Annotated in this window: 47 protein-coding genes, 1 tRNA gene and 1 riboswitch (1 of these 49 only partly in view); of the genes, 25 read left to right on the top strand and 23 right to left on the bottom strand. The window is 46.1% G+C overall.

Going from position 1 to position 57,671, the window contains the following annotated elements:
* Positions 1-184: 184 nt before the first annotated feature.
* Complete coding sequence (locus C7460_RS09580; RefSeq protein WP_147302903.1) at positions 185-910, top strand: methyltransferase family protein; 726 nt, start codon at positions 185-187, stop codon at positions 908-910.
* A gap of 35 nt (positions 911-945) precedes the next feature.
* A complete protein-coding gene (locus C7460_RS09575; RefSeq protein WP_115867875.1) occupies positions 946-1,821 on the top strand; it encodes a DMT family transporter in 876 nt (291 codons plus the stop codon).
* On the opposite strand, the gene C7460_RS09570 is transcribed toward C7460_RS09575, so the two are convergent.
* Together C7460_RS09570 and C7460_RS09565 are read right to left on the bottom strand one after the other, a co-directional pair.
* Positions 1,818-2,210 carry a DUF4348 domain-containing protein gene (locus C7460_RS09570; RefSeq protein WP_115867874.1) on the bottom strand — a complete coding sequence of 131 codons (393 nt, stop codon included), beginning with the start codon at positions 2,208-2,210 and terminating at the stop codon, positions 1,818-1,820. The genes C7460_RS09575 and C7460_RS09570 overlap by 4 nt on opposite strands.
* Positions 2,207-3,217, bottom strand: a complete 1,011-nt coding sequence (locus C7460_RS09565; protein ID WP_245986284.1) for a threonine aldolase family protein — start codon at positions 3,215-3,217, stop codon at positions 2,207-2,209. Before C7460_RS09565 ends, C7460_RS09570 begins: the two co-directional genes overlap by 4 nt.
* 86 nt (positions 3,218-3,303) lie before the next feature.
* Here C7460_RS09565 and aroF point away from each other — a divergent pair, with 86 nt between their 5' ends.
* Together aroF and C7460_RS09555 are read left to right on the top strand one after the other, a co-directional pair.
* Positions 3,304-4,290, top strand: coding sequence for a 3-deoxy-7-phosphoheptulonate synthase (gene aroF, locus C7460_RS09560; protein WP_115867872.1), 987 nt, complete (start codon positions 3,304-3,306; stop codon positions 4,288-4,290).
* Between the two features lie 3 nt (positions 4,291-4,293).
* Entirely contained in the window at positions 4,294-4,773 is a 480-nt protein-coding gene (locus C7460_RS09555) for a KdsC family phosphatase (protein WP_115867871.1), read from the top strand.
* Here the strand turns inward: C7460_RS09555 and C7460_RS09550 are convergent.
* Positions 4,770-5,021: a hypothetical protein gene (locus C7460_RS09550; protein ID WP_115867870.1), complete on the bottom strand. Its 252-nt coding sequence runs from the start codon at positions 5,019-5,021 to the stop codon at positions 4,770-4,772. The two genes, C7460_RS09555 and C7460_RS09550, sit on opposite strands and share 4 nt — an antisense overlap.
* Before the next feature lie 124 nt (positions 5,022-5,145).
* The gene (locus tag C7460_RS09545; RefSeq protein WP_115867869.1) at positions 5,146-6,018 is read right to left on the bottom strand and encodes an alpha/beta hydrolase family protein; all 873 of its coding nucleotides are present in this window, start codon (positions 6,016-6,018) and stop codon (positions 5,146-5,148) included.
* Positions 6,019-6,164: 146 nt separating this feature from the next.
* Between C7460_RS09545 and sucD the strand changes: the two genes are divergently transcribed.
* From sucD to C7460_RS09515, 6 genes are all read left to right on the top strand, one after another.
* Positions 6,165-7,037 carry a succinate--CoA ligase subunit alpha gene (gene sucD / locus C7460_RS09540; protein WP_115867868.1) on the top strand — a complete coding sequence of 291 codons (873 nt, stop codon included), beginning with the start codon at positions 6,165-6,167 and terminating at the stop codon, positions 7,035-7,037.
* 85 nt (positions 7,038-7,122) lie between these two features.
* Positions 7,123-8,502, top strand: coding sequence for a S41 family peptidase (locus C7460_RS09535; protein ID WP_115867867.1), 1,380 nt, complete (start codon positions 7,123-7,125; stop codon positions 8,500-8,502).
* A 58-nt stretch (positions 8,503-8,560) separates the two neighbouring features.
* Positions 8,561-8,664: riboswitch (SAM riboswitch) on the top strand.
* A 238-nt stretch (positions 8,665-8,902) separates the two neighbouring features.
* The gene (locus C7460_RS09530; RefSeq protein ID WP_115867866.1) at positions 8,903-10,228 is read left to right on the top strand and encodes an O-acetylhomoserine aminocarboxypropyltransferase/cysteine synthase family protein; all 1,326 of its coding nucleotides are present in this window, start codon (positions 8,903-8,905) and stop codon (positions 10,226-10,228) included.
* A complete protein-coding gene (locus C7460_RS09525; RefSeq protein ID WP_115867865.1) occupies positions 10,221-11,201 on the top strand; it encodes a homoserine O-acetyltransferase family protein in 981 nt (326 codons plus the stop codon). The genes C7460_RS09530 and C7460_RS09525 overlap by 8 nt, the downstream gene beginning before the upstream one ends.
* The gene (locus C7460_RS09520; RefSeq protein WP_115867864.1) at positions 11,198-12,190 is read left to right on the top strand and encodes a homoserine dehydrogenase; all 993 of its coding nucleotides are present in this window, start codon (positions 11,198-11,200) and stop codon (positions 12,188-12,190) included. The genes C7460_RS09525 and C7460_RS09520 overlap by 4 nt, the downstream gene beginning before the upstream one ends.
* Before the next feature lie 57 nt (positions 12,191-12,247).
* Entirely contained in the window at positions 12,248-12,517 is a 270-nt protein-coding gene (locus C7460_RS09515) for a hypothetical protein (RefSeq protein ID WP_115867863.1), read from the top strand.
* Between the two features lie 462 nt (positions 12,518-12,979).
* On the opposite strand, the gene C7460_RS09510 is transcribed toward C7460_RS09515, so the two are convergent.
* Both C7460_RS09510 and lpdA read right to left on the bottom strand, forming a co-directional pair.
* Positions 12,980-14,044, bottom strand: coding sequence for a Fic family protein (locus C7460_RS09510; protein WP_115867862.1), 1,065 nt, complete (start codon positions 14,042-14,044; stop codon positions 12,980-12,982).
* An 87-nt stretch (positions 14,045-14,131) separates the two neighbouring features.
* Positions 14,132-15,526 (bottom strand): dihydrolipoyl dehydrogenase, encoded by a 1,395-nt coding sequence (gene lpdA / locus C7460_RS09505; protein ID WP_115867861.1) that lies wholly within the window; start codon positions 15,524-15,526, stop codon positions 14,132-14,134.
* A gap of 276 nt (positions 15,527-15,802) precedes the next feature.
* Between lpdA and C7460_RS09500 the strand changes: the two genes are divergently transcribed.
* On the top strand, positions 15,803-16,123 hold the full coding sequence (locus C7460_RS09500; RefSeq protein WP_115867860.1) for a hypothetical protein: 321 nt from the start codon (positions 15,803-15,805) through the stop codon (positions 16,121-16,123).
* 189 nt (positions 16,124-16,312) lie between these two features.
* Positions 16,313-17,668, top strand: coding sequence for a sigma-54-dependent transcriptional regulator (locus C7460_RS09495; protein WP_317127694.1), 1,356 nt, complete (start codon positions 16,313-16,315; stop codon positions 17,666-17,668).
* On the opposite strand, the gene C7460_RS09490 is transcribed toward C7460_RS09495, so the two are convergent.
* On the bottom strand, positions 17,636-18,256 hold the full coding sequence (locus C7460_RS09490; protein WP_147302902.1) for an Hpt domain-containing protein: 621 nt from the start codon (positions 18,254-18,256) through the stop codon (positions 17,636-17,638). The two genes, C7460_RS09495 and C7460_RS09490, sit on opposite strands and share 33 nt — an antisense overlap.
* 208 nt (positions 18,257-18,464) lie before the next feature.
* Between C7460_RS09490 and fabG the strand changes: the two genes are divergently transcribed.
* Together fabG and C7460_RS09480 are read left to right on the top strand one after the other, a co-directional pair.
* Positions 18,465-19,211, top strand: a complete 747-nt coding sequence (fabG, locus tag C7460_RS09485) for a 3-oxoacyl-[acyl-carrier-protein] reductase (RefSeq protein WP_115867858.1) — start codon at positions 18,465-18,467, stop codon at positions 19,209-19,211.
* A 76-nt stretch (positions 19,212-19,287) separates the two neighbouring features.
* Positions 19,288-21,336: a hypothetical protein gene (locus C7460_RS09480; protein ID WP_115867857.1), complete on the top strand. Its 2,049-nt coding sequence runs from the start codon at positions 19,288-19,290 to the stop codon at positions 21,334-21,336.
* Here C7460_RS09480 and C7460_RS09475 read toward each other — a convergent pair.
* The 6 genes from C7460_RS09475 to C7460_RS09450 all read right to left on the bottom strand — a co-directional run bounded on the left by C7460_RS09475 (position 21,333) and on the right by C7460_RS09450 (position 26,800).
* Positions 21,333-21,854 carry a hypothetical protein gene (locus C7460_RS09475; RefSeq protein ID WP_115867856.1) on the bottom strand — a complete coding sequence of 174 codons (522 nt, stop codon included), beginning with the start codon at positions 21,852-21,854 and terminating at the stop codon, positions 21,333-21,335. The genes C7460_RS09480 and C7460_RS09475 overlap by 4 nt on opposite strands.
* Positions 21,855-21,894: 40 nt before the next feature.
* Entirely contained in the window at positions 21,895-22,182 is a 288-nt protein-coding gene (locus C7460_RS09470; RefSeq protein WP_115867855.1) for a winged helix-turn-helix domain-containing protein, read from the bottom strand.
* Positions 22,179-22,751, bottom strand: a complete 573-nt coding sequence (locus tag C7460_RS09465) for a DUF92 domain-containing protein (RefSeq protein ID WP_147302901.1) — start codon at positions 22,749-22,751, stop codon at positions 22,179-22,181. The genes C7460_RS09470 and C7460_RS09465 overlap by 4 nt, the downstream gene beginning before the upstream one ends.
* Positions 22,752-22,885: 134 nt before the next feature.
* On the bottom strand, positions 22,886-25,435 hold the full coding sequence (locus tag C7460_RS09460) for an ATP-dependent Clp protease ATP-binding subunit (RefSeq protein WP_115867853.1): 2,550 nt from the start codon (positions 25,433-25,435) through the stop codon (positions 22,886-22,888).
* 96 nt (positions 25,436-25,531) lie between these two features.
* Positions 25,532-26,170, bottom strand: coding sequence for a WbqC family protein (locus tag C7460_RS09455; protein WP_115867852.1), 639 nt, complete (start codon positions 26,168-26,170; stop codon positions 25,532-25,534).
* Complete coding sequence (locus C7460_RS09450; RefSeq protein ID WP_115867851.1) at positions 26,171-26,800, bottom strand: L-threonylcarbamoyladenylate synthase; 630 nt, start codon at positions 26,798-26,800, stop codon at positions 26,171-26,173.
* Positions 26,801-27,223: 423 nt separating this feature from the next.
* Between C7460_RS09450 and mltG the strand changes: the two genes are divergently transcribed.
* The 9 genes from mltG (at position 27,224) to C7460_RS09405 (ending at position 38,701) form a co-directional block, all read left to right on the top strand.
* The gene (gene mltG, locus C7460_RS09445; RefSeq protein ID WP_115867850.1) at positions 27,224-28,258 is read left to right on the top strand and encodes an endolytic transglycosylase MltG; all 1,035 of its coding nucleotides are present in this window, start codon (positions 27,224-27,226) and stop codon (positions 28,256-28,258) included.
* 1 nt (position 28,259) lies between these two features.
* Positions 28,260-28,667 (top strand): acyl-CoA thioesterase, encoded by a 408-nt coding sequence (locus tag C7460_RS09440; protein WP_115867849.1) that lies wholly within the window; start codon positions 28,260-28,262, stop codon positions 28,665-28,667.
* Positions 28,664-29,620: a YihY/virulence factor BrkB family protein gene (locus tag C7460_RS09435; protein ID WP_115867848.1), complete on the top strand. Its 957-nt coding sequence runs from the start codon at positions 28,664-28,666 to the stop codon at positions 29,618-29,620. The genes C7460_RS09440 and C7460_RS09435 overlap by 4 nt, the downstream gene beginning before the upstream one ends.
* A gap of 156 nt (positions 29,621-29,776) precedes the next feature.
* Positions 29,777-30,439 carry a tetratricopeptide repeat protein gene (locus tag C7460_RS09430; RefSeq protein ID WP_115867847.1) on the top strand — a complete coding sequence of 221 codons (663 nt, stop codon included), beginning with the start codon at positions 29,777-29,779 and terminating at the stop codon, positions 30,437-30,439.
* A gap of 159 nt (positions 30,440-30,598) precedes the next feature.
* A tRNA-Ser gene (locus C7460_RS09425) sits at positions 30,599-30,683 on the top strand.
* Between the two features lie 529 nt (positions 30,684-31,212).
* Positions 31,213-31,347 carry a hypothetical protein gene (locus C7460_RS24370; protein WP_262511848.1) on the top strand — a complete coding sequence of 45 codons (135 nt, stop codon included), beginning with the start codon at positions 31,213-31,215 and terminating at the stop codon, positions 31,345-31,347.
* Between the two features lie 220 nt (positions 31,348-31,567).
* On the top strand, positions 31,568-32,785 hold the full coding sequence (locus tag C7460_RS09415; RefSeq protein ID WP_115867845.1) for an oxygenase MpaB family protein: 1,218 nt from the start codon (positions 31,568-31,570) through the stop codon (positions 32,783-32,785).
* A gap of 6 nt (positions 32,786-32,791) precedes the next feature.
* The gene (locus C7460_RS09410; RefSeq protein ID WP_115867844.1) at positions 32,792-33,451 is read left to right on the top strand and encodes a DUF6989 domain-containing protein; all 660 of its coding nucleotides are present in this window, start codon (positions 32,792-32,794) and stop codon (positions 33,449-33,451) included.
* Between the two features lie 12 nt (positions 33,452-33,463).
* Positions 33,464-38,701 (top strand): ATP-binding sensor histidine kinase, encoded by a 5,238-nt coding sequence (locus tag C7460_RS09405; RefSeq protein ID WP_115867843.1) that lies wholly within the window; start codon positions 33,464-33,466, stop codon positions 38,699-38,701.
* Between the two features lie 7 nt (positions 38,702-38,708).
* Here the strand turns inward: C7460_RS09405 and C7460_RS09400 are convergent, their stop codons facing one another.
* Together C7460_RS09400 and C7460_RS09395 are read right to left on the bottom strand one after the other, a co-directional pair.
* Positions 38,709-39,422, bottom strand: a complete 714-nt coding sequence (locus C7460_RS09400; protein WP_115867842.1) for a DNA alkylation repair protein — start codon at positions 39,420-39,422, stop codon at positions 38,709-38,711.
* 6 nt (positions 39,423-39,428) lie between these two features.
* Positions 39,429-40,499, bottom strand: coding sequence for an AI-2E family transporter (locus C7460_RS09395; RefSeq protein WP_221409494.1), 1,071 nt, complete (start codon positions 40,497-40,499; stop codon positions 39,429-39,431).
* 283 nt (positions 40,500-40,782) lie between these two features.
* Here C7460_RS09395 and C7460_RS09390 point away from each other — a divergent pair, with 283 nt between their 5' ends.
* Positions 40,783-41,487: a WG repeat-containing protein gene (locus C7460_RS09390; RefSeq protein ID WP_147302899.1), complete on the top strand. Its 705-nt coding sequence runs from the start codon at positions 40,783-40,785 to the stop codon at positions 41,485-41,487.
* Here the strand turns inward: C7460_RS09390 and C7460_RS09385 are convergent.
* From C7460_RS09385 to C7460_RS09350, 8 genes are all read right to left on the bottom strand, one after another.
* On the bottom strand, positions 41,462-42,520 hold the full coding sequence (locus C7460_RS09385; protein WP_115867839.1) for a Gfo/Idh/MocA family oxidoreductase: 1,059 nt from the start codon (positions 42,518-42,520) through the stop codon (positions 41,462-41,464). The two genes, C7460_RS09390 and C7460_RS09385, sit on opposite strands and share 26 nt — an antisense overlap.
* A 174-nt stretch (positions 42,521-42,694) precedes the next feature.
* Positions 42,695-44,659, bottom strand: a complete 1,965-nt coding sequence (locus tag C7460_RS23725; RefSeq protein ID WP_170147952.1) for a cellulase family glycosylhydrolase — start codon at positions 44,657-44,659, stop codon at positions 42,695-42,697.
* Positions 44,660-44,775: 116 nt separating this feature from the next.
* Positions 44,776-47,118: a glycoside hydrolase family 3 N-terminal domain-containing protein gene (locus C7460_RS09375; RefSeq protein WP_115867838.1), complete on the bottom strand. Its 2,343-nt coding sequence runs from the start codon at positions 47,116-47,118 to the stop codon at positions 44,776-44,778.
* 98 nt (positions 47,119-47,216) lie between these two features.
* Positions 47,217-48,068 carry a hypothetical protein gene (locus C7460_RS09370; RefSeq protein ID WP_115867837.1) on the bottom strand — a complete coding sequence of 284 codons (852 nt, stop codon included), beginning with the start codon at positions 48,066-48,068 and terminating at the stop codon, positions 47,217-47,219.
* Between the two features lie 78 nt (positions 48,069-48,146).
* Positions 48,147-49,679, bottom strand: a complete 1,533-nt coding sequence (locus tag C7460_RS09365) for a RagB/SusD family nutrient uptake outer membrane protein (protein WP_115867836.1) — start codon at positions 49,677-49,679, stop codon at positions 48,147-48,149.
* Positions 49,680-49,702: 23 nt separating this feature from the next.
* Positions 49,703-52,834: a SusC/RagA family TonB-linked outer membrane protein gene (locus C7460_RS09360; RefSeq protein ID WP_245986282.1), complete on the bottom strand. Its 3,132-nt coding sequence runs from the start codon at positions 52,832-52,834 to the stop codon at positions 49,703-49,705.
* Positions 52,835-53,123: 289 nt separating this feature from the next.
* Positions 53,124-53,795, bottom strand: a complete 672-nt coding sequence (locus C7460_RS09355; RefSeq protein WP_115867834.1) for an alpha/beta hydrolase — start codon at positions 53,793-53,795, stop codon at positions 53,124-53,126.
* 42 nt (positions 53,796-53,837) lie between these two features.
* On the bottom strand, positions 53,838-56,558 hold the full coding sequence (locus C7460_RS09350) for a carbohydrate-binding protein (RefSeq protein WP_147302898.1): 2,721 nt from the start codon (positions 56,556-56,558) through the stop codon (positions 53,838-53,840).
* 209 nt (positions 56,559-56,767) lie between these two features.
* On the opposite strand from C7460_RS09350, the gene C7460_RS09345 reads away from it, so the two are divergent.
* Positions 56,768-57,671 carry the 5' end (the start) of a triple tyrosine motif-containing protein gene (locus tag C7460_RS09345; protein ID WP_170147951.1) on the top strand. It continues 1,976 nt past the right edge of the window, so the window shows 904 of its 2,880 coding nt (coding positions 1-904); its start codon is at positions 56,768-56,770; its stop codon lies off the right edge, out of view.

The raw sequence follows: 57,671 nt of genomic DNA, 5'->3' as shown, positions 1-57,671 counted from the left end.
TGTCAATATTTGTAAAAACCATACGCAGTGTATTTAGTGAATCACACAGACGAACATCGTCCGTACAATTATACAAATTGCAAACGATTGCAAAAAGGAAATGTTTTGGAATATTTTCACTTCTATCCCTTACATGTAGGTTACATTTTTGATTTTCAAATGGTTAACCGAAAAATTTCCGATCATGGCTGATGCAAGTAAATCTCTGAAACAGGGGCGCTTACTATTTCGCTACAGAGGACTACTACCCCTCCTCTTACTGGCACCAGCCCTGGCCCTCACTTACTGGCAGCCGGCAGCACCCTCACGCATGTATGTGCTCCTTTGCGTAGGACTCAGCCTGCTTGGCACTATTATGCGCATGTATATCGTGGGGCATACGCCCAAAGGAACCTCCGGGCGCAATACCGGACGTCAGCTGGCCGAACAGCTCAACACTACTGGCGCCTACGCTGTAGTGCAGCACCCGCTCTACCTGGCTAATTTCATCATATGGCTTGGCCTGGCCCTCTATCCCCAAAACGCACTTTTTCTGGCACTCACTGTTGCGTTTTTCTTTTGGGTATATCGACGCATCTTTCAGCTGGAGGAAGCTTTTCTAAAAAATCAGTTTGGCGATACCTGGCGCCAATGGTCTGCCAAAACTCCTACCATACTCCCAAACATCTGGCTGTACAAGCCCCCTACAGAGGCGTTTAACTGGAAAAAAGTCCTTCGAAAAGAAAAAAATGGACTACTGGCCATCGTTTTGGTTTTTACCCTGTTCGAACTGACCGCTTCGCTTGGGCAGGGAAACAGCCTCAGACAAACGCTCACTGTGCACCAGGAATGGCTTTGGGCCACGGGTATTTCGGGTGGACTCTACCTCCTCATCAAAGTAATCATGAAAAAAACCAGCTGGCTGAAATAGGGCTACAGATACCCCAATAACACTACCTTTGCCGCGTGAAAATAAACAACCTGGACAGACACCTGGCCATGCTGATCGTAGGCCTGCTCTATGGAGCCAACTACAGCGTCATCAAACTTGTCACTCCCGAACATTTGGAAGCCTTTGGCTTTATCGTGGTACGGGTACTGGTAGCTGCAGCGCTTTTTTGGGCCATCGCGTGGAAAGCAGAGCCCATAGACTGGAAAGCCGACGGCTGGCGACTGTTTTTGTGTGCCTTTTTTGGAGTGGGCGTAAACATGCTTTGCTTTTTCAAAGGTGTGAGCCTCACCAGCGCCATCAATGCATCCATCATTATGACCCTTACTCCGGCCATGGTATTTGTGATGTCGGTAATCCTTCTAAAAGAAAAAGTCATAAAACGCCGAATCCTTGGCCTGCTCATCGGGTTTGTGGGGGCGTTTTTGATTGTGTACCAGCCAGATGCAGCTAGCCAGACCGGAGACTGGCGGGGAGACCTGCTAGTCATCCTCAATGCCTCTACCTACGGCACCTATCTGGTACTGGTAAAGCCCCTTTTGGCCAAATACACTCCACTCACTGTTGCGAAATGGGTATTTCTCTTTGGCATCCCGGTAGTACTGCCTGTAGGCTGGCAAGGGTTTGCAGACATCCCATGGCCAGACCTGGATGCCACGGTCTACTGGAGCATGGCCTATGTGATCATTGGTGTGACGGTGATCGTCTATGTGCTCAACATCTGGGCAATGAAAAAGGTGAGCCCATCTACCGTGGGCGCTTACATTTACGTACAGCCAATATTTGCCACCCTTATCGCCAGCATAGCGTTTGGCGAGGCACTCACCCTACGCCACCTCATAGCGGCCATATTGGTATTTATCGGAGTAGGATTGGTGATCCAAAAACGCTAGAGATCCACTGTCTTGTAATACACCAGATACCACTTACCGTCTAGTCGCTGAAACTTTCGCTCGATCGACAGCCCGGCATCTCTGAGCTGCACTTTGTCGATCACCTCTTGATCCCGGCGGATGATCTCCGTATCATAGTTGGGGTCAGTAATGTCCGTGACTTTCTGGCGGTGCATCTCCCACGATTCAGGCTTCCAGTCTTTGGCACCTTCAGGCCCCACGTATTCCCCCTCGAGCGGAAACTTTACTCTGGACTTTTGAAAAGCAAGGTCTTCATGAAAACGCTCGTAAAACTCATCAAACTGCTCTGGCACACGTGTAGTACCCAACTTTTTGGTACAACCAACAGCCAGTAACAATACAAATAAGGCAAGGTAGATTCGATTCATAGTTTGTTGATTATAGAAACAGTCTGCTCCAACTGTTCGGCCGAAAAATCCAAATGCGTGACAAAGCGTATAGCATCTTTCCCAAAGGACACTGCCAGTACTCCTGCTGCTTCCAGCTCTTTCAATAACTCATTTGGTGTTTTACTAACCAGCCGGGCAATCACAATGTTGGTCTGCACCGGCAAAACTTCTTTTACAAAAGATTTGCCTGACAATGCTTCGGCAAGCTGCTGGGCACGGGCATGATCTTCTGCCAACCGCGCCACATGGTGCTGCAAAGCATAGCTGCACGCTGCTGCCAGATAGCCCGCCTGCCGCATCCCTCCTCCTAGCGCCTTGCGAATGCGTTTGGCCTCAGCTATTTGAGTGCTACTCCCCAGCAAGACAGACCCTACCGGAGCTCCCATGCCTTTCGAAAAACAGACGGATATGGAGTCAAAAAGCTGCCCATACATTTTTGGATCCTGCCCGGTGGCCACCAGCGCATTGAATAACCTGGCACCATCGAGATGCAATGCCAGGGCATTTTCAACGCAAGTTTTATGAATGGCCTGAAGCGTTTCCAGAGAATAAGTACTGCCCCCTCCTTTGTTCATGGTGTTTTCCAGGCATACCAGTCTGGATTTTGGAAAATGAATATCGTCAGGGTTGATGCTTTCAGCAATAGCAGCTGCCGAGAGCAAACCATAATCACCCGGCAGCAATTTGGGCGACACCAGTGAGTTGGACATCATACCACCACCCTCGTACAGGTACACATGCGCGTTTTCATGACATATGACCTCATCCTGAGGACGCGTATGCATGCGGATGGCAATCTGATTGGCCATAGTGCCAGAAGGGCAAAAAAGGCCCTCCTCCATACCAAAATAGGCAGCCACATCATCTTGTAGCTGGTTTACCGAAGGATCGTCACCAAACACATCGTCTCCTACAGGCGCAGACATCATAGCCTCCAGCATGGGCGGCGTAGGTTTGGTCACGGTATCACTGCGTAGATCAATCATTTTTTTCTGGTTTGCAGACATACGGCTAAAACTAATAAGCTTTGGCAGACCGTCTGCGAGCATTCACTATATATTTGCTGCCGCTTATGGTTATACATTTAAAACACAGCGTAGAGCTTGCAAAGGCTCAAGAACTTGCCAGTAAAATCGGGGCCACGCACTTTTTTGATGGGAAAAAGCATGTGATAGTTACCTCTTCCAAAGTGAAGGAAGTACCCGAGCTGCTTGCCGACTATGTGGAAGACCATTTTGTAATGGAAACCGATATCCAGCTGGCCAGCCGAGATTACAGGTCTGAAAAGCGCGGCATCAAGAGCCTGGGCATTGGGCCGGGCAAAACGGCCATCATCGCCGGCCCGTGCAGTGTGGAGTCCTACGAGCAACTAGACACTGTAGCTCAGTTTCTGATAAAATCCGGTGTAAAGCTTTTAAGAGGCGGATGTTTTAAGCCTCGCACCTCGCCTTATACATTTCAGGGGCTAGGTCTGGAGGGCCTGGAGTTGCTTGCGCAGATGCGCGAAAAGTATGGCTTAAAAATAGTGACCGAGGTAAAAGACAGCTCACACATTGCAGACGTAATAGCCCACGCAGATGTGGTGCAAATCGGAGCTAAAGCCATGTATGATCATAGCATCCTCAGAGCATGTGGCCAGAGCAATAAGCCCGTTCTCCTCAAAAGAGGCTTTGGCACGACTTTGCAGGAGTTTGTGCAGGCTGCAGAATTTATCCTGAGCCAGGGCAACAGTGAAGTTATGCTTTGCGAACGAGGCATACGCACGTTTGAAAACAAGACGCGCTTTACCCTGGACCTTACTGGGGTGGCTTTTCTCAAGCACCATACCAACCTGCCCGTAATCGTAGACCCTAGCCATGCAATAGGCTACCGCTACGGGGTGCCTGACCTCACGAGAGCAGCCATGGCCATGGGCGTGGAAGGGCTACTACTCGAAACTCACCCTAAGCCAGAGCAGGCCCTCTCGGATGCAGCTCAGCAGCTTAGTCTTGAAGAATTTGAAAAACTACACCAATCGCTCCACCCAGTAGCCACTGCGGTAGGACAGCAAATCATTTAGTGTATGACCAAAAATAAAGATCAGATAAAAATGCTCATTCTGGATGTAGATGGCACACTCACCGATGGTGGAGTCTATGTTATGGAAGATGGCAAGCAGTTTAAAAAATTTCACGCCCGCGACGGAATGGGAATCAAACTAGCCATGAAAGCGGGTATTGAGGTTGGGATCATTAGCCATAGCCTGGTGATAGAAATGGTGACCAGCCGCGCAGCCTCTCTCGGCATGAAGCATTACTACGTAGGCCAAAAAGCTAAAACGGAGGTGCTGGATGAGTGGCAACAACAGCTGAACCTAAAAGATGAAGAGATCGCCTACATAGGGGATGATGTAAACGATCTGGAAATCATGAAACGCGTAGGGTTTACGGCCTGTCCAGCTGATGCCGCTCCCGCCATCAAGGAAGTAGCAGATGTATGCCTAGAAAAAAATGGCGGTCATGGAGCCGTAAGAGAATTTATAGACAATTACCTCCTGAGCTAGTTGAGTGAAGCCTCTTCTTTGTGTAGCTGCCACCAGATATTGAAGGTTTGGAGGTCTACCCACTGCATAGATTTCTCTCCAGAGCGGTAAACCTTTCTAATGAGCAGTTTGGTACGCCCGTTGCGGTCAGAGTTTGCCGCCTCTATTTTTAAAGACGCAATGTCGGAGTTTTCTTCGCTGTTGGATTGCAGTTTGATTTCCTGGTCCATGATATCAGCGATTCTTATGTTGGGAACTGAAGCTCTCATATTTGGTTTAGGATTTAGATGAATAGTGAATTCAAAAGTAGAGCACTCCACACCCCCATACTTCAGTACTATGCTGATTTTGGCAAATAGGTAATTCTACATCTCTCTTAGGCAAATCACCTACTCACTCATCTAACTTGTTGATATACTGAGAGAAAAAGAATATTGGCATAGGCCAAAGTTGCTTTCTAAACTCCTTTTTGAAAAACCCAAAATGACCGATCTTGGATAATTTCAAATCCTTTGGTTTGATAAACTGAAAAGAGGTAACCGCATTTTTATAATAATGCATCAGGGCTTGTGTAGCCCGACCTGGAGCTAGCAACTTGTCGTCCTGAATGGATACGAAATGAAGCGGGATTTTCACGTTGGCAAACCTTTTTGCCATTTGGGGGTCTCCCTGCAGTACACCTTCCGGGTGTATGCCCCATCTCCTCCACTCTTTGGCAGCAGGTTTGGGCACAGCTATTTTTCCACCCATGGTCCAGCCTGGCAAGTAGTTATACAAGGCAGTGGTAATAGGGATTAGCACATACCAGAAAATCAACACATACAACAGCCATAACCCGCGCCACTTTCCATAATAGGCCGTTTGGGAACCCACAAAATAGGCAGCCAGAATACGGTCATTGTTGGGTGCTTTAGGAAAAATCTGTCCTGCTACGCTATGACCAATGAGACAAATTTTATCATAGCGCTTGTCTCCCCAGCGAATAGCTGCGGCCAGGTCCTGTGCGCCCCAGTCCGTCATAGTGGCCTTCGCATCTTTTACTGAGCCCTTTAGAGACTTGCCAATACCACGATAATCAAAAGTGAGCACGTCAAAGTCCTTGTACTGACTGGCATATTTAGCAAAACCATGGTAATAGTACTGAGGGGCACCAGTAGCCGGCCCAATAATAATTAAATGTGGGCTTTTTTCTGCATGTGTATGTAGGGTGGCACTGATAGTCGTTTTGTCGGCTGTCAGTAGCTCAAAAGCTTCTGCCTTGTGCATCCTTCTCGGTGAAATCTCTTCAGTACGTGATAAAAATTAGCGCATGCGCGTAGGTGCACAAATGTATGATAATACTTTAAATTCACATTCAGTTTGGCAATGTGTCCATTTCAAATATTTTTGCAACTCAAAGAAACCAATCCAAAATGAGTGTTCTAGTCAATAAAGATTCTAAAATCATCGTACAGGGTTTCACCGGATCCGAAGGTACGTTTCATGCTTCGCAGATGATAGAGTATGGTAGCAACGTAGTAGGTGGGGTTACTCCTGGTAAGGGAGGGCAAACCCATCTGGACAAGCCAGTATTCAACACTGTAAAAGAAGCAGTAGACACTACCGGAGCTGATGTATCCATCATATTTGTTCCTCCGGCTTTCGCAGCAGACGCCATCATGGAGGCTGCCGATGCAGGCATCAAAGTGATCATTACCATCACGGAGGGCATCCCTGTGAAAGACATGATGAACGCAAAACCTTACGCGAAGAAGCGTGGAGCTACACTGGTAGGGCCAAACTGCCCGGGTGTAATCACTCCAGGCGAAGCTAAAGTGGGCATCATGCCTGGTTTTGTATTCAAAAAAGGAAAAGTAGGTATCGTTTCCAAATCAGGAACACTCACTTACGAAGCAGCTGATCAGGTAGTAAAAGCCGGACTCGGTATCACTACGGCTATCGGTATCGGTGGAGATCCTATCATTGGTACTTCTACTAAAGAAGCGGTACAACTGCTGATGGAAGATCCCGAAACTGAAGGTATCGTGATGATCGGGGAGATCGGTGGTAACTACGAAGCAGAAGCCGCTCGATGGATCAAAGAAAATGGCAATAAAAAGCCTGTAGTAGGATTTATTGCTGGCCAAACAGCACCTCCGGGCCGTAGAATGGGTCACGCTGGAGCGATCATTGGCGGAGCGGATGATACTGCAGAAGCTAAAATGAAAATAATGGCTGAAAATGGCGTGCACGTAGTAAAATCTCCTGCAGACATAGGAGAGACAATGCTAAAGGCACTTAGCTAAGCTGTCATACCTCATTATAAATTCGAAAGCCGGCCTACTTTTTAGGACCGGCTTTTGTTTTATATTAACCTCCAAAATAAACAACATGCGGAAACTAGTAATTCTTCTGACCCTTTCTACCCTGGTACTGGCCTGCAAAAAAGACGATGAACCACGATCTGAATTTGATGTAATCAATGACTGGATCTACAGTGAAATGAATTACTGGTACTTCTGGGAAAGTGACCTCCCCGCCAAGCCCTCCACCAACCAATCCCCTAGAGACTTTTTCTATCAGCTGCTGTCAGTTGAGGATCGGTTTTCGTTTATCTATGAAGATTATCAGGAGCTCATAGACCTACTCAATGGCGTGAGCCTGGAGTCAGGGTTTGAATACAAAATATACCGCGATGCAAACACCACAGACGGCATATTTCTACAGCTTTCTTACATCAAAAAAGGATCTCCGGCAGAAGAGCTAGGACTAAAACGAGGAGATCGGATTACTGCCATCAATGGAAACCCGCTCAATACAAGCAACTACCGCTCGCTGCTAGGAGATACCAATGCGCCCTATGAGGCAGCCATAGCCCGACACAACACCTCTACAGACGAATTCGACGCGCTTGGCAATGTGCAAATTACTCCCATCACCTTCGCAGAAAACCCTATCCTGCTAGATACCATCTACGAAATAGAAGGCAAGAAAATAGCCTACCTCATCTACACGTTTTTCTCACCGGGAGCCACCGAAAAGGATGGCAGCTATGACGCTCAGCTCCGAGATGTATTTGATGGCTTTAAAGCCAATGGGGCCCAGGACCTTATCCTCGACCTCAGGTTTAATTCTGGAGGAAGCGAAACCTCTGTAAAAACCCTAAGCAGCCTGATTACCCCGGGTATATCCGAAGGGGACCTACTCTTTAAAAAACAATACAACCGCCAGGTAGAAGAATATATCGTCAATGATGATGATCTAGGCCCGGAGTTTTTAAACGTCCGCTTTCAGGAACTCACCCAAAACATAGGAAATGAACTAAGCACTGCTACCGTCTACTTTATCACCTCAGACCGAAGCGCATCAGCCTCAGAGGTAGTGATTAACTCGGTAAAGCCATACATGAGCACCTTCATAGTGGGAGACACTACAGTAGGTAAAGACGCTGGCAGTATTACTATCTATGAAGACGACAACCCCTTAAACTCCTGGGCCATACAGCCCATTATCGTGAAGTTGGTAAATGCTGATGGCGAAGACTATCCGTTTGGATTGACTCCAAACGTGCCATTGGAAGAGCGATTTGCAGTATTGAGGCCTTTGGGAGATACCGAAGAACCCCTACTGGCCAACGCTCTGGCGGCCATAGGTGTACAATCCTCCCGCATCTCCGTACCACCACACGCCGCTGAGCTAAGTACTGTTGGTAGTTCACTAGATAAGAAGCCGTGGGCTGGAAAACTTTTACTGGAAAGGTTCGAAGAATAATTTTTTGCCAAACTAAAATTTACATTGTACGTTTGCTATCTCAAATCGGCAAATGATCGATTTATAAAGAAGCGCTGAGAGACAGGCTCTATGAAGCGCTAGCAACCCCCACCCTTACGGGAAGGTGCTAATTCCTGAACGATAAATTGATATATATGACAAGCAACAATTCACTTTTTGCGCTCCAAAGCGTTTCAGGTTTTTTCACAAAAAGCCCTGTTTCACACAAGTATTCATCCTACGGAATGTATTGCTGTATGTGCCTTTTGCGCTAATACAGCAAGACCACCCCGCCCAACGTGCGTATGGTCTGCCGGCCAAATCATTGATTGATTTCGGTCAGAAAAACCTTCACTAAACAATCCATTTTTCACACTACTTAATAAAAACTTTTAACATCATGAGTAATTACCAATTTGAGACACTACAGCTACACGCTGGCCAGGAAAGCGACCCTACCACCGGATCTAGAGCTGTACCTATATACCAAACTACCTCTTACACATTTAAAAGCTCCGAACACGGCGCCAACCTGTTTGCACTGAAGGAGTTTGGCAATATCTATACGCGAATTATGAACCCCACCACCGATGTGTTCGAAAAACGGATCGCAGCACTAGAAGGCGGAGTAGCAGCAGTAGCTGTAGGTTCAGGTCAGGCAGCACAGTTTATCGCGCTAAACAACATCCTGGAATCTGGTGACAACTTCATAACAAGCCCATTCCTTTATGGAGGTACTTACAACCAGTTCAAAGTAGCCTTCAAACGCCTCGGGATAGATGCTCGCTTTGCTGAAGGAGATAAAGCAGAGCATTTTGAAGCACTCATCGACGAAAACACCAAGGCAATCTACCTGGAGACTATAGGAAACCCGGGCTTTAATATTCCAGACTTTGAAAGTATCGCGGCATTGGCCAAAAAGCACGACATTCCTTTGGTGGTAGACAACACTTTTGGAGCAGGTGGATACTTGTTTAGACCAATAGAACACGGGGCAAACGTAGTAACGGCCTCAGCTACCAAATGGATCGGCGGACATGGTACCAGCATCGGCGGTGTATTGATAGACGGAGGCAACTACAACTGGGGCAATGGCAAATTCAAGCAGTTTAGCGAGCCTTCTGAAGGGTATCACGGACTGGTTTTTTGGGATACATTTGGTGACAACAATCCATTAGGACTGCCCAATGTGGCCTTCGCCATTCGAGCCAGAGTAGAAGGCTTGAGAGATTTTGGACCGGCACTGAGCCCTTTTAACAGTTTTCAGCTGCTACAGGGACTAGAAACCCTCAGCCTGAGAGTACAGCGCACTGTAGACAATGCGCTAGAGCTGGCCAGATGGCTAGAAGCACATCCACTGGTAGAGTCTGTAAACTACCCGGGACTAGAGAGCAGCAGCTACCATGAGCTAGCCAAAAAATACCTGAAAAATGGATTTGGAGGAGTGCTTTCATTTACCCTAAAAGGTGAAAAAGAGCAGGCTACTGCACTGGTAGACAACTTACAGCTGGTAAGTCACCTGGCCAATGTGGGAGATGCCAAAACCCTCATCATCCAGCCTGCTGCTACTACGCATCAGCAGCTCACTGATGAAGAGCAGCTCACAGCTGGTGTACTACCTAGTCTACTGAGAGTATCTCTGGGTATCGAACACATCGATGACATCAAAGAAGACTTCCGTCAGGCTTTTGAAAAAATCTATTCAGAAAGTGCCATCAATGACTGAAACAACTGAACAATTAACTCCAAGAGCGGCTTCTCTCAAAGTACAGGAGCCGCTCCTGCTGGAGTGTGGGGAAACACTCCACAACATAAGAATAGCCTACACCACGTTAGGTAAGCTCAACACTACCAAAAGCAATGTAGTGTGGGTCTTCCATGCCCTTACTGCTAATGGCAACCCGGCAGAGTGGTGGCCAGAGCTTGTAGGCACTGGCAAAGCACTGGACCCAGATAAATATTTTATTATCTGCGCAAACATGCTAGGCTCCTGCTATGGTACCACGGGACCAAAAAACCGCGAGTTTCCTCTGGTAACTGTGCACGACATGGTAGAGGCGCATAAAATATTGCAAAAACATCTGGGCATCCAGCAAATCTACCTCGGTCTAGGTGGCTCCATGGGAGGTCAGCAACTGCTCGAGTGGGCAGTGCAAGAACCCGAACTATTTGACCACATAGCCCCAATGGCTACCAATGCTTTTCATTCTCCATGGGGCATAGCTTTCAATGAGGCTCAGCGCATGGCACTAGAGAACATAGATTCAGCTAAAGGCCTGGAAGCCGCAAGAGCAATAGCCATGCTCTCCTACAGACACTATGACACCTACCAAAACACCCAACTGGATGTGGACCAGCGATGGGACGACTTTGCCGCATCCTCTTACCAGCGCTACCAGGGAGAAAAACTGAGAAAACGATTTTCGGTGCATAGCTATTACTACCTATCTAAAGCCATGGACAGCCACCACATTGGGCGACATTTTGGCTCAGCCCAGGCTGCCCTCCAGCGCATACGCTCAAAAGCATTAGTCATCGGCATAGACTCAGACATCCTGTTTCCTCCTGCAGAGCAGAAATTTCTGGCAGACAACATCCCCGGTGCCAAACTGGAAATCGTAAGCTCTCAGTACGGACACGATGGATTTCTTACTGAATCAGAAACCATTACAAAACTTCTAAAGGATTTTCTATCATGACCCAAAAAATTGGCCTTATTGGATATGGCGTGGTAGCAAAAGGCTTTTACCAGCTCCTGTCTCAATCCGATCTGCCAGCAGAAGTAGCACGCATTTGCATCAAAAATACCGACAAACAACGCGACATTGATCAGGGGCTGTTCACAACAAACGCCCAGGAGCTGGTCACAGACCCAAACATTGATATCATCGTAGAGCTAATAGACGATGCTCAGGCTTCTTTTCAGATCGTGGAGCAAGCGCTAAATCACGGAAAGCCAGTCATCACAGCAAACAAAAAAATGATAGCCGAGAACCTAAAACAGGTCAACCAATGGCATCAAATGCTAGAAGCTCCACTCCTTTATGAAGCATCAGTAGCAGGCTCAATCCCCATTCTGAGCACATTGAACCAATTTTACAGACATCAGGAGGTTACTCAGATTAGAGGCATCCTCAACGGCTCTTCCAACTACATACTCTCTAAAATGAGATTGCAAAAGCTCAGCATGGACGAAGCCCTACAATTGGCTCAAAAAAATGGTTTTGCCGAATCAGATCCCAGTCTGGACATTTCTGGAAAAGACGCACTTTATAAGCTGGTCATACTTTCTTACCATGCCTTTGGTGAGCTTACTACCAGCTTTGACCACATCCGCCTGGAAAGCATCACCAACATGGAAGATCAGTTTTTCGATCTTGCTGCACAGCAAGGCATGAAAATAAAATCCATTGCTACTGCCACCAAAAAAGCAGATAAAATACAGCTAAAAGTTCAACCTGAATTAGTAAACATTGAAGACCCGCTTTTTAATATAGAAGACGAGAACAATGCCATTCACATCAATGGGGCTAGCAGTGGTCCGCAGCTGTATACAGGCAAAGGAGCCGGAAGCCACCCTACAGGAGCAGCTGTCATGCAGGATTTGCACTTGTTGCTCCATGGATTCCGATACACTATCCGAGCACCAAAGAACACAGCCGCAGCACCGCCCATTGAAACAATTTGATTTTCACCTCGTTGTGTAAGCACAACATTTATTTGAAAACCTATAAACATTGTTAATATGAGCGCTAGTAAATCACTATTCACCTTTATCACTGGAGTGGCATCAGGTTTGGCGCTGGCATACTATGCAGATCCTAAGGGCAGTCAGCGCAAACTCAAGAAAATAGAAAAAGACCTAAAGAAGACTAGAAAAACCCTTGACAAAAAGTTAGATGGATACAAGGGTACCTACAATGAGGTAGTCGACAAATACGCTGGAAAATCTAAGGAACTTATAGATAATGCCAAACATCTGGTAGATGGAGCCAAAAAACAGGCGAAAGCCTAACAACATACCCCCTCATAAAGAATCAGAGCGCTTTCCTATTCATTTAGGGGAGCGTTTTGTTTTTTGATCAAATCAGCGAAAATACCACTGCCAAACAAAGGGCAAGCACCCCTAAAAAAACCCAAATAAGCGTATTGCGCACACTCTTCCGGTCTATCAGATTAAACGCCTCCCAATTCTGAATATATTTAATCAACGGGTGTAATTCTTCTTTCTTAAAAAACATATTGATCCATTTTGATTGAAACTGAAGTTACCCTGTTTGTACATCAGCATTCTGCCCTTCCCGCTCACATTCTTGCCAAACCTGCCGCCTGGCAGGATTATGTGTGGAAATGGCAATTTTATCGGTGGTCCATGTAAGATACGAGTAGCAGGCACCAACTGGATTTATGTTCGTCCAGTGTTGGTCCCTGCCAGTTGAATTCCCACATGCTTTGAAATAGTAAAAGTTGCTACTGGTCAAACAAGCTCCAGGTGCTGCTCAAGAGATCTAATGACTTCATCGGCTACCAAATGATAAAATGGATCCGGATTGGCATTCTTTTGCACCTGCTGTAGTGCACGATAATAAGCAAGCCTACTTTGTGTATCCCCTTTGATATTGGCACGTGTGTATCCTCTGCTCATCAAAATCAGATTCATTACCAGCCTGGAAGTGCGGCCATTTCCATCTACAAAAGGATGAATACTTACGAGGCGCTCATGCATCTCTGCAGAGAGAATAATAGGGTGTAGCCTTTTGCTGTGCAACTCATAGTATTCAAAGTAGTCCTCCATAAGCTTTTCGAGCAAATATGGCTGAGGAAGCTCCGTATCACTCCCCGATATCCGCACTGGCACCTTGCGATGCCTGCCAGCATTCTCATTGTCTACTTCTTTTAGAATAAGCCGGTGAATCTCCATAACCACACGCCTGGAAAGGTCCTCCTTGCCCAACACCAGGTCACGCACAAACCCTATAGCTTCAGAATGATTGATGACTTCCAAATGCTCGCGCATAGATTTACCACCTATAGTAAGGCCTTCATTCACTACCAGAGCCGTCTCCTGCAGCGTCAGGGTATTGCCTTCTATACGATTGCTTTCGAAGGTATATTCTATGTCGAAAAACTCATGAAGCCTACGAAGCTGAGAAGGCCCCAGCGGCTGTGCCTGCCTCCAGCGTTTGCGCAAATCATCTGCACGATCCAGCTTAGCTTGTAGCTCATCAGAAAGTTGGGGAGCGTCATGCACCTTTTTGCTGGTAAGGTACTCTACCCTACTCTCTGCTACCTGCAGTGCCTCCATAGCCATCGGCTCGTATTGCAACAGTGCGACTACCTTATCTGCTAGCCATTCTTTTTTAAGCTCTGCCAGTGAAACGCCCAATTGCTCCGACAACAATAACAATTGATTTTTTGTGGGCATACGATCTCCTCGCTCAAACCGGCTAATCAGCGTTACGTCTATCCCTGTGAGCGCTGCTAGTTCTTTGAGTTTGAGCTTTCGCGATAAGCGTATATCCTTTAATCTTGCCCCAAACAAAACTTGACAATTTAATTATTGACAAATTTAGTCATTTTTTAATGGTAAAAAAAAGCCCCGATTCACCGGGGCATTTATTCGTTCATTTTAGATATGTATCACCTCATCGTAAGCTGCTGCTGCTGCTTCCATCACAGCCTCACTCATGGTAGGGTGTGGATGCACGGTCTTGATCAATTCATGTCCTGTAGTTTCCAGCTTACGAGCCGCTACAGCCTCAGCGATCATCTCAGTCACATTGGCGCCAATCATGTGGCAGCCCAACCACTCACCATACTTGGCATCAAAAATCACTTTAACGAAACCATCCTTATGGCCAGCAGCACTTGCCTTACCTGACGCAGAGAACGGGAATTTCCCTACCTTGATTTCATAACCAGCTTCTTTAGCTTGTTTTTCGGTCATACCTACAGAGGCAATCTCCGGAGAACAATAGGTACATCCTGGGATATTACCATAGTCGAGAGGCTGTGGGTTTTCACCAGCGATCTTTTCTACACAGATGATACCCTCTGCAGAAGCCACGTGCGCCAAAGCCGGCCCGTGTACGATATCGCCTATGGCATATACACCATCTACATTGGTCTTATAGTAATCATCTACTATTACTTTGCCTTTTTCGGTTTTCACACCAGTCTCTTCCAGGCCAACACCCTCCAGGTTAGTAGCTACACCCACTGCAGAAAGCACTACATCACAGTCCAACTGCTCTTCGCCCTTCTTAGTCTTCACGGTCACTTTGCAGCCTGTGCCCTTGGTATCTACTTTGGTTACCTCACTACTGGTCATCACTTTGATGCCATTCTTCTTGAAGTTGCGCTCAAGTGCTTTGCTCACCTCTTCGTCTTCCACAGGCACCACACGATCCATAAACTCTACTATGGTTACTTCAGTGCCTATTGAATTGTAGAAATACGCAAACTCAACACCGATGGCACCAGAACCTACCACTACCATTTTCTTAGGCTGCTTGTCCATTACCATCGCCTTGCGATAACCGATAATTTTTTCATTATCTATAGGCATCGCTGGCAACTCTCTCGAACGACCACCTGTGGCCAATATGATGTTTTTGGCCTGGTAAACCGTCTTTTTACCTTTATCGTCTTCTACTTCTACTTTTTTACCCTTTTGGATTTTTCCAAAACCATTGAGTACTTCAATCTTATTTTTCTTGAATAAAAACTGAATACCCTTGCTCATTCCCGCAGCTACTTCACGGCTTCTTTTTACCATACCCCCAAAATCAACAGAGGCATCTTTCACGTCGATTCCATAATCCTTGGCATGAGAGATATATTCGAAAACCTGAGCACTTTTCAGCAATGCCTTAGTAGGAATACAGCCCCAGTTGAGACAAATTCCGCCCAACTCTGCCTTCTCCACTACTGCTACCTTCATGCCTAGCTGAGAAGCTCTGATTGCCGCTACGTATCCACCAGGCCCACTGCCTATTACTATTAAATCATATTGTGATGCCATATTTCTGTGTTTTGTTTAAGTAATGGGTATCAACCGCTGGCAAATTTAAGTCAGGAGGCTTTAGAAAAAAACCCAACTACACATTCTACCGGGCCTAGAAGCCCACATCTGTAGGATTCTCCCACAAACTGTAGAGTTTCCCAACACATTACCAATCAACACAAATTTACATGTGCCTGTATATCAGTGTTTTATGAATTTAAATGGTATTGGCATCATTCTGTTACTACTACAAACCAAATTACATTAAGTAAAACCACAAACAATTGAATCGTTATGAAAACCACAGTAAAAACAATCTTTAGCGCAGCAGTTCTTTCATTTTTCGTAGCATCAGCCACCATTGCTCAGAGTGGAGCTCCTATCACAGAGCAAGGCATAGAGCAGCAAAGCACAAAGGCTGAAATTGACAAGAACAAATTGCCAGCCAAAGTGAGCAGAGCAATTGCCAATAGCGACTATGCTCAGTGGGAAATCCACAAAGCATACCGCGTAATCAAAGATGGTGAAACGATGTACGAAGTACAGTTTAAAAACGACCAAGGACAAGTTGAAAAACAAACTTTTGATAAAGAAGGTGATACCAAAGACGCTTAGTCCCCTATAACACCTGTATCCCGAAAAGCTCGCTCACTCATGTGGGCGGGCTTTTTTCTTTCTCATTCTTGAAAACACTTTAATCAAATTGGCAAAAGCAAAAAGCCCAACAGGTCTCTCTGGGCAGTTAAGCATCACTATTTTGCTTTGGTGCAATATTTGGCAGCTGGATGCGCAGGACTAAGCTGTATGAATATTGTGAAAATATTGATCGTAGAAGATGACCGACCATTTGCGTCTATGCTTGGGAAATATTTGGCTCGAAACAACTATACCCCCATACGCGCACACTCTACCCAGGAAGCCAAAAGACTCCTGGACAAAGAAGAGCCAGACCTCATACTCACAGATGTGAGGCTCCCCGACGAAGATGGACTCTCACTACTAGAGACCATTAAGACCATAAAAAAAGAACTCCCCGTAATCTTAATGACATCCTTTGGGCAGGTGAAAAGTGCCGTGGCTGCAATGAAAAAAGGAGCACACGAATACATCACCAAACCCATAGACCATGAAGAACTCCTTCGGATCATTGAGGAAGCCACATCATCCCCAAAACCAACACAAAAACCAACCAGCACACCTTCGTCGAAACCTGACTTTATAAAAGGCAAAAGCGCTGCCTTTCAGCAAACCCTGGAACAAGCTCACCTTGTGGCAGAAACTGACCTGTCAGTATTGATCCTCGGAGAAAGTGGCACAGGTAAAGAATACCTTTCCAGGTATATTCACGACCATAGCACACGAAGTGATAAACCATTTGTAGCAGTAGACTGTGGCGCATTGTCCAAAGACCTGGCAGGCAGTGAGCTTTTTGGCCACGTAAAAGGAGCTTTTACTGGGGCAACAAGCAACAAAGAAGGCCAGTTTAGTGCTGCCAATACTGGCACCCTGTTTTTGGATGAAATTGGCAATCTGTCTTATGACATACAAGTACAACTGCTCCGCGCCATAGAAGAGCGAACGATAAGAAAAGTAGGAGACACCACTCCCCAAAAAGTAGATGTACGCATCATAGCTGCCACCAATGAGCCTTTGGGTGAACAAACATCCTCCGAAAATTTTCGAGAAGACCTGTATCACCGTATCAATGAGTTTCAAATAGATATCCCTCCACTGCGTGAACGCTCCGAAGACTTAATGGACTTTGTGGAGCAGTTTATCCAAACTTACAACCAGGAGTTTGGCAGAAACGTCACCTCGATTAGCCCTGAAGCTAAACAACTCATTAAAAACTACAGGTGGCCAGGCAATATTCGTGAACTAAAAAATGTGATCCGACGAGCCGTATTGCTGGAAAAAAGCACCAGCCTAAGCCCTGCAAGTCTGCCTGATTTTCTTAGCACCCGGTCTGCTCTAGAATCTAAAGCCGACCTTAAGTCGATGAAACAAAACCGAGAAATAACGATGATTAAAGAAACGCTGATAAAAACAAACTACAACAAGTCAAAAACAGCCAGACTGCTCAATATCGATCGGTCTACATTGTATGACAAAATAAAAAAATACGATCTAGAAGTATTCATTGACCAGCGAGGCGAATAGCGTATGAATGCGATCAAAAACCTCACCCAACAAGTCTTCGTGACTTACCAGCTGCCCCTCCTCCAACTCCCGAAGACAGGGTGATAAATCACCTACAGGATAGTACCCCAGACTGGACTGCATGCGATGAGCTATAAACCGAACCGCTTCATTATCCTGGTGGTAAGCTGCCTCCACTAACTGACGAAAACTGGTTATCAAACCATCAAGAAAATCTGCAAGGGTATCCTTCAAATCTTCACCCCTGCCTACAAATGCTTCCACGGCAGGTGCCTTCATCTGCTTCCCTTCGGCTACAACCAGCATTTGCCCGTAAAACATTGTATTTAACAGGTTATACTCTGCAAAAGGAGCTTTACACCATCCAGCCACGTGCTTATTAGGCCAGTTGCTGATTAAAATAGACTGCTGGCTTGCTTCCATCTGGTTTTCTGTAAAGCAAAGCTCTGCTTCATGGTCCAATACCAGCCCGTGCCTGTCTAAAACTCGCTGGAGTACCCTTTCTATAAATGGATCACATCCCCCATATCCTACTGAAAAATAAGAAAAGTCATTGTTTAGATATTTTTCCAGATGAGTCCAACACATAATACCCATCACTCAAAAATCATGCAGATGATTTTAAAGCTGTTGACACAAGGTCTTTTAGCCACTAAGTAGTTATTTTGCCAAGTCTAAACCAGGCTTATGGATATTCTGCACATCGCAGATTTATAAATGAGCACATTATTTTTAATTTGGTAAAACCAGCAATTAAGCTGTCCACAGTAGACAGCAAGAATCAAAATTGTAACACATGAAATTACTGGAAGGAAAAACAGCACTAATCACGGGTGCATCAAAAGGAATCGGTAGAGCAATAGCGCTAAAATATGCTGAAAATGGAGCCAATGTAGCTTTCACCTATCTATCCAGCGTAGAGAAGGGCGAAGCGCTCGTAAAAGAACTGGAAGCCTTTGGCATACAAGCAAAAGGATACCGGTCAGATGCATCAGATTTTCAAGCAGCACAGGACCTCATCTCTGGAGTAGTGGCGGATTTCGGAGGACTAGATGTCCTCATCAACAATGCCGGCATCACTCGTGACAATCTATTGCTGAGAATGTCAGAAGAGCACTGGGATGAGATCATGAATGTAAACCTAAAGTCATGCTTCAATACTGTAAAAGCTGCTGCCAGAACTTTCATGAAAGCCAAAACAGGATCCATCATCAATATGTCTTCTGTAGTAGGTGTAAAGGGAAATGCAGGTCAAGCCAATTATGCAGCATCTAAAGCAGGTATCGTAGGGTTTACTAAATCCGTAGCACTGGAGCTCGGCTCCAGAGGTGTGCGTAGCAATGTGATTGCTCCTGGATTTATCGAAACCGAAATGACAGATGCTCTGGACGAAAAAACTGTTCAAAGCTGGAGAGATGCTATTCCGCTCAAGCGTGGCGGTCAGCCAGAAGATGTAGCCAATGCGTGCGTTTTCCTGGGCTCTGACATGTCTGCCTATATCACTGGACAGGTGATTCAGGTAGATGGCGGTATGCTCACCTAATTTAACCCCACTAAATAAAACACAACACTGATGGAGCCGTTGGTATCACAAGCCTTCGGCTCCTATCACTTATTGTATGGAAAATAGCTGGTATTCATTAGATGTTTCTCCTGTTTGGGTATTTGCTGCTGTACTGCTGGCAGGTGGGCTTTCTGTGCTGCTCTACTCCAAAACCAGCCGTCCCTGGGGCAAGAAGGCCAACATCTTATTGGGTTTCCTGAGGCTTACAGGAATTTTTCTAATCCTATTGCTATTACTCAACCCGGTATTGCAGCTCTTTATCAATGAGACCACCAAGCCTCTGGTAGTGCTGGCTGTAGACAACTCAGAGTCTATACTCATGAGAAACACCAACGCTACTGCAAATGACATTAACTCCTGGGTTCTAAACCTAAAGGAGCAGCTAAGCTCAAAACATAGTGTAGCCGTGCAGCCTATGTCCGGGCACTTTTCAGATTCGCTCACATTTGACGGCAAAACATCCAATATCAGCGCACTACTCCGACAAATCGAAAATGATTACGAAGACCACAACCTCTCTGCGATTATACTCGCATCAGATGGCATCTATAATCAGGGGCAATCGCCGGCTTTCTTAACTTACAACCAACCTATCTATACACTAGGACTAGGAGACACCATCCCCCCTAAAGATATTGCCATTAGAAATGTGCGCAACAATCAGGTTGCCTATCAGGGCAACCAGTTTCCTGTAATGGTGACATTGTATCAAAAAGGTTTTACAGGAGAGCAAATCACACTTACCATAAAAGAGGGCAATCAAACCCTGGCATCAAAAAACCTCAAGCTCACGGCTCCCATTGTAGAAACAGACTTTTTACTGCAGGCAAACGATGCAGGATTTAGAAGACTAACGCTAATCTGCGAAAGCTTACCTGGAGAATCTTCACAAGAAAACAACGTGCGTGACATCTACATAGATGTGATAGAAGGAAAAGACCAAATCCTAATTTTAGCCCCAGCTCCACATCCAGACATCAGCGCCTTGAGGCAAGCTATTGCCAGTGCTTCCAACTACGAAACGTCTGTTTTTATACCCGGACTTACCGAAAAACCAACCCTGCTAAAATACGACCTCATCATCGAGCATCAAGCATTTAGTGGGGTAAACTATGGCAATTTTGAGTCAGACGGGAAGTGGTATATTTTTGGTCCGCGGACCAGGGCCAGCCTCACCAACCAACTTGCAGACGTAGTTTCGATCCAAACCAGAGGCAATAAAAAAGATCTGGTAAGGGGTGCCTACAACACCGCTTTCTCCAAATTTGAACTCAACGAAGAGCTAGTGGAGCTATTTACCACCTATCCGCCAATACAGGCTCCTTTTGGTACATATCAGCTATCAGACATAGCAGAAGCCCTGCTTTTCCAAACCATCGGAAGCGTAACTACGGATAGGCCGCTGATGGCTTTTGCATCCAGAGGAGGTCAAAAAACTGCCGTAACCACTGGTAGTGGTATTTGGAAATGGAGGCTGCAGGAGGCTGCCACTGAAGAAAAAGCGGAATTGTTTGATGAGCTGATAGTGAAAACGGTGCAATACCTCAGCATAAAGGAAAACAAAGATAGATTTCGGGTAAAACCGCGAGATGAGCAATACACAATAGGTGAACGCGTGATGATAGACACAGAAGTCTACAGCGAAATCTATGAACGAATCTATGGCAACAAAATCACGCTTACAGTCACTGATGATGTGGGCAACGCATCAGTACACGAGCTGGTAGACAGCCAGGGGAGTAGCAGTTTCAATTTAGGAAGCATGCCTGCTGGCATTTACAGCTACCGGGCCTCCACAACCATCAATGGCAAACCTGCCAGCCGTTCTGGATCTTTCGCTGTACGCGATATCCAATTAGAAAACATTAACCTTACCGCCAATCACAACGCACTTAAAAGTATTTCTAACAAATCAGGAGGACAGTTTTTTCACTTTAGTGAGCGAAACGGCCTTTTACGTGAACTAGAATCAGCCAACTTTCAAAACCTGATCACTACAGAAAAAGAATCTTTCCCCCTGATAAGAAACTGGTGGATCATACTGATCATAACATTCGTGTTCTCAGCGGAGTGGTTTATGAGAAAATACCTCGGAGCCTACTAGTCAACTCTTGAAAGTTTCATTTCAAAGAACAATGTCCAGGAATCGTCCGAATCGGTACTGATTTCACCTTGTTCATGCCATATGTCATCCTTCACCCGAATGGTATAGCGAATCTCCCGATCGGGGCCTGCATCAAAAAACCATCGAAAATGCTGATCCCCAAGCCACTCCACTGAAGCTTGTGTGTGCATTCCTTTAGACACCCACGTATTGATCTTTACAGATTTTTTGAAATGGTCATAATAAAGTACACCTAAGGCATCATGCACCTTTTCACCACTTGCCAACTTACCAATCCCCCGAAAAACCAAAACCGTACTATCTACATCAAAATATACCTCCTCGGTCACCTGAGTGACTGTCCCTGTGCCAGGCCCCTGAGTCATAGCACCTTCACCTTCCCAATTTCCGGCCATAAAGCCAAACCTGGATACCTTTAACTGACTGATTTCCTTGAAATCCTGCACCTGAAGACCTGAGAAGCCCATCAGAATCAATCCTAACAACATTACTTTCATTATAAACTACTTTATTTTATAAACTTTATTTTCAAAAAAATTAACCGATGTATTCTTTCAAGGCATTTACATAGCTTTCAAATGCTTCTACACCCTGAGCAGTTATCTTACAGGTTGTCACTGGTTTTTTACCATTATATCCCTTCTCTATCTCGATATACCCTGCTTCACTCAGCTTATCAAGCTGCACACTCAAATTTCCTGCGGTAGCTCCTGTCTTTTCTCTGATATAAGTAAAAGCTGCAGAATCTAAACCGATCAGCAAACTCATCACAGCCAGCCTCAATTGAGAATGTAAAAGTGGGTCCAGTGGTTTAAAACCTGTCATTTTTCCTTGTTTTTAAGTAAATAGCCCGGCACCAAATATCCTGCTAAAATCCCAATTCCACCAACGAGTAGTTGATCAACCACCGGCACATTAAAAGCTAGAATAGAAGCGAGTAGCAATGCAACTCCACCAAAAACCAGTGGCTTGAACCGCAACATTTGACCTGAAATATAGGTACCGATCGCTGCTAAGAGCAAAATAACGGCGCTATGATTAAAGTCTAATTGGCGCATGAACATCAGGGCCAGAATGATGCCCACACCCACAGCTGCCCACACGTGACCATACAAACGCTCCATAGGAGTAGTCACCCCTGCCTGTTGTTTCTGTCTTGCACCGTAGATCGCAGAACCAATCCCAGCTGGAATAGTAACAAGCCAAGCGATGTATGGATGTTCAAAACTGGTAAAACTTAAAAAGTAATAGTGCGCGAAATTGGCTAACATCACTACCCACCCCCAGAGTAAGAAGTAAAAACTCCCCCCTTTTTGGTAATTGCTTTTTGCCTGCCGGATCATAGCTGTGATCATATTGAGGCTTTCTTCATGTGTAAGTGCTTTGTCTTTCATGTCTCTTTTTTTATCCAAACATAAACTGGTTTATATTATAAACCTAAAAATTAACCAGAAGGTTACACAATCATTCAAAATCAACTAATCAAAAGCAGATAAGGCATAAAAAAAGGGCCTCTCGGCCCTTTTTTCTACTTTTCTTTATCTTCTTCCTTTACTTTTTTCTTCTTTAGCTTAAGGTGAAGTTCATCAGATTTGCCGTCCCAATCGGCTATTAGCGTATCGCCTTCCTGAATTTCTCCTTTCAGGATTTCTTCAGCTACAGGGTCTTCCAAATATTTTTGGATAGCCCTGTTGAGCGGTCTTGCTCCATACTGAGGATCGTAACCCTTGTCAGACAAGAAATCCTTCGCCTTAGTAGTAAGCTCCACTGTATAGCCTAGATCTGTAATCCTGACAAAAAGCTTTCTAAGCGATATGTCAATGATTTTATGAATATCACTTCGCTCCAGTGAATTAAAGACGATAACATCATCCAATCGATTTAAAAACTCTGGACTGAATGCTTTTTTCAATGCATTTTGAATAGTAGACTTCATGGCTTCATCCGCACCCTCACGCTTAGCAGCCGTAGCAAATCCTATCCCAGCACCGAAATCTTTCAAATCACGAACTCCGATATTGGAAGTCATGATGATGATGGTATTTCGAAAATCCACTCTTCTACCCAATCCATCTGTGAGTATACCATCATCCAGCACCTGGAGTAAGATATTAAACACATCAGGGTGTGCTTTTTCGATTTCATCTAGTAGCACTACAGAATAAGGCTTTCGGCGTACTTTTTCCGTAAGCTGACCACCTTCTTCATAGCCTACATAGCCCGGAGGCGCTCCCACAAGGCGAGACACAGAGAATTTCTCCATGTATTCGCTCATGTCGATGCGAATCAGCGAATCATCTTTGTCAAACAAGAAAGTGGATAGCATCTTAGCCATCTCTGTTTTACCCACGCCTGTAGGCCCTAGAAATATAAATGACCCGATGGGCTTCTTGGGATCTTTGAGACCCACTCGCGTACGTTGAATGGCTTTGGTCAGCTTACTAATAGCATCATCCTGACCTATCACTTTTTTGCCCAGATCTTCTTTCATCGCGAGCAGTTTCACGCTTTCATTCTGAGCTATACGCTTGGTAGGGATTCCTGTCATCATCGCTATCACTTCAGCCACGTTTTCCTCGTCTACCTCATAGCGCTTTGTGCGGGTCTCTTCTTCCCACTTGGATTTCTCCTCGTCTAGTTGAGCAAGCAGTTTCTTCTCCTTGTCTCTTAACTGAGCAGCTTCTTCGTATTTCTGACTTTTGACTACCCGGTTTTTCTCTTTCTTGATTTCCTCAATTTGCTCTTCGAGATCAACCACTTGCTGCGGCACATTGATATTGTTGATGTGCACCCTTGCACCAGCTTCATCGAGTACATCTATAGCCTTGTCTGGCAGGTAGCGATCACTAATGTATCTATCCGACAGAGTCACGCATGCTTCTATAGCTTCTTTGGTATAGTTCACATGGTGGTGGTCCTGATATTTGTCTTTTATATTGTCCAGAATCTGCATGGTTTCCTCTGGTGTAGTAGCATCTACCATTACCATCTGGAATCTTCTAGCCAGCGCTCCGTCTTTTTCAATATACTGACGGTACTCATCTAAAGTAGTAGCTCCGATGCATTGTATTTCGCCACGTGCAAGTGCCGGCTTAAACATGTTCGAAGCATCCAGAGAGCCAGAAGCTCCACCAGCACCCACAATGGTGTGCAGCTCATCTATGAACAAAATCACATCTGGTGATTTCTCGATCTCATTCATCACAGCTTTCATGCGCTCCTCAAACTGCCCTCTATACTTGGTGCCTGCTACCAGAGAAGCCAGATCAAGCGTAACCACTCGCTTGCCAAAAAGGATTCGAGACACTTTTTTCTGAACGATACGCAATGCCAGACCTTCAGCTATGGCAGTTTTACCCACACCAGGCTCACCTATAAGTATAGGATTGTTTTTCTTTCTTCTACTCAGGATCTGAGCTACACGCTCTATTTCTTTTTCGCGACCTACTATAGGGTCTAGCTTATCATCTTCAGCTAGTTTGGTAAGGTCACGACCAAAATTATCCAGCACTGGAGTACGTGACTTCTCACTACCCTTGCCTGATTCTCGTCCGGCGCCACTTCCTCCTGATGAGGATCCGCCAAAAATCTTTCCTGAATCCTCATCTCCGTCATCCGTATCTGACTGAGCAAGCGGGTTTTCTGTCTGGTATTCCAATAGCTCCTTTACAACATCGTAGCTTACATCAAACTTGTCCAATATTTGAGTAGCCAGATTATCCTCATCTCGAAGAATCGAAAGGAGCAAGTGCTCTGTACCTATGAGCTGACTTTTAAAAATCTTTGCTTCGAGGTAAGTTATTTTCAGAACCTTTTCAGATTGCCTTGTCAGTGGGATATTTGCAAGATTTTTCACATTGCTGGTAGCTGTACCTTTGGTAGCCTGCTCTATAGCTGAGCGCAGCTCTTCCAGAGAAACACCGAGTTTCTTCAGAAGACTCACCGCCACACCTTCTCCTTCGCGTATCATACCCAGCAACAAGTGCTCTGTGCCGATGTAATCGTGCCCCAATCGCAAAGCTTCTTCGCGGCTCAGAGAGATCACTTCCTTTACTCTATTTGAAAATTTCGCTTCCATAAAATGGATTTATATGAATGAGTACTCGTTAAGTAAATTTAAAATTTATGTGAATGAAAACCTCACATCGACTGAGTTAAACCAACACATAAATTTTCATATTTGTTCACCTCCCGACGCTACTGACCTGGCCAGCACTTCAGAAGCCTGCGGACCTTCACACATGATCAGATCCAGGATGCTAAGGTTACTGACAAAATTATTGCCAAACGTCTGTGTGTAGGGAAAAGGTAGATATATTTTGCGTTCCTGAAAAGACTTTTTCGGTAGGATGTACTCTCTAAGGTCAATAAATTCCGTTTTCACTCGACGAGTGAAATTTTCAGTGAATTCAAACGACCTGTCACATTGTAAGATTTTCAGACACATTGTCATCATTTCTACATTCAGGTCTACCAAAAAACCATGCTTTTTCTCCCAGATATTTCGAAAGTGATCATGAAAGTATTCAAAAAATGGCGCCTTTCCATAAGCTGAATAAAACGCTCCCCAGTGTTGCCTCACCCAACTCTGACGATGATCTATACGCACATCTTTTATTGCTGTACGATTTCCATACTGGACGGGCACAGAAAGCGGCATTTCACCTTTATCTGTGAGTATATAGCAGCGGTTTTTATATGTCTGCTTGGTAAAATGCTGACACACTTCCAGTATCACCTCATCAGACCGCATGAGCAATATGAAATACTCGAGTGAACCAAGGTAGTGTGGCTCAATAACGATTTTTTGCATTTACAAATATTGCGAAATATCGCCCATTCCCTGGCGAATAATTATTGGCTCATCCCCTGTACAGTCTACCACGGTACTCGGTTGGTTGCTACCAAACCCTCCATCTATTATGATGTCTACATGATTTTCAAATTCCTCATATATCAAACTAGGGTCAGTGGAGTATTCCACTATTTCGTCTTCATCATGAATGGAGGTAGTGATGATTGGGTTTCCAAGAATGCGCACAATGTCTCGGGGAATCAAATTATCAGGCACCCGAATACCCACAGTTTTCTTTTTGACATTCAATATCTTGGGCACCTTGCTGGATGACTCCAAAATAAAGGTAAACGGTCCCGGAAAACTTTTCTTCATCAGTTTAAAAATCGGGGTATCTACATGCTTGGCATATTCTGAAAGTTGACTTAAGTCATAGCAGATAAACGAAAGGTTTAGGTCTTTGCCTTTGATGCCTTTGAGCAGCTTGAGCCGGTCCAGCGCCTTGCTATTGAAAATATCACACCCTACACCATATACCGTATCTGTAGGGTAGATGACGAGACCCCCATCTCGCAAAACATCTACTATATGCCGTATCTTCTTTTCCTCTGGGTTTTCTGGGTACAATTTGATGAGTTCTGCAGCCATAATTCGTAATGATTATACAACTATGATTAGTATGATTTACCGTAATTATCAGAATTTACTCACTAAGTCTCAAATATCTTAGGTGCCGGCGAGCGAAATTTATTTAATCTGCTCGAATTTTTTAAGAGAACTAATCAGAGTTATAATTGCAGGCTTAGTGAATTGTTTTTCAATGCTCAGAACGAAAAGATATCAATCTATTCTGATACAAGTTGAAATTCTCTTATTTGAAATGGATCATATACAATTGAATTTTGACAGCACCACTACAGGCTGAGCTAAACCAGACAATCCCACTATTGTGATTCCAGCATTCTATTTAAGTTTCAGAGGTATCACTGACAGGGACACGCTCTTCAACTTATAATTAATGGCAAGGTTATTTATCACTTCCCTACCTTTGCGGCAAATTCAAAATCAAGGATGAAAAAAAAGAAGCTAATAGCGACCTTTATGATCGTATTTGCAGTGATGTTATCATCGTTTGCTTTTTACGGCTATCAAATACTCTTTACCCCTAATATACTCGTAGACCAGCAGGACCGCATGTTTGCCATTCCTGATGGCACTACTTTCACCGAATTGCGAAATCGCCTCTACGACGAACGCATCATCAATGACGCGGTATCTTTTAGTCTGCTAGCCAAGCTAAAAGAGTACGACACGCACATCAAGCCAGGCATGTACCTCCTCAAAGCAGACATGAGCAACACGGAGGCAATCAACCTCCTGAGAGCGGGCTTGCAAACCCCCGTCAAGCTCACCTTTAGCAACGCACGAAAAATAGAGGAGCTGGCACCCAAACTGACTTCCACCATACAGCTAGACTCCACAGAGATGGCTCCTCTTCTAGAATCTGATAGCGTGGCCAAGGCATACGGATTTACAAAAGAGACATTCATAGCCATGTTTCTGCCCAACACCTACGAAGTGTATTGGACCATCAGCGCACAGGAACTACTCGATAGAATGCACTCCGAGTACAACAGGTTTTGGACTACCGAAAGACAGGCCAAGGCCGACAAATTGGGACTATCGCGCACAGAAGTGGCCACTGTAGCATCGATAGTAGATGCTGAGACCAACCAAATGAGTGAAGCCCCAACGATAGCGGGAGTTTACCTCAACAGGCTGGAGCGAGGCATCAAACTAGACGCTGACCCAACGCTCGTATTTGCGATAGGTGACTTTTCTATCCGTCGTATTTTGAATAAAGACAAAGCCTTTGAATCCCCATACAACACGTATAAATACAAAGGTTTACCCCCGGGACCAATCCGAATGCCTTCCATTGCAGCATTGGAAGCTGTTTTAAATCCGGAAGAACATAACTACCTTTATTTTTGTGCAAAGGAAGATTTTTCAGGCTACCATGTGTTTGCTAAAACGCTTTCTCAGCACAATGTAAACGCTCGCAGGTTTCAGCGAGCACTGAACCAGCAAAGGATCTATCGTTAGCATGTATCAGCACGAAATAGCCATCAGGGTACGCTACGCCGAAACAGACCAGATGGGGTATGTCTACTATGGCAACTACGCCATGTACTATGAAGTAGCCCGAGTGGAGGCATTCCGAGCCTTAGGATTTCCCTATAAGGAGCTCGAAGCAATGGGCATAGGCATGCCTGTGCTTTCGCTAAATATCAATTACAAGCGCCCTGGCAAGTATGATGACCTCCTTACTATAAAAGTGACCATCCCAGAGGCTCCACGCGCCCGTATCAAATTTCACTATGAGGTTACCAATCAGGACGGAAGTCTAATTAATACTGGAGAAACCGAGCTGGTATTCATGCGAATGGATTCTGGAAGAGCTACACGCATTCCTACCGAACTAGCCGAGTTACTTGAACCCTATTTTAAGTGAGAAAACGCGTTATTTTACATCGGCACCTACGCTACACTGGCTGGTACATACGGCTAGTGTCTTTTCTGAAAAGCATCAAGCTTCGTGGTGGGCAAACGTCGCTGTATCGCATTTTAATCATCTTTATTGACAAAGTAGGAGACAATCAACTCTTCGAAAAAGCCTATGGAGTGGCTTTCAACTTTACACTTTCACTTTTCCCTGCAATCATTTTCCTTTTTGCACTGATTCCATTCATTCACGAATTCATACCCTCAGTGAGTCAGGGAGAAATCCTGCACTTTTTGCAGGACATTCTACCCAAAAGTGTATTTGATGTAACAGCCACTACCATTTACGACACTGTCCAAATCAGGCGTGAAGGGCTTATGTCTTTTGGTGTACTTTTCGCTCTCTTCCTGGCCACCAATGGCGTAAACTCACTCATGAAAACTTTCAACATGAGCTACAAGACCGTAGAAAACCGGTCGTTTATCAAAACTCGCTGGATTGCATTGCTACTCACCTTACTTTTGGCTTTTGCATTGATTATGGCCATCGTGCTGCTGCTCGTTGGCCAAATTGTACTCAACTGGCTAATTGACATTGGCATATTGTCTGAAGATTTTCTTTATTACCTAATCATCGTACTGCGTTTCGTGGTAATATTCATCGCTTTTTACCTGGCCATCGCCTCTATCTACTACTGGGGACCAGCCATACACGACAAATGGCGTTTTTTTTCCATGGGTTCCATTTTGGCCACCCTACTCTGCGTATTGGTTTCATTTGGCTTTTCGCTTTATGTCGCCAACTTCGGCACTTACAACAAAGTATATGGATCCATAGGCACCATCATCGCACTGATGGTATGGCAGTGGCTTATGTCCTTTATACTATTACTCGGTTTTGAGTTCAACGCCAGCATGGACCGTGCCTGTAAGGCAGAAGTCTATGACCTGGATGAGGACTAACTAACAAAGCTTAGGTTTTTTACCTATAGTCTCATATCGGCATATTACCTACAATATCAGAGGGTTCGTCGTAATTAAATAGCCTTACCAGCTTAGACACGTTACTTTAGTTATGGCTATTTCCTTAGCCTACGAAATAACTAAAACCGCTATCAGATGAAACCATTTATTTCCACCCTCCTTTTGCTGCTGTCCATCTACACGTTTGGACAAAGTACTAATGATCAAAAAGCTAAAGAGTTTTTTAGCCAGGGCGCAATAGCCCTGGAGCACAAAGAATACACACGTGCGATTCAGCTCTTCGAAAAATCCGTTCGTTTTTCCAGCGAATCCGCCGATTCACACTACGGACTTGGACTAGCCCACTTTAAATTAGGGAATTTAGAAGCCTCCCTTACTGCCATGCGCAAAGCTCTGGCTCTAAACTTCACCGAATCCAGCTATTACTACTATATAGGAGCTGTACATCAAGCTAAAAAGGATTGGAAACGTGCATTAATTGCTTATCGCAATGCCATAGCTTACAATGAAGTTTCTAATGTAAAAATTGACTCAGACCATGTTCAGTGCCAAATAGGCGTTTCGTTGATGGAGATGGGAGCAACAGAAAGAGCGATAGAAACCTTCAATGAAATTTTGACCAAAGACAAGACCCATGGGCCTACCCTTATTCAGCGGGGCATCGCTCATTCACGCATAGGCAATAAGATTCAAGCATGCACAGACTTCTCACGGGCCATGTTTTACACACCCAGGGAAGCACAGCCATTTGTAGACCAGTTTTGCAATGGCTCACAACAAGTAATTGTAAAGAACTAATTTTTCTTCACTCAAGGCTTGACTATTTCTCAGAATAATTTAGATTTGCGTCCGATTTAGGGAAGACAACAGCTCAACAAATCAAAACGGTAGGTTTTGATTGCTAGAATTTCCCAACGAAAACGCATCATCAGATCAACTGATGAAGACCATAAACACAGAGGAGTGGCAGAGTGGTCGAATGCGGCGGTCTTGAAAACCGTTGTACCGCGAGGTACCGGGGGTTCGAATCCCTCCTCCTCTGCATCCTAAACCCTGACAGAAATGTCAGGGTTTTTTCGTTTATCCGAGTCCTCTCCTTTTCTAAGCAGAAAACTTCAAACAATTCATGGAATCAGAGATCTACTCAAAATCGGGAGGCAAGCGAAAATTGCATTGCAAAATCACAACTCAAACGGCATTACTCTGACTTCTTGAAAACCGCTGTACCGCGAGGAACCGGGGCGGTTCGCCGTTGCGATTCGAATCCCTCCTCCTCTGCTTTAAAGCCCTTATACGATGAGTGTAGGGGCTTTTTTTATTTAAAAGACAACCATTTTCAGCACGATTGATAGCTGTTCCCATCCCCCATTAAATCCATGAAATTCTACTTCTTGAAAACCGATGTACCGCGAGGTAACGGGGCGGTTCGCTGCTTCAGTTAAAGCCTTACACTATTACTTAAGGCACCTCCAAATGGAACCTTCCGCCTGAGCACAGGCATTACCCATCCCAACGCATGTGTCATCCCGGACAACGCAGAAACCTTCCGCCACAACGCAACTATCCACCACATGAACGCGACTACCTTCCGCCTCAACGCAACTATCATCCCGGTGAACGCAGAAACCTTTCGCCTGAACGCAGGTATTGTCCGCCTCAATGCAGCAATCTCCCATATCATCCATTGCAGCCAAAACATCACCTAGACACCTATTTTTTTGCTGACGACAAGTCACTTTGGGCTTAAAAAGTGATGAAAAAAATAATTCACTCGCTTTAATGGCCCCATACACTCTGACTCACATTCAATCAAACCTAGAAATAATTACATTATCTTTTATTTTTTCACCAATCCACACAATACTTCTTCTCTGCAGCCAAATAGATATTAATTTAGAGGACTAACCTTAATTTTTCACTTTACTGATGTTTGATCCAACTAACCTAACTACGTCCTTTCTGGAGGGGAAGCGACAAATTACGGACCCACTCGCCGACGAGGTAGTGGCAACCATTATCGATGAGGGCTATGAAAAGCACATCAATGAAATCTTTATCAAGCTAGCTAGAAATCCAAGCTTCAACCCGGAGCTACTCTCAGATTTTCCGGAAGCTATTCAGCAGGCAGTCTCCGACTATTTTGACAAATCCGGCCAGCTCCCAGATTGGGCAGACCAGGAGCTGATCTCTGAAGGCGAAGAAGTATTTGCCTTGTATGGCCCGGAGGTCTTTATGCTGCTCAATGTAAAATCACTTCCTATGTGCTATACCTGCGCTCATGGAGCACGTGTGCTCTATGACACCGGCAGGCTAGTGGAGCACAATGGGAAAATGGACCCGCTGGTGCGTAGACTGATGGAAACAGCCCAAATGGTCATCAACGTACTGCAGCCGGGAGGCCTCAGTGGGGAAGGTAGCGGTATTATCACCGTCCAAAAAGTACGGCTCATCCATGCTTCTATACGCCACTTCCTCCAAAGCCCGAAGTACAACCCGGCTGGATGGGACAGCAGCACCCTTGGCAAGCCCATCAACCAGGAAGATCTTGCAGGCACACTGATGTCTTTTTCACCTATCATTCTCAGTGGACTCAAGGCTTTAAACATAGACCTTACTGACCGACAAATAGCAGCTTATACACACTGCTGGAAAGTAGTAGGCCACCTCATAGGGCTGGACGAAGATCTGCTCGCAGACACTTATGAAGACAACTGGCAACTAGCCGTTAAAATCCTGCAGCACCAGGCCTCAGCGTCTACGGAAGGCAAGAAGCTTACTGAGTCCTGTCTGGCGTTTATTCGCCACATGATGCCAGGAAACCTGCTCGATGAAGTGCCTGAGTACATGATGTGGTATTTTTTTCAGGATGTAGAAAAAGCAACCGAACTACAACTTTCCGAAATGATAGGTATTGAAAACCACCACAGATTATCAGACTTTTTGCTCTTAAAGCTTTCCAGGATCATTACTGGAAAAATTAGTGAAGCGGAGCATTCCAATATCATAAAAAAGCTCACTGGCAGGTTTAACAAATACATGCTTCAGGGCTATATCAACCACTACAATGATGGCAAAAAAGTGCGCTTTTTCATCCCTCCATCACTCACCAAAAACTGGAACCTCGACCAATTCACCAACGACTAACAAGCTATGAAAACTTCTAAAAACCTCACCTGGTTTATCGTCATCACCCAAGCGATACTAATGACCTGGTCCATAGCCAGCTCAATACTCGCAGCAGGTCCTGCATCTGCAGCCATCATCTCCTATGTACTTTTTGGAGCTTATGTAATCCATGCACTTGTCTTCCGGCATCCCACCATGATTAAGCTGGTGATATTTGGCATACTGGCAGGGCTTCTAGAACTTATCACTGACCACTATTTGGTAGAAACCATCAACAACCTGGTGTACCCTGGCAATGAGGCCATGATCTGGAGCTCTCCGGCGTACATGCCATTTGCCTGGGCCAATGTGCTCATACAATTAGGCTACTACGGCATTTTACTTAGCAAGTGGAAAGGTTGGCCTATCGCTTCTGTAGCGCTGGGGCTAGCAGGCGCCATGTATATCCCACTCTATGAGCACCTGGCCAAAGATGCCGGCTGGTGGTGGTACCATGCCAATGTACCCATGATTTTTAATGCTCCGAATTACGTGATCATCTGTGAAGGACTGATCTCATTATCCTTACCATTCCTTTTGACACGTTCATCGAAGAATAGCATTGCTAGCGGGATTCAATACGGGGTTTTGGCTGGCATCTGGATATATTTGAGCGCCCTTTTGGCATATTGGCTCGGAGGGTAAAAGTCATACACGATGCAACTTTTAGATAAAGCACTCAAAATAGCCGAAGGATTCAACTCATCCATTTACCAGCTGAGTGACGACACCTATGGACAGGAGGTTATTCTAAAAGTGATGAAGGAGGAGTTCAATGCACACCCGCACTCCTCTCAGCTATACAATGAGCACAAGTACCTCAAAAATGTCAGAAGCAAAGGTATCCGCGCTGCGCTGGATCTAATCGAAGCGAACGACTCGCCCATCCTTGTGCTCGAATACTTTGACGGCCTGTCACTAAAAGAATGGCGAAAAAACAACAGCCCCACTTTTATTGATTGCCTCAAAATTGCCATTCAGATTGGCAAGTCCCTGCATAAAATTCACACTGCCCATAACCTCATCCACCGGGACATCAGTGCACACAACATCCTGATCAACGACCAACTGGAAACGATCCTGATAGACTTTGGGCTTGCCATCAATGTAGATATCAAACTGAATATCAAAGGCATGAGTGACCAGCTACTGGGCACCCTGCCTTATATCTCGCCAGAGCAAACAGGCAGGGTAAACCACGCCGTAGATTACCGATCAGACTTATACTCGTTTGGGGTGGTATTGTATGAGCTGTTTACCGGCAAGCTTCCGTTTGAAAGCAACGATCCTTTAGAACTTATCCATTCACACCTGGCCATAGCCCCTGAGTCACCTACCAATATCAACCCGCAAATACCTGAAGTATTTTCTCAGATCATCCTAAAGCTGCTGGAAAAAGACATGGAGCTGAGATACCAGTCTGCTCAGGGCTTGCTAAATGACCTTCAAAAATGCCTGGACCAGGCAGCGCTCAAAGTAGAAATTCAGGGTTTTGAGCTAGCGCAAAACGATGAGTCGGGGAAATTTAGAGTGCCCTCAAAAATATACGGCAGAGATCAGGAAATCAGCCAGCTCCTCAACGCTATCAGCACGCTGGGCAGTGGCAAGCGTGAAATCACTTTGGTAGCAGGAAAATCAGGCACTGGCAAAACCTCACTGATTTACGAAATCCACAAACCCATCACCCAAAAGCGAGGTTTTTTCATCAAAGGCAAACACCAGCAGTTTCAAAAAGACCGACCTTACCAGGCCATATCACAAGCCATCCAAAGTTTCATATCGCTGCTTCTCTCCGAAAATGAAGAAAAACTAGCCCGATGGAAATCCCTCCTCCAAAACGCTCTGGGAGAGCAAGGCAAACTACTTACAGACCTGATCCCAAACCTGGAGCTCATCGTAGGAAAACAAAAAAAACTACCCGTACTAGGTATCAATGAAGCACAAAACCGCTTCAACTATATTTTTACGCAGTTTGTAAAAGTACTAGCTACCAGGGAGCATCCTCTGGTCCTTTTTATAGACGACCTGCAGTGGTCAGACAATGCATCTCTCAAGCTACTACGCCAGCTCATCACAGATCCGGACTTAGATCACTTTTATTTTATAGGTGCCTATCGCGACAATGAAGTAGATCATACACACCCACTGCATCTGATTTTTGGAGACCTGGAAAAGGAGGGCATCTCCAGCCAGCTGATCAAGCTTGACGACCTGAATTTTGAAGACACACACGCTATGGTCTCGGACACATTTTCTGTGCTTCCAGAAAAATCCAGGGCATTGGCGCATATAGTACATACCAAAACTGCGGGAAACCCATTTTTTATCAATCAGTTTTTAAAGTCTATCTATGAAGAAAAGCTGGTCTGGTATGAATTTCCACAAAATGGACACAAAGGAGCCTGGCAGTGGGATTTACAAAAACTAGAAGCGAGCAATTTTACTGAGAATGTAGTGGCATTTATGGTAGAAAAGCTACGCAAGATGCCAGCTGGTATCCAAAGGCAACTCACACTGGGCGCATGTATTGGAGACAGGTTTGACCTAAAGACACTCCAAAGTATACAACAAGTGCATACAGAAAGTGCGATCATGGAAGACCTCTGGCATGCCGTGGTAGAGCAACTCCTCATTGTGGAAGAGAGCCATGGTGATGCCGCTCTGGTTCACCACCTCCAGCCGGGCACTGACGACCTGTTGATCTTTCGCTTTGCACACGATCGCATCCGGCAGGCCGCGTATGAACTCATACCAGAAAACGAAAAAGCAAAAGCACATCAGGGAATTGGAGAATTGCTGCTGGCCAATACGAATGAATCCTGGCAGGAACAACATGTTTTTTCTATCGTAAATCAGCTCAACCTCGGCATACCAAAACCAGACAGAGGCTACCGTATACACCTAGCCACCCTCAACTACTCTGCTGGCAAAAAAGCCGCAGCCACAGTAGCCAACGAACTGGCCTGCAAACACTTTAACATCGCTCTGGATGTACTCCAAACAAATGACTGGTCTGAAGACCACCAGCTGCTTTTTGACATCCACCTGGCCGCTATGGAAAGTCATTTTATTCTCGCCGAATACGATGAGATGGAACGCATCGGAAACCTACTCCTTCGCAAAGCCAAAAACAAGCATGAAACCCTGCAGACACACAACATCTTTGTACAGTCTTACATAGCCCAGAGTAAACACATAGAGCTCATAGACTATGGAGTGTCTATCCTCAAGAAAAATGGCATTCGCCTTACTACCCGGCCACAAGACCACCATATATTATTAGGTTTTCTCAAAACAAAACTTCGGATAGGCAGCAAAAAACCATCCTTTTTTAAGGAATTGCCCAGAATGGAGGATGCCTACATGGAGCTACTCATCAACACAATGAGCAGTATCAGCACGGCTTCCTATCACAATTACCCAAAACTGTTTCCACTCATCATTTTTAAAAACGTGCAGCTTTCGCTCAAGCATGGAAACTGTATGGAAAGCATTCCATTCTACGGAGGATACGGCACCATTCTATGTGGCGTAATGGGAGAATATGACGCTGGCTATGAATTTGGGAAGCTTTCACTGGAGCTAATGGAAAACACCCCGGACTACCGCCCGGCACTACCCAAAACCATGGTGATTTTTTATGGCTTTATCCATCACTGGAAAAAACCTCTGCGCGATGCACTCGCTCCGTATGAGGAGGCTTACCTCACCGCACTGGAGCTGGGTGATGCACAATATGCCGCTAGTGCTGCGTTTCTCAAAGCCTGCTGGGGGCTACTAAGCGGTATTCGGATAGATGATTTGCTAGAAGATGCCACTGCTCATCTGGAAAAGATGCCCTCATTCAATCAGGAGAGTTATCTGCTGTACATGCAAATTGTGATGCAGGGAATCCATGCTCTAAAAGATACGAACAAGCCAGCATGGCCTCTGGAAGGCTCCTTCTTTAGCAGCAAAGAGTTTGGTAAGGCTTACAAGAAAGAATTACAAGAAGACGGCACTGCAAACTTTCATTTGGCATACAATCAAATGTACCTCAACTTTCTGTTTGGCAACTATAATGAAGCTCTGGAAGGCAGCCAAAAAACCCTAAGGCTACTCAGCAATGTAACCAGCACGATTTATGTAGCCACCTTCCACTTTTATGACGCCCTCATCAGGCTACGGATATACCTAAAATCCCCATCTCCCAAACTGCTGCGCCAGGCGAAATCCAGCCTGAAGAAACTTAAAAAATGGGCAAATCATGCACCAGAAAATTTCCTACACAAGTACGAACTGGTAGAAGCTGAATACCGGTCAGCTACAAAGTCCACCAAACCTGTAAAAGAACTATATGCGTCGGCTATCACACATGCAAAAGAAGGCAACTATCTGAATGAGCTCGCCTTGGCACACGAATGTGCAGGACGTCACTACCAGCGAAACTATGACGAGCCCATGCAGGCCCACCACCTAAACGAAGGCTTGCGAGTCTACCAAAAATGGGGTGCCACAGCCAAAGTAAAGACACTAAAGGAAGAGTTTCCATACCTCGGTGAGCCTGCTAGTCGCAAAATAGAAACTAGCTTTACAGAAGCAAGTTTTTCTTACGGGTCTATCAGCGGTAACAACCTATTAGACCTCAGCTCAGTACTAAAAGCTGCCAGTACGATATCCAGCGAGATCCAGCTCAACAAAGCCATACCTACCCTCCTGGAAATCATCACACAAAATGCCGGAGCTCAATCCGGAGCTTTTTTCCTTAACGAAAACGACGAACTGATATTAGCAGCAATTAGCTCTGTAGACGAAGGTGCCAGCATGGTGCCTCCCATACCGCTTTCGGATAGCACCGAAACACCACACACCGTAGTAAACTACGTAAGACGTACACACCACACTGTGCTACTGGATGAGCCGGTGAGTGATGAGCGTTTTCAAAAGGACGAGTACCTACTCGCACATACCATAGAAAGCCTCCTTTGCATGCCTATAGTGCATCAGCAAAAACTTCTGGGTGTCATCTATTTGGAAAACCGCCTCACCAGGGGCAGCTTCACCGCTGAGCGTACAGACCTCCTTTCACTATTGTCGGGCCAGATCGCAATTACACTGCACAACGCTATACTCTATGATACGCTAGAGCAAAAGGTAGCCGAGCGTACTACCGAAATAGAAAAACAAAAAGAAAAACTCCACCGCCAAAACCGCCAACTCACCGAGCTCAACGATGAAAAGGATTTTCTAATTAGCGTGGTATCACACGACCTACGCAATCCACTCCACCTCATCAAAGGATACATCAATCTGATGCAAAAAGAACAAGACAAAGCTCAGGTAAAAGAATACATGGACCATGTAGTAGAATCCAGCAACCGCATGGATGACTTCATCAAACGCATACTCAATGTGAGTGCTATCAATACAGGTGACCTGGAGGTAAACTATATAGAAGTACAAATGGACAAACTGCTCCAAAAGGAGTTTGAAGCTTTTGAGCAGCAAGCCAAAGAAAAAAACATCACCTACAAAATACAGCTAAACCTTACTCACCTTACCACTGCGATAGACACCGGCTATTTCAATCAGATCATTAGCAACCTGATTTCAAATGCCATCAAATACACCCAACCTGGGGGAGAAGTGGAGGTAAAACTGGAAATGCTCGAAGGTGGTGACTATTACAGAATTTCTGTTATCGACAATGGACAGGGCATATCCTCCCGAGATCAAAAACTGCTCTTTAGCAAGTTTCAAAAGCTCAGTGCCATTCCCACCGGAGGAGAGGATTCTACCGGCCTTGGGCTGGCCATCGTAAAAAAATATGTAGAAGCCATGGAAGGCCACATCTGGTGCGAAAGTGAGTACGAAGAGGGTTCTAACTTTTTTGTGGAGTTTCCTGTGGAGCGGTAAACTACCCCTACTTCCCAATGGTCAAATAATGCTTTTTGGATGCTGCATCCAACTTCTCCACCGCATACCGGAGCGTGACCCGAGCCATCTGCCCAACGTGCTCATCTAAAAAATAGCGCAACATGTCTTCGTTTTGCTTGCCCGCCTCACGAACCCAACTGCCAACTGCTTTCTGTACAAACTCATGACCATCACCCACCAACATACGAGCTATAGCGAAGGTGTCTTCCAGCTGCCCCATCTTAATAAACGCATGAGTAGCCACTATTGCGGTGCGTCGCTCCCACGGTACGTTAGACTTTGCGAGTTGATACAGCGGATCTCTTGGTTTATCCAAAAGAAATTTACCAACAATGTGCATGGCCCCTCGATCCACAAAATCCCAGTTATCGAGACGATTATGGCGGCTTAGATACAAATCAAAGAGCTTCTTTCTGTGCTCCGAAGAGGTGGCTTTGTTTCGCGCCTGAAAATCCATGATGCTCACCGCGCCCATACGCACTTCGTAGTAGTGACTGTCTAGCAGATTGTTTATCTCTTCCAGACCGAGGGTTTTATACTTTCGCGCAAGTGCAAATACCTTCCCAAATGCTATTCCCATGGCAGAAACTGCCGGATCACCTCCATGATAGTGCTTTAAGACATCCTCAGGAGAGCGTTCGCCTGCATGCACTTCCAGTGATGCTATAAAATCAGATGCAGTAGCTGTTTTGGACATCATTCAGGTTTAGTCTTCATCCAGCATCTTGATCTCGCCTTTTTCCGACAAGGCTATGGCGATAAATCGCAAACTGGGAATCTCCTCACATACGATAATCATCATTACGGTGATCGGCACGCTAAGAATCATGCCCATCACTCCCCAGATGGCGCCCCAGATCGTAAGGGAAAGGATCACCACCAGCGAACTCATATTGAGGCTGTTGCCCATGATTTTTGGCTCAAGTACATTACCCACCAATACCTGAATAACCCCAACACTGACCAGCACATATACGAATGGAGCAAGCTCTCCAAACTGCAACACCGCAAAAACCGCCGGGAAAAGCGTAGCAATCAACGACCCAACAGTAGGAATATAATTGAGCACAAAAATGAGTAGCGCCCAGAAAATCGCACCATCGATCCCCAGAATGAGCAACACCACATAGCTCAGGATGCCGGTAAGTAGACTCACCAGAGACTTCAGCGAGAGGTATCTACTGATGTTCTTATCCATTTTTTGAAACAGCTCCCGGTTTTTCTCTTGTGTACTACGCGCCGGATAGATCGCCCGCATTTTGGCATCAAACACACTTTCCTCTACCAGCAAAAAGATGATATAGATCAAAATCAAAAACGCATCACCCAATAGAGAGGTGACCATATCCAACCCACCAGACACCAGGCCACCTACGTCTAGTTTGTCGATATACTCCAACAACTCTGACATCACATCCATCCCAAATGCAGCATTGAGACTGGCAATGGTTTCATTGAAATTGGTCTCATAGAGATCTACAGACCTGGTAAACTGCGCCATGCTCACCAGCAACAGCTCCAACACACCAAAAATCACCGCATTGATAAAGACGAAAGCCACCATGCTCTGAAGCCATAGTGGCCATTTTTTACGGATATAGGGCACCATTTGGAGGTTTTCTCTCAGCTCATGAATCACAAACCAAATCAACAGCGCGATGATAAATGGAATGACGTAATCCTGCGTATAGTGCAGGATCACAACTAAAGTGACCAGAGAAACAAGAATGTATGTAGTCTTTCGGAGGCCTGCTGGCACTGCATGGGATGCTGACATGTCTGTTAGGTTTGAGTATCCTAAAACTAATGCTTTTGCCAGTAGATCATTGAAATTTTCTTCCTGATTTCTTTCTGTAGTTACCCGCAATTCTTCACTGTCCCACATGAAAGCAAGCGCATACCACGCTACTTTCAAAAAAATGAAATGCCACCAGAAATGTGTTTTACCCTATGTTATTGCTTTCGATATTTTCTTAAAACACTGGCATTACACAAAGCATTTTGGCATTGCATTCAGGCTTTTTACTACTTCAGAAAGCCCCAAACAGCAACGAACAGAAATGATGAAAATTACCCCACTTCTACTGGCATTGTGCCTGTGGTCGGGCCCATCCATGGCTCAACCTCCAGAGAAAATTGACCTGCATAAGCTAAAAGAAAACAGCACCCTTTGGGCAAATGGAGCTTTTTTCCGAGCCTACCAGGACGGCAAGTATTACCTCACCGACACGGATGGTCAGGTGGTGGTAGATGGAAGCAACTATCAGTTTATGGCTGATTTTCAAGATGGGCTTGCTCAGGTAGTGACACGAAATGGCCGTCATGGCTTTATCACCATCTCAGGTGAAATAGCCATCGATACCCTGTGGGACAAGAGTGCTCCTTTTGTGAATGGCTTTGGGCTTGTGGGCAAGTACAACGGCAAGCAAACACTGGAAGATCGAGGTGAGGGTGGCATCAAAAGTTACCCGATGATCGACTGGTTTCTTATTTCTCCCACCAACCAAATAGTCAGTGTACCCTTTAGACAGACAACTCCTTTGGGTAGCAAGCTGGCCGCAATCGATGCTTCCAATCAGTCCTTGCTCATAGACCTCTCCAAGGTGCGCACTGGCTACTACCACCCACTGATGAAGGCCATCAAAAAAGTAAATAATCGGCCGGTGCGTTATGAAATAAATGCAGAAAAGAAAGCGATCAGTTATCTGGATCTAGACACCAATAAGGAGCTGTATACACTTAGCTTTCAAGATCAAGAGGGATAACTTTTCCCTCTTTTGCACTCAAAAAAGCAGCATCGATCACTTGCATTACCTGTATGCCGTCTTCAGCAGTCACAGGCATTTTACCTTTTCCGGTCAAGGCGGCGTAAACTTCTGCATAGTAAGCTTTATAGTCTCCGGGGAGCGTAGGGATGTTTTCTTTGATGATTTCTCCTTCTACCTCGGTATGAAGCAAGCCTTTGTCATCATCAGACTCCAGACCGTACGCCGGATCATCAGGTTTCATTCCCGCCTGCAATTGGTCCTCTTGCACATCAGAACGAGATTTCAGGAAGGTCCCCTTTCTGCCATAAAAAGCAAACTCGGGTGTAGGCTCTCGAAAATAGTAGCCTCCCTTGACATGCACACGCAAGTCTCCTTCGTAGCGAAGCAAAATATCAAAATAATCATCTACCTGAGAGTCAGGCCGGGTAATGCCAATGTCTGCAAACACGCTTTTGGGCAACCCGAAAAGGGCCAGTGCCTGATCGATCACATGTGCTCCCAAATCTTTGATGATTCCCGCTCCAGCACTAGGTATTTCCTTGTGGGTCTTGGGGCTCAGCTCGGCTTTGTAACGATGAAAAGCAATGCTGGCCTCCACCACTTCACCTATCAGCCCTTTATCAAGCACCGATTTGACCGTTCGAAAATCACTATCGAACCTGCGGTTTTGAAATACCCCGATATGCAGTCCCTTATCTTGTGCCAGAGCTGCAAGATCACGTGCCTCCTTTGTGGTACTCACAAAAGCCTTCTCTACGATGATGTGCTTGCCTGCCTCAAGCGCTTTTCGAGCATAATCATAATGGGTATAGGTCGGTGTATTGACCACTACGAGCGTCACTTCCGGATCATCGAGTACAGCTTCTAGCGATTCATAGCTTTTCACACCCGGATAGGCTTCCTCTATTTTTTTTGAGGATCGCTCCCAAGATCCCAGTAGCTCAAACCCGGAATGCAAGTCTAAAAACGGGGCATGAAATACCCTTCCCGACATACCAAATGACAAAAGTGCTGCTCCGATTTTCTCCATGTACCTATTGTGTAGTTTTTGATGACACAAAATAACGAAACGACACAGAAGCGCTTTGGTTTCCAGGAAATGAAAAAGAGGCTGAATCAATGAGAAACAGCCTCTAAACCTATTAAAATAATGAATCAATGCAGTCGGTAATTGGTCACTGATTCAAAACCCATGAATGAAGAGCTATTCGATGATTAATTTATGCTTGTGCTCCACACCACCGGCCTTGAGCATAACAAAATATACGCCTGCTTCTAGGTGATCAGGCAAAGCCCAGGTAGACTGGCTCACCTGCAGCTCACGCTCCATCACAGCCCTCCCCGACACGTCTAGCAAGCGGAAAACCGCATTACCCTCACCAGGCCAGGTAATCGTGATTTGCTCCGAGGCTGGGTTAGGAAAAACGGAAAATGAAAGCGATTCCTCAACACCACTCGCTGATGTTCTGCTACCTGAGCCCGTACCCCAGGTAAACACTTCCCAGCCACCGATTGAAGAGCGGTTACACATCAACGGTGATTGTCCATCCTCACTAGACACGTATTGATTATTAAAACCCTTCAACGCTACCGTGTTAGCACCTTGCGACTCCCAGGTAAACGATTCCCAGCCCTGCACATTTGGGCGGTCACACATCATGGCTGAGGTACCCCCTTCATTGGAAACATACCGGTTATTGCTCCCTTTCAGGGCTATTTTCCCATCGCTAAGACCTACCACTTCAAATTGCTCCCAGCCGCCTACAGAAGACCTGTTGCACATCATACCGGACTGGCCATTTTCGCTGCTGACATACTGCCCGTTATTACCCCTGAGCCAAATGGTCTGACCTATGGGTGCGCCTCCTCCGGAGCCACCACCAGACGGGCCTGTGTAGGCTACAGCATCATAAAATCCCTGATGGAAAGTAAAGCCCGAGGCACCATTGCCAATGTTATTTTGGCAAAAGCTAATCATGTCATTGTAGGCGTTGGCCGGAGGTGTTCCCCCATATTTGATGTAGTCTCTTACGGCATTATAGGCATTGTTGGGATGGATTGTCCAAAGACATCTATCGTGGTACATTTTCTTAAATGACCAGGGGAAATAAGCCACATTATTGTTGATACACCAATCAGTCATTTCTCGCAATTTGGCGTTGGTATTCTCACCGTACTCGCCAAGCATGAGTGGCACATTCAATCGGTCGGTCAGGGCTTTGCGTCCATTGAGCAGTGATACGTCATCAGAGTAATGATGCGTTTGGTACACCAGGTTGTTGTCCCATCGGCTATTCACACCTGATTGGCTTTGTACCTGAGCGTCTTCCCAGTCAAGCTTTTGCATATCCGAGCCCCACCAGCTACCCTCAGCCACAATGATGTGGTTATTGTCCACCTCTCGTATGGCGTTACGCATGGTGATCAGTGAAGGTAGTAGCTCGTACTCCCTGCCGGGTTGTGGCACTGGCTCATTGATCAGGTCATAGCCCCAAATTACCGGCTCGTTTTTGTAGTAGTTGGCAATATGTCGCCACACCTGAGATGCAATATTTACGTTATCACCATCCCAAAAGCCCACCGAGCTTCGGGGCTGGCTGGCATCCGAATCATTGTTGTCACAATGGTCTCCGGGGTTTTGATAGCCCGGTGCCGCGTGCATGTCCAGCAGGACATACAGGCCATGCGTACGGCACCAGTTCACCACCCGGTCCAGGTACTGAAACCCTCGGTTGGTTGTGCTGTAGCTTCCATAATCCCAAAACAAGTTGTAGTGAAAAGGCACCCGAACGGAGTTGAACCCCAGGTTCTTCAAATCAACAATGGCTTGCTCATTGAGGTAATTTAGCCTCCACTGATGTTCAAACTCCATGGCCTGGCCCAGATCACCCCCAAAGGCGTCTTTCACGCCATTGAAAAATTGGGTATGGGTTCGGTATTCAAAGTCCCCCATCATGAGGTATCCTTCCCATAGCAGCCAATTGCCGAGGTTCATCCCCCGGAAATAAATAGGCGCTCCAGTTTCGTCTACGATTTGAGTACCCTGCGCTCGTACATACTGGGCGGTGGCCTGACTAATGCTGGCCATCAATAGAAGACACAAGAAGCACATTTGGATCCACCCAAACGGCTTTCTGATAATTACATGCTGACTGTTACTTTTTGTCATGGTTGTTGGTATTTAAAGTAAAACATAGTCCACAGTCCTTTTTTAGAGTCTTGAGCTTTTGGGAGTTGAGTAAGCTCCCTGCGAGAGTCCTTCGCTTCGTTCGGTCTAGCCGCGTACTAAAGCACAGGATCTACTTCTTGCCATTTATAGCTATCTGACAGTTCAAATTGCTTTTTCAGATTCGAAATCTGCACTTCATACGTACCCTTTTCTACCGTCCACCGAAGGTCCTTTCCTACAAAAGCCAACTGACGTGCGTGAATTGAAAAACGCACTGTTTTGCTCTGCCCTGGCTCCAAACTGATTTTTTCAAATCCTCTAAGTCTTTTTACATCTGGTGAAAGGGATGCATAAGCATCGGCTATAAAAAGCTGAACGACTTCTTTTCCTGCACGGTCTCCCACATTGGTGACCGTCACAGAAACGGTAAGCTCCTCATCAGTATCAAGCTGATCATCAGATAACGTGAGGTCCTTGTACGCAAAAGAGGTATAGCTGAGCCCGTGACCAAATGGATATTGCACCGCAAAATCTGACTCATAGTCATAGACACCTTCCATTTTATCCTGTTCTTCGGACGGTTTGTGATCATAAGTCACGAGTGTATTGGCAAACATAGGATAGGTATAGGGCAGCTTTCCTGAAGGGTTGAGCTCCCCAAATAAGACCTGAGCGAGTGCCTCACCGCCGTAATTGCCGGGCAAGTAGGTTTGTACTACCGCATCTACATCTGGTTCTATTTCGCTGATCAGGCGGGGCCTACCTTCGTTGAGCACCAGTACGATGGGCTTGCCGGTGGTAGCCAGTGCACGTGTAAGTCTCACCTGATTTTGCGATAGAGACAGGTCATGCAGGTCTCCGGGCTTCTCCGTATAGCTATTTTCGCCCAGGCAAAGCACCACCACGTCGCTATTGCTGGCGGCATCCAAAACCGCTCGAAAGTCCGCAGCTTCTTCCTCCCAATACTTGCCACTTTCCACATAAGTGACACCAGGCTCAAAGGTGACCAACTCCTCTCCAGCTTGTGCTTTTATAGCTTCCAGTATCGTCTGATATTCATTCGCAAACTCTTCCACTTTTTCACCCTGCCAGCTGTAAGACCAGCCTCCGTTTAGCGCTCTCATCGTATGAGCGTTGGGGCCGGTCACCAAAACCTTAACACCTCGGGACAGTGGTAAAAGCCCCTGGTTTTTCAACAGGGTAATGGACTCACCGGCAGCTTTCCTGGCAGTCGCAACTGTCTCTTCACTTCCAAAATCCTCATAATCTCCTCTGGGTGTGGGCTGATCAAATAGACCCAAATCATACTTGAGGGTAAGAATCCGTGTGACCGCATCATCTATACGGCTCATGGGTACTTCTCCTTCTCGTACAAGCGCAACGAGATCTTTACAAAAGTCAAAATCATAGGGGATCATCGCCATGTCTATGCCGGCGTTTACCGCAATTTTCACGGCCTCCTTTCGTGTAGCAGCCACTCGATCCCTAAAGTGGAGGTTGTCTATATCCTTCCAGTCGGTCACCACCACTCCGGTAAACCCAAGTTCTTTTTTCAGTAGGTCAGTCAGCAATGCTTTGTTAGCATGTACGGGTGTTCCATTGATCAGTCCTGAGTTGATCATCACCGACTTTGCCCCAGCGTCTACTGCAGCTTTGAATGCAGGTAAGTGGCGCTCCCGAAGCTCTACTTCAGAAATGTGTACCGGTGTTCGGTCTTTGCCGGATGCAGGCACCGAATATCCCAAAAAATGCTTCAGCGTAGCTGCTACCTGGCCGGGTGCACTAACATCCTCGCCTTGATAACCCTTCACCATCTGCACGCCCATTTCTGATGCCAGCATTACATCCTCTCCAAAGGTCTCCCACATCCGTGGAAAACGAGGATCACGGCCAAGATCAAGTACCGGGGAAAAATTCCACGGGATAGCTGAAGCACGTGTTTCGTAGGCAGCTATTGCTGCACACTTCCGCACCAAATCCCTGTTCCAGGTAGCTGCAAGCCCTATTTGCTGAGGAAAAAAGGTAGCCTCTGAAGTGTAGGTGGCACCATGAATGGCGTCAATGCCGTAGATTACAGGTATCCCCAGTCTGGATTCTCGCACGGCAACTTGCTGGATTTGCCCGATCACTTCATGCCACTTTTCCAAAGGCCGTGCACGGTTGTTGGCCGTATTGAGAATGGAGCCCACCTTGTGTGTAAGAATTGCTTCCCTCACCAGGTCTATATTCAATTTTAGCGGCTCATCGCTTTCGTAGGCATTAGGCCCCTGGGTCACCACATCCAATGTGACTTGTGCCATTTGACCTACTTTTTCCTCCAAAGTCATCTTGGCGAGCAGTGCCTCCACTCTGGGCTGTGGCTTCATCACAAACGATGCTTGCATAATCCCCGGCTGATGATGATCACAGCCAAATAATACGATTAGCACACCGATTAAAGCCCACTTTATTCTTGTCATAAAAAATGAGTTTTCTATTATTAGTCCTTATGAAAAAATTTCTGACCGATCAATGAAAGTAGAGCCGCCAGAGCTGGGGGCTCTACTTTGCTGATGCATTATTTAGTACCTCTGAGCTCCAGGTTATCAATAGCGATCCCCTCAGCCCCTAGATCACCTCCACCCGTTTTTACTACCAGGTAGATCGTACCCCCTTCATCGAAGGTGATGACCCCATTGGTCTCACGAAGTGCACCTTCACAGCCTACACTCAGTAAGCTTCCATTAAATGAGGTGGTGGCACACCCAGCCCAGGTATTGAGTGCCAACTGTACGCCACCATCCGAATAGTCCTGATAGCTCTGTGGCTCCGTACGGCCAAAGTACACCTCAAACCAGGTATCAGAAGCGCCGCTTCCTGACACGGTTGCTCCAAACTGATAGGGCTTGTTGGCTTCTACCTGCACGGCCTGGTAAAATCCAGCGTGCCCCCAACCACCTCCGGTGGCTCGCATTTTACCCTCTACCATTTCGAAGGCCACACCATCGGAAATGGTAAAGAGCGTCCAGTGGTCAGCATCTTCGGCATTCATCCGCCCACCAACGACGAGGTTTCCGGCGGCAGGGTCGCTGGTCTCTACGTTGATGGTCTGCACGGCGGAAGTGTCTGCCCCTCCGCTTGTCACGGCGACAAGCTGTATGTCATACGTCCCTCTATCGGGTAAAAAGATGGTGTCCATCTCCCGACCTTTTTCAAAACCTGAACCCTTATCCCAAACGGAGACGAATGCACCGGGTGTGGTGTTGGTGAGCACATAGGTATTGTTTTGGCCTGCAACAGCCTCAACCATGAAGGTGGCTTCTGGCTGCTCACCCAGGCTCAGCTCCTCATCCTCAGGCACACAGCCCACAAGGGTAAATGCGGCGAGCACACCCAACCCTATATTTTTCTTAAGCTTTTGATAACTCATAATTTCTAATCGTTATGTAATTCTTTGGACTCAATTAGCCGAGTGACTTTTATCATGGTCACTCAGCTATGAAAACTTTTATTGATAAGCAGGATCCTGCTCCAGTTTGGTACCATCAAATTCCAGTTCGGACTGAGGAATGGGTAAGGCATCATGCTTGCCTTCCACGTATCCACGATCGGCTAACACCGAGGCGGCCTGTCCCGTACGGACCAAATCGAACCAGCGATGACCTTCACCGGCAAGCTCCAACCGGCGCTCTGCCATGATGTTGTCAAATGTTGCCGGTACGGACGGCAAACCCACACGCTCACGTACTGCGTCTAAAAGTGCCTGAGCACGGGCCTGATCGCCTCCACCTCGTACCAAAGCTTCGGCTTCCATCAGGTAAGTATCTGCTAGTCGGATTTCATACTCATTGGTAGGGAAGTTGATTTCAAAAGGCACAGTAGAATCAGCAGTCTTATCGGATTCTTTACCAGCGAATTTTGCCAGGAAATAGCCCGTGTTTTCATAAGCATGCTCATAAGAAACTGCACCGATTTGCTCCAGGCTATCGATATTAACGATGGTGGTACTGTAGCGCGGGTCATATACTTCGTCTTGCACAAAGGCATTGACCAGCGATGGAGTAACCGTATTGAAGCTCCATCCAGAGACATAATTAGGCGCTACAGCCGGATCATTGATCACATAACCTCTGGGCGCAACCATGATGGCAAGCGGGTTGCCCTCCGTACATGCCACACAGCCCCAGTTGCCCTGCGAAGTAGAATTGTGACTGATCTCAAAAATGGATTCTTCATTGAATTCGTTGGCCACTTTAAATAGGTCTGCAAAGTCATCCAGCAATCGGTAGCCGTACTGACTGGTACTTCCTGGGGTACCATTGACCTGCGCGAACTGAGCCGCAGCCTCGGAAAATTTTTCTTGCTGTAGGTAGACTTTACCCAGCAAAGCAATGGCTGCACCTTTGGTAGCTCTTCCGGCATCTGTTTCCAACGTAATCGTAGCAGGTAAATCTGCAATCGCCTCACTAAGGTCTTGCTCAATTTGGGCAAATACCGAACTTCTCTCTGCCGCCTCTACCTCAAAAATCTCAGCTGTGGGTATGGGTGCTGTCAGCAGAGGAAACCGCTCAAACAACCGAACCATATCAAAGTAATAATAGGCACGGAGGAACTTCATCTCAGCGGTAAATCGACTTTTCAGTGATTCGTCCATATCAATTTCTGGCAGCCTGCTCAGGAGTATATTGGCACGGAAAATTCCTGAATAATTTTTGTTCCAAAATTCCTGCTGTGGTCCATTGACAGGATCCAGCGTGTACTTATCCCATACCTGAATCGCATTCATGTCATTGGGGCCGCCTCCTCCGGTGAAGAAGTCATCTGAAGCCGCATTAAGGCTTGCTGTCTTGATGACAAAACCATTGGTCCAACCCAGCGGATCATAGGCGGCAATCACACCATTGTATGCCTGCTCGGCGTTTTTGTAGTAATTTTCTTCCAGCGCAGTGCCTTTGGGCTCTACATTGACAAAATCGTCAGAACACGCTACTGCCAGCATTGAGCCCGCGATGAGCGCTATGTTTTTGAATATTCTTTTCATGATTATCTAGATTTTAGCCTGGCTTAAAAGCCTACATTGATACCTACCATAAAAGATCGCGCCTGTGGATAGATACCACGATCGATCCCAAATGAGCCACCGCCGATTTCCGGATCATAGCCCGTGTACTCCGTGAATGTGAAGAGGTTTTCGGCCATTACATACACCCTGGCCTTTTTCATAAACAGCGACTGAAGCACCTCTGCCGGCAATGAATATCCCAGCTGCACGACTTTCAGGCGGAAGTAGGCACCATCCTGAATGTAGAAATCAGAAGGATTTTGGAAATTTTTGTTAGGATCAGCATTGGTGAGGCGGGGGAAATCATTGGAAGTACCAGGTCCTGTCCATCGACCTAGTGCTGCCTGCTGGTAATTGGCACTACCTATATCCAGCCTCCTTAAGCCCTGGAAGATCTTGTTGCCCTGAACACCCTGTCCGAAGACTAGCAGGTCAAACCCTTTGTACTCAGCTTTCACATTGATTCCATAGGTCCAGGAAGGAATAGGGCTTCCCAAAAACGTGCGATCATCCGGAGTGATCGCTCCATCATTGTCCAAATCCGCCCAGATAAAATCTCCAGGCTGTGCATCAGGCTGCAACAGGCTGCCCTCTGGCCCTACATGCGCCTCAATCTCTTTTTCAGTTTGAAATACTCCGAGACGCTTATAGCCATAAAAAGAGTTGATCGGCTGGCTTACCGCCATGCGCGCCATAGTCCCCATGTTTTGGATGCTTGAAGTATTGTAAAATTCCACATCCCCCAGGTTCGTCACCTTGTTTTCTACATAAGAAGCGTTTGCAGACACCCCCAGATTGAGCTCTCCTAGCTGTTTACGGTAGCTAAGCTCCAGCTCCACTCCGGTATTTTCCATATCGCCGATATTGGCCATTGGGTAGCCGATCACTCCAGTATAGCGTGGGATCGGTTTCTCGCGCAGGATGTCGGTGGTAACCTTCTTATACCAGTCTGCATTGAGCATGAAATCACTAAAAAGCGTAGCCTCAAAGCCAATGTTCAGCTGGCTGGTTTCCTCCCAGCGGAGGTCAGGGTTGGCGGGTGCATCAGGGCTGTAGCCATTGGATGACAGGTCGCCAGTACCAAACGTATAGTTTCTGCCAGCCCCAATGGTGGACAGGTAGCGGAAATCTCCCAGATTGTCATTACCAACTACGCCGTATCCACCGCGAACCTTGAGAAAATTAACCACCGGGTTTGTAGGCCAAAATGATTCGTTGGAGGTAACCCAGCCAAGCGAATAAGATGGGAATACACCATACTTATTGTTGGCACCAAACCTGGAAGACCCATCGCGTCTAATGACGGCCGTAAGCAAATACCGTTCATCATAGTTATAATTAAGCCGGGCAAAAAGTGAAGATACTGTGTGTATGACTCCTTCTCCAGCGCCTGCAGTGATGTCGTCCGTGGTGACATTGAACCGAAAGGAAGCATCGTCAAAATTGTCTACCGGGATATTGGCTTTGGTGACTCCAAAACTCACCAACTCATTTTCGCGGTAAGCTCCCTGCCCAAGCAAAGCAGTAAAATGATGCTTTTGGACCGTGCGGGTATAGCTGATGGTATTTTCCACATTCCAGTCAAACCGGCGATTGAGGTCCCCACCTATTCTAGCACTTTCCAAATTTTGGTTGGTGGCGCTCAGGTAATAGATGGGTGTAAACCCTCTACCGCCATAATAGGAGAGCTTGGTACCTAAAGTCGATCGCAGGGTCAGTCCTTCTATTGGCGATACTTCTGCAAAAACATTCCCGATGATGTTGTCGCCAAATCCATAGTTGCCACGGCGGGTTTCGATGTACGCCAGTGGGTTCACCATTTCTTGCTGCACGATATTGGAAATACCGTAAGGACGACCCAATTCATCGCGAATCACCGGATTGTTGGCATAAGGTGCACCAGCTGCCAACGCCTGATCTGTGATAACAGCCGGAGTGATAGGGTCCAGGTTGATGGCAGAGCTCAGCGGGCCGCCAAATTCACTGTTGGTATTGCCCAGCCCTACCGATTTGTCATGTGCATAGCCAAGGTTTTGCCCTACCTTAAGCCAATCCGTAACCTGATGAGTACTGTTGAGTCTAAAGTTAGTTCTTTGGTATTTGGAGATCTCCGTGGCGACAATTCCTTCTTGTTCCAGGTGGCCAAAACTCAAATAAAACGTTGATTTTTCATTACCTCCACTGATGCTGAGTTCATGATTTTGTCTGCGTGCGTCATCGTTGAAAATAAGTGCCTGCCAGTCGGTACCTGCTCCAAGCGCTGCAGGGTTTGCAAAAGGAGGAGCAGCACCATCTGCCAGCGATGCCTCATTTCTGAGTGTAGCATATTCCTGAGCATTGAGCAAATTGAGCCTCCGTGCTGGCTCAGAAGTGCCATAGTACCCATTGTAATTGACACTTAGGCTCCCTTGCTTACCTTTTTTGGTGGTGATCAGAATAACCCCAGCTGCGGCTCTTGCTCCATATATAGCCTGAGACGCAGCATCTTTAAGCACTTCCACAGAAGCTATATCCGACTGATTTAGGAAGTTGATACCTCCATTGTCCACCACTACTCCATCCACTACCCACAGTGGGTCGTTGTTGTTGAGCGTGGTGATACCGCGCACTCTGATGGTGGCTCCCTCACCGGGCTGTCCACTATTAGCGGCTATCGTCAGGCCAGAGACCCGGCCTTGTAGCGTCTGACTGACGTTATTGACAGGCAAAGTCTCCAGGTCTGAGGCTTTGACGCTAGAAATAGCTCCGGTCACCACACTTTTTTTCTGCGCTCCATACCCTACTACTACCACTTCCTCCAGAGACTGAATGTCCTGCTGCAGCTTTACATCCACAGTAGACTCTCCACTGACCTCCACCTCCTGCGGCTCAAAGCCCACAAAGGAGAAAATAAGTATGGAACGCCCTTCGCTCAGCGCTATCGTGTACTTACCCTCAATATCTGTAATGGTCCCATTAGTGGTACCCTTTTCCAGCACCGTTACCCCGGGAAGACTTTCGCCGGTCTCACCATCGGTTACGAGTCCACGTACCTGCACCGACTGGGCATCTACTACACCCACCAGTCCGGCCAGGGCTATCATCATCAGAAGCATCCGAAGGCTCCCAGATTTGGATAAAATTTTCAATCTCATATTTATTAGGTTTTATGTGAATGATGATTTGATAGAAAATCAAAAAACTCACAGGCTTTTTGAAAAACCATCAATCTCAAATGTAGTATCCCCGAAAAATGAAACTGAATTTTACACTACGCTTTGAATACTTCAAGCGATGAAGTCACTCGCTGGCACTACGTCAATCAACTTATTAACCCTGACCTACAACATGTTACATCTCATGAATTCATAAAAAATCGGATCATAATCCAGAGAATTCTGACAGCATTAAAAATTGGAAAAGTGCAAATGATGAGAGAAAACCTTATTGGGGTTTCAAGTACGTAGCATAAATACCTCGAAGTACTTCACTTACTGCGGCGGCATCATCTACAACCATAAAATGGCGCCCGTTTTTAATCCTAAAAGCTGTATCATTTTCACAAGACAACAGCCGATCGGCGCTTCCATGTATGCGAATGACAGAAGCCGAGCCGGCAACTCCTTTCCACCTGGCGATTTGGGTAAGCGCCCAACGCAAGAACTTGAGATCAGTTTCTTTTAAGAATAGTTTTAGCAGCTTTTTGGAGTGATTGGTCTTAACCCCAAACAACCAATTGGCTGCAAAAAGTGGAGGACGTAGTAGCCAATCAGGAAGCAAGTTGAACACCCCTGATCTACCAATCAGCCTAAAAAGCAACGGGATTTCTTGTGATCGCTGAGCTGAAGAAATAAGGACAACAACTAAGGGCTTTAGTATTTTAGCAAGCTCGGCGGCAAGAATCCCACCGAAGGAGATACCTATGATAGCAAACGGGTGGTCGGTGTTGATCTTAGCCGACAGTCTCTGGGCATAGCTGGCTAAAGATTCCCCATTATGAGGCGTGATCCATTCGATAACGATCAATTCAAAGTCCAGATCCAAGTGAGCAAACACCTCATGATTCACTCCTAATCCGCCAATTCCATAAACTGTAATGCTGTGAGGAGGCCGCATGTCGGCAAATTACATAAGCCCTCTGTGATAAACTACACCAGGTTAACGCAAGACGATTTTTTCAACTTTGGTCATGCCTGACTGTTGCATCTCCACAAGGTAAACTCCGGGATTGAGCAAACGCATATCCACCACGGGCCCTTGAGCAACTTGCACCACTTTTCCTGATAAGTCCAAAATCCTTAGTGCTTGCTCATATCCCTTTACTTCGAATGAATCCGTACAGGGATTGGGGAAAATCACCGATCCGGATGCTTTTTTCGCGTCAAGCACTCCTAAATACGAAAACCGCATCCAATTCACATTAAACTCCGGATCTATAATTTCCATTCGCAGCAATGTCCTCCCAGCAGTCAGATCCATACTAACCGTGACCGTTTTCCATGCCTGCCAGCCACCAGTTATCGGCACATTTACTCGTTTGGAGTTTAGTGTTTCGCCAGCCTCATCTAGCTGTAGCAAACGAATAACACCGTCATTTCCGGCACATGCCACACGCACTTCCACTTGATAAGCGCCCGACTCCTGCACGTTGATCAGGTAGTCGAGGTAATCACCAGTATTGGTGTAACCTATATTTTGCCCTCCACCCACATCGGTGGTGGATTCGATCTCCAGGCCCTGATTTACATGAAAGTTTTCAGCCTCGATTTTCCCGGGAATCATGAGGTATTTAGGGAGTTGATTGTCCACTCTTAGTTCAAAAGGCTCCAGCAATATTCCATCAGTGGATCGCAACCCATTGCCCTCATATACCAGTGTAATTTTTTGCTCGCTAGTGAGGCCCTGACTCGTGGTGATGAGCAATTGAGACACAGCATGAAGTGCTACACTTTTTGGCTCTTGCGTGCTGCCATTTATTTCCACAGCAAAGCCTTCTGCTGAAACGGTGCCTTCATCTAGTGATTTGTTCAAGGTGAGTAGTAACTCACTCTCATCAGCAGTAGTCACCGACAGACCTTTGAATCGCGCGTCATCTATTTGGCTTTTCATCTGAAAACCAAAGTAATTTAGGTTCATTCCTCCCTGATCGATCACTAGTTTTAATTTTCTCATTCCCGCCTCCAAGAGCACATCTTTGATTAAGAATGTATCCCATGCGTCATACGCCCCAGTGGCGGGTAGTTGTACGTTTTCCGTCACGTCCACTCCGTCTACTTCAAAATGTATGCTTCCACCTCCCGCATATCTGATGGATAGATCATAAGCGGCCGAGGAGTCCACCTTCAGGGTATACAGCATCCACTCTCCCGCATTGGTCCACCCCACAGAGTAACCATTGCCTTTGGGGTCATTGTCCGTGGTAGGTTCTATATCCACCCCGTCATTCCGATAGCTGTATCCAAGGTTCCAGGCTTGTCCTCCGGGATCACGCGTGATGTTGGTATACTCTTCATCCTGATAGGCATGACCTACCCTGCCCAGATCATAGTCCGTGGTAGAAACGATCACCTCCTCACCGGCAGTGAGCACATGATTTTTAAAAGGCCTGGTTTCTGTAGTGTGTGGCTGACGGATCATGGCATCCACCACATCTGGATGATAGGTAGTATGCTCCAGCTTAAGATCCTCCGCTAGTTGCATGAGCCCCTTAAAAGCCACCTCCTCGGAGGGCTTTGTCCCAGAGCCATTCCAATAATCGAGAATCTGCTGATAATCATCATTCATCGCAATCTGTAGGGGGTTGTTGCCACCAAGTTTTTTCAATGGCCACCAAGACCAGCCGATTCCATTATCTTCGAGTAGCTCAATGGCGTTCGTAAACCAAACATTGGAGTTTTCTCCCGTCTCCCCTAGCCAAATTGGCACGTTCCTCTCCTGGCGCATGTTAAGCATCCCTTGTATTTCGGCCTGCGTATTAGGATTCCAGTACTTATGGTAACTGATCACGAGGTTATCGTCCCACAAAGTGTGCAACCCTCCGTAGTTGTTTCCCCAGCAGTTGCCTTCAATCACGATGATATGATTTTGGTCTACCTCACGGATGGCTTTGGTTACACGTTTTTGCAAATTCCACAGCAGCGTATTTTGGCTTTCGGCGCACCCGTTTGGATCATTTTCATGATCTTGAAATCCCCAGTTGGGCTCGTTGATGATGTCATAGGCTGCCAGCATTGGCTCATCGGCATAGCGCTCGGCCAGCTTGCGCCAAAGGGCGACCATCTTGTCCTGATTGGCTGTGCTTTCCCACAGTGAGGGCTTGGAAGGGTCGTAATCGCTAATGTCTTTGTTTTCCCCCTGACCACCTGGTGCCGCATGCAAATCCAGGATTAGGTACATGTTATTGGCCTTGCACCACTCGAGCAAAGCATCCGTCATCTCAAAACCCTGCTCTAGCCAAGTAATGGAACCCGGCACAGGTTCCTCTTCTATCGGCGGGGTATAAAGCTTGTAATGCATCGGCAGGCGAATCATATTGTATCCCCAGCTAGCCATAGAGTCCACATCTATTTTCCGCATGTGGTTGGCTAGCCAGGCAGCATAAAACTGCTCTTTTTTCTGATTGCCAATAAGCGCTTCTATCCGATCTTCAATTTCGTATTGTGCCCCACTCGTACGCAGCATATAGCCTTCCTGAAGCATCCAGCCACCGAGCCCAATGCCCCGCCAGATCACCTCTTCACCATCAGCATTGACTATTTTTTGGCCACTGGCTTTCAAATACTGCCCTGATACGGGCTGCATGGTCAACAGCAAGAGCGCCAACACGATAGCGACAGGAACGATTTGAAAATTTGATTTTTTTACTACTAGTTTTGGCATTTCGAATACAATTTTTGAAAATGAATCCTTGGGTCTTTGCGAAATCTTATTGAAATCAAAAATACCCTGCACACTCAACCTGTCATCGAAATGCCCTACACTAATACTACATCAGCAATAATACGCACTACATCTCTACTACATCAAAGGGTAGTTTCGTGCTGAATTTCAAAATGTTACCTTTTCTTTATTTCAAAGAATTACAAAATATGAAAGGAGTGTTGGTCAGATTATTCGCTGGTGTTTTCCTGCTACTACATGCAGGATTTGTTGGGAGTCAGTCCAAAAACGAAATCAAGGGCACTCCACGCATTATACATTACACGAAAAATGAATTTCAGGCTGACCCGCAGATATGGTCCATGGCACAAGATGATAGCGGGGTACTGTATTTTGGAAATAATGACGGTACGCTGATCTATGATGGAGCACAGTGGCAAAAAATAGCACTCCCAAATAATTCATCTGTACGCAGCATCTGTTATAGTAGCGAAGGCAAGCTTTATGTTGGTGGATTCAATGACTTTGGGATTATAGCAAAAGATGAATTTGGTGACTACCACTACCATTCACTTCTCGATAAATTGCCTCCGGCCGAGCGCACGCTAGAAAACATCTGGGCGATCCATGAAGTGCAAGGTCACATTGTGATGCGAAGCCTCTCCAAGCTTATCGCGATTAAAGACGACAAAGTTTTTACGATTCCCGCTTTTGGCTATTACTACTCCAATGTGGTCAACGACCAGCTCCTGTTGGCGAATCCCAGCGGACTTCAGCTATTGGATTTAAATTCGCTAGAATTTGAAGTACTAACTGTCAGCGAAACATACAGCCAGCAAACGATCGCAAGTGTTTTGCCTGGCGCAGCAGCCGATGAGCTCTACCTCTTCACCAAACCCGGCGGTATCTATGCTTATCAGAATGGCAAATGTGCCCTGATCAGAAATTGCTTCGCACCCGGGGAAAGCAACCAAATATTGTCAGCGATTAAATCCATAGGAGGCAATTACTACCTGGGCACGCTGAGTACTCAGCTAATGGTGCTCAATGAGCAAGCCGAAAATCTGTCGCTTTCTGCTGCACTCACCAGACTTCAGAACAACACCGTGCTCA

Origin of the sequence: Marinoscillum furvescens DSM 4134, assembly GCF_003386095.1 — a bacterium.
Classification (GTDB): Bacteria; Bacteroidota; Bacteroidia; order Cytophagales; family Cyclobacteriaceae; genus Marinoscillum; species Marinoscillum furvescens.
This window is presented reverse-complemented; position numbering and strand designations above follow the sequence as displayed.

What these genes read in the sequence shown, in the direction of transcription:
- C7460_RS09580 (WP_147302903.1), top strand. Translation starts at nt 185, where the DNA reads ATGGCTGATGCAAGTAAATCTCTGAAACAGGGGCGCTTACTATTTCGC.
- C7460_RS09570 (WP_115867874.1), bottom strand. Translation starts at nt 2,210, where the DNA reads ATGAATCGAATCTACCTTGCCTTATTTGTATTGTTACTGGCTGTTGGT.
- C7460_RS09565 (WP_245986284.1), bottom strand. Translation starts at nt 3,217, where the DNA reads ATGATTGATCTACGCAGTGATACCGTGACCAAACCTACGCCGCCCATG.
- aroF (WP_115867872.1), top strand. Translation starts at nt 3,304, where the DNA reads ATGGTTATACATTTAAAACACAGCGTAGAGCTTGCAAAGGCTCAAGAA.
- C7460_RS09555 (WP_115867871.1), top strand. Translation starts at nt 4,294, where the DNA reads ATGACCAAAAATAAAGATCAGATAAAAATGCTCATTCTGGATGTAGAT.
- C7460_RS09550 (WP_115867870.1), bottom strand. Translation starts at nt 5,021, where the DNA reads ATGAGAGCTTCAGTTCCCAACATAAGAATCGCTGATATCATGGACCAG.
- C7460_RS09545 (WP_115867869.1), bottom strand. Translation starts at nt 6,018, where the DNA reads ATGCACAAGGCAGAAGCTTTTGAGCTACTGACAGCCGACAAAACGACT.
- sucD (WP_115867868.1), top strand. Translation starts at nt 6,165, where the DNA reads ATGAGTGTTCTAGTCAATAAAGATTCTAAAATCATCGTACAGGGTTTC.
- C7460_RS09535 (WP_115867867.1), top strand. Translation starts at nt 7,123, where the DNA reads ATGCGGAAACTAGTAATTCTTCTGACCCTTTCTACCCTGGTACTGGCC.
- C7460_RS09530 (WP_115867866.1), top strand. Translation starts at nt 8,903, where the DNA reads ATGAGTAATTACCAATTTGAGACACTACAGCTACACGCTGGCCAGGAA.
- C7460_RS09525 (WP_115867865.1), top strand. Translation starts at nt 10,221, where the DNA reads ATGACTGAAACAACTGAACAATTAACTCCAAGAGCGGCTTCTCTCAAA.
- C7460_RS09520 (WP_115867864.1), top strand. Translation starts at nt 11,198, where the DNA reads ATGACCCAAAAAATTGGCCTTATTGGATATGGCGTGGTAGCAAAAGGC.
- C7460_RS09515 (WP_115867863.1), top strand. Translation starts at nt 12,248, where the DNA reads ATGAGCGCTAGTAAATCACTATTCACCTTTATCACTGGAGTGGCATCA.
- lpdA (WP_115867861.1), bottom strand. Translation starts at nt 15,526, where the DNA reads ATGGCATCACAATATGATTTAATAGTAATAGGCAGTGGGCCTGGTGGA.
- C7460_RS09500 (WP_115867860.1), top strand. Translation starts at nt 15,803, where the DNA reads ATGAAAACCACAGTAAAAACAATCTTTAGCGCAGCAGTTCTTTCATTT.
- C7460_RS09495 (WP_317127694.1), top strand. Translation starts at nt 16,313, where the DNA reads ATGAATATTGTGAAAATATTGATCGTAGAAGATGACCGACCATTTGCG.
- C7460_RS09490 (WP_147302902.1), bottom strand. Translation starts at nt 18,256, where the DNA reads ATGTGTTGGACTCATCTGGAAAAATATCTAAACAATGACTTTTCTTAT.
- fabG (WP_115867858.1), top strand. Translation starts at nt 18,465, where the DNA reads ATGAAATTACTGGAAGGAAAAACAGCACTAATCACGGGTGCATCAAAA.
- C7460_RS09480 (WP_115867857.1), top strand. Translation starts at nt 19,288, where the DNA reads ATGGAAAATAGCTGGTATTCATTAGATGTTTCTCCTGTTTGGGTATTT.
- C7460_RS09475 (WP_115867856.1), bottom strand. Translation starts at nt 21,854, where the DNA reads ATGAAAGTAATGTTGTTAGGATTGATTCTGATGGGCTTCTCAGGTCTT.
- C7460_RS09470 (WP_115867855.1), bottom strand. Translation starts at nt 22,182, where the DNA reads ATGACAGGTTTTAAACCACTGGACCCACTTTTACATTCTCAATTGAGG.
- C7460_RS09465 (WP_147302901.1), bottom strand. Translation starts at nt 22,751, where the DNA reads ATGAAAGACAAAGCACTTACACATGAAGAAAGCCTCAATATGATCACA.
- C7460_RS09460 (WP_115867853.1), bottom strand. Translation starts at nt 25,435, where the DNA reads ATGGAAGCGAAATTTTCAAATAGAGTAAAGGAAGTGATCTCTCTGAGC.
- C7460_RS09455 (WP_115867852.1), bottom strand. Translation starts at nt 26,170, where the DNA reads ATGCAAAAAATCGTTATTGAGCCACACTACCTTGGTTCACTCGAGTAT.
- C7460_RS09450 (WP_115867851.1), bottom strand. Translation starts at nt 26,800, where the DNA reads ATGGCTGCAGAACTCATCAAATTGTACCCAGAAAACCCAGAGGAAAAG.
- mltG (WP_115867850.1), top strand. Translation starts at nt 27,224, where the DNA reads ATGAAAAAAAAGAAGCTAATAGCGACCTTTATGATCGTATTTGCAGTG.
- C7460_RS09440 (WP_115867849.1), top strand. Translation starts at nt 28,260, where the DNA reads ATGTATCAGCACGAAATAGCCATCAGGGTACGCTACGCCGAAACAGAC.
- C7460_RS09430 (WP_115867847.1), top strand. Translation starts at nt 29,777, where the DNA reads ATGAAACCATTTATTTCCACCCTCCTTTTGCTGCTGTCCATCTACACG.
- C7460_RS24370 (WP_262511848.1), top strand. Translation starts at nt 31,213, where the DNA reads ATGAACGCGACTACCTTCCGCCTCAACGCAACTATCATCCCGGTGAAC.
- C7460_RS09415 (WP_115867845.1), top strand. Translation starts at nt 31,568, where the DNA reads ATGTTTGATCCAACTAACCTAACTACGTCCTTTCTGGAGGGGAAGCGA.
- C7460_RS09410 (WP_115867844.1), top strand. Translation starts at nt 32,792, where the DNA reads ATGAAAACTTCTAAAAACCTCACCTGGTTTATCGTCATCACCCAAGCG.
- C7460_RS09405 (WP_115867843.1), top strand. Translation starts at nt 33,464, where the DNA reads ATGCAACTTTTAGATAAAGCACTCAAAATAGCCGAAGGATTCAACTCA.
- C7460_RS09400 (WP_115867842.1), bottom strand. Translation starts at nt 39,422, where the DNA reads ATGATGTCCAAAACAGCTACTGCATCTGATTTTATAGCATCACTGGAA.
- C7460_RS09395 (WP_221409494.1), bottom strand. Translation starts at nt 40,499, where the DNA reads ATGTCAGCATCCCATGCAGTGCCAGCAGGCCTCCGAAAGACTACATAC.
- C7460_RS09390 (WP_147302899.1), top strand. Translation starts at nt 40,783, where the DNA reads ATGATGAAAATTACCCCACTTCTACTGGCATTGTGCCTGTGGTCGGGC.
- C7460_RS09385 (WP_115867839.1), bottom strand. Translation starts at nt 42,520, where the DNA reads ATGGAGAAAATCGGAGCAGCACTTTTGTCATTTGGTATGTCGGGAAGG.
- C7460_RS23725 (WP_170147952.1), bottom strand. Translation starts at nt 44,659, where the DNA reads ATGACAAAAAGTAACAGTCAGCATGTAATTATCAGAAAGCCGTTTGGG.
- C7460_RS09375 (WP_115867838.1), bottom strand. Translation starts at nt 47,118, where the DNA reads ATGACAAGAATAAAGTGGGCTTTAATCGGTGTGCTAATCGTATTATTT.
- C7460_RS09370 (WP_115867837.1), bottom strand. Translation starts at nt 48,068, where the DNA reads ATGAGTTATCAAAAGCTTAAGAAAAATATAGGGTTGGGTGTGCTCGCC.
- C7460_RS09365 (WP_115867836.1), bottom strand. Translation starts at nt 49,679, where the DNA reads ATGAAAAGAATATTCAAAAACATAGCGCTCATCGCGGGCTCAATGCTG.
- C7460_RS09360 (WP_245986282.1), bottom strand. Translation starts at nt 52,834, where the DNA reads ATGAGATTGAAAATTTTATCCAAATCTGGGAGCCTTCGGATGCTTCTG.
- C7460_RS09355 (WP_115867834.1), bottom strand. Translation starts at nt 53,795, where the DNA reads ATGCGGCCTCCTCACAGCATTACAGTTTATGGAATTGGCGGATTAGGA.
- C7460_RS09350 (WP_147302898.1), bottom strand. Translation starts at nt 56,558, where the DNA reads ATGCCAAAACTAGTAGTAAAAAAATCAAATTTTCAAATCGTTCCTGTC.